Origin of the sequence: Microbacterium sp. B35-04 (assembly GCF_010634885.1) — a bacterium.
In the GTDB taxonomy this organism is placed as follows: Bacteria; Actinomycetota; Actinomycetes; order Actinomycetales; family Microbacteriaceae; genus Microbacterium.
The window spans coordinates 1-55668 of the sequence record NZ_MWLP01000012.1 but is presented as its reverse complement, the minus strand read 5'-3'; the positions used below and the strand labels follow the sequence as shown (position 1 = coordinate 55668).

Here is a 55668-nt window from a genome sequence, read left to right as displayed (position 1 = left end):
GAGGAGCCGGGTTACACCATCGACGAAGACCTCGACTGGTGTCTGGAACCGCTTCGCAGTCTTCCATCAGACGAGGTCGCGGTGCTTCGTGAACGCATCCGGGATCTGATTACCGGCGCTGCCGATGATCGGCAGGCATTCATCCGGGACCTGCTGAGCCGCGCTTTCTAGCAGGCAAGGCTGAACTGATGTGCGGTGAGCCTTTCCTGGCCGGTCATCGTAGCTCCCTCCTGGGTGCTTCGTTCCGGGCTTTCGCGGCATATCCTCACCCCTCCGCTGTCGCTCCGGGGTTCCGGTATTCCACGACCCGGCACTGCGCCACCCTCCGGTCGCAAACGACGCCACTTGCCAGGAAGGCGTCAGAACAGTCAGACAGAACAGATGAACAGGAGGTCGAATCATGAACACCATCGCCGGATGGGATCAACTGGAAGAAGCGGTGGACCGGCTGGCGCATGTCTTCGCAGAGCTGCTCGACGGCCGTGAGGAGGAGGTAATCTGCAGCCTGCAGTTCGACGAGGCTGAGGCGCTCGCCGAGGTGCTTGACGCGGGACTGCATCCCGGAGTTGCCGCACGCCTCATGCACCGATGGGCGCTGACCGAGCCGGATTGGGACGACGAGCACGGCGAGGTCGTCCGCCGCTGGCTGATGAGTGACCTCGAGGCGAGGAGCCCTCTCCGCTCGGATTGAGAGCTGATGTCGGATGCCACGAGGACAGTCGATGCCAAGGGACACATCCGTCCAGGAGCCGATCATGAACGAGCCGAGCATCACGGCACTGACCTTTGCCGCCGCGGCGATCTGCAGCGCCTGCATCGTGCTGACGCTGCCTGTGATCGCCGGAGCAACGCTTCGCGGAGACCTCAGACGGATGCTGCGGACCTTGGGCGTCGCCATGATGTTCGCTGTTCTCGCACTAGCGGCGTTCGCCGTAGTCGGAGCGGACGCCGCCGGCTACTTGGGCAGGGCGTGACCAGCGGAACTGCCCAAGGCTCGCCGAACCGCCGCCTCGCTGACGCCGAGCGCTCGACCGATCTGCATGTATGAGCGCTTCTGCGCGCGGAGCTCTTGAGCCACGGCGATTCGCTGTTCCGTCATCACCCGTGGCCGTCCCGGCTTACGGCCGGCGAGGATCGCGGCATCCATACCCTGGCGCGTGCGAATACCGATGAGTCGGCTGCGCAGACCGTCGAGCGCATCGAGCGTGTCACCTATGCTGGCGCCCGTGCCGCCGGCGGTCGACAACGCGGGCTCCGTCATCGAACGCATGAGGATTTCGCGACGTCGCAACTGCGCGACGGTGGACACGAAGTGCTCCACGGAGTGCGACAGCATCACAGCGCTGGGGATCAGAAGCGTGTCACCCGCCTGAAGATTCTGCAGGCACGCGATGAGCTCGGGCCGCCGCGCTGCCGAGACGTCGAGCCGGTCGACGTAGACCCGGGACGCGCCGAGCATGCGGAGCGCCTTGACCTCCGCCTCCCCGTCCCCACGTGCGAGGAGATCTCGCACATACCCGACTGTTCGGCTCATCGCGAGATGCCGCGGTCGGGCTGAATGGGCGACACGGCCGGTGCGGCGAGATCCTCTCCGCGTGGCACTGCTGGGGCTGCTCTACGCAGCTCGGTCAGCCGCCGGGCAAGGTTCGCCTCGGCTGCCGGTCGGGCCTTCGAGTGAGCGGGCAATGCCAACTGGGAGAGCACCTCATTGAGTGCCACCCCATGCAACTCGATCAACAGCTCGGCGAGCGGTCTGGATGCTTGGCCGGCGGCCAATGCGTAGTCGGTCATGGACCGCAGCTCCGACATCCACCGCATGGCGAAGCCGCTGGACATCGAGGCGGACTGTTCCCGCAGGAGTGCGCGGGTCGCACCGGCGAATCCCTCGGGAGCGGTTCGCTCGGCATCGAAGCACGCCCGTCCGTCGCGCCCGATGACGGTCAGCTTGTCGACGGATGGCGTCGCCTCCAATTCGCCGATCAGTGCGCGAGTGCTGTTCCAATCAGCATCGTGGGCGCCCACGCTGGTGAAGCGCGACGCGCGGCCACCCTGAGCGTCAAGAAGGTAGCGGGATGCCGCAGCCAGAAGGCTCTCTGCCCTCGGCGTGGCCACAACGACGACCCGCGTCGCGAAACCTTGGTGAGCGAAGAGGTCAGCCGTCCGCAGAGCAACTTCCGGAGAGTGGAACGAGCCGTCGACGAGCAGTGACCGCCCGATGGTGCGAGCGTGCCGCAAGCAGCTTCGCGCCCAGCTCGCAGTCGATTGAGAGAGAAGTTGTGGCGCCTCCGCCGATCGCGAGCGGGCGAGGGCGAGGAAGTTTGGATGGAAAACCTGAAGGTCGTCTCCGTTCAACACCACCATGTCTGTCGGCGAGTCTGCGAGCATCTGCGCGGTTGCTCTGGATGTGCCGGCGCCGGGTTGTCCCGCGAGCAGCACGAGCGAGGGTCTCGCGGGTGATGGCGCGTTGGGGAAGACGATCGGAAGGATCTGTTCGTCGAAGATTCGCGCCGTCTCCTCTTCGGACGGGATGAGATCGCTCACGGCAACGAGCCTGAGAGAGTACCGATTCGCTCTTCGAGAGCTAGACGAGTGGCGTTGACGGCGTCGCGATCGAATCCATCCACCTCGAAGACCTGGCGGCGGATCGCAGCAGCCTCCGAATGAGCGCGACTCGCCAGAAATGCACCCTCCCTCGAGAGGCGCAAGAGCAACGCGATTGCGGTGTCGGCAGCATCGCGCATCGCCTCGTACGCGACGACGTCGTTCGCTCGCCATGCCGATCGTTGCTCAGTCATCTGGCCTCCGTCAGCAGTCTATTGGCCCGTCAGAAACGTCGAGCGGAGTATCGACGCAGACGTTGACTCAGATGAGGACCGTTCGGGAGGGGTCGTCATGAGCGCTGGGGGCAGCCGACGTATTCTCCCTGACGCTGAAGGGCCTGGAGTTGCCGCCAGACGCGCGGTGAGTGTCGGGCCGCGCCGTCGGCACGGACTTCGTGTGTCCTGCCGCCGTGCCGCGCAGATCCGCTGACGCACGCGCTACATGCGAGCGGGGGTGATCGGCGGACGAAGTGGGACTGCGCGAGCCTTCGCGCAGTCCCACTTCCTTGTGACTGTATCGCCGAAGCGGCAGCCTCTATTGGTTCACGGCATTTGATCGTGCCCGGCTCTTCTGCGCGTCAATCATGGCGTCGATGACCGGGATCTCCGCCCGTCCTAGTCCTCGATAGACGGCGGGCTTTCGGGCTCGCATGTACAACGCGACCGCCACCCCGCCGACGAATGCGACCACGTGCAGCAGCACCAGCCAGGTCAGCTCGCCCGGCGCGCCACCGACGACGAGGTCGAATCGGAGGATCGCGAAGATGAGGATGACACCCAGTGCGAGTGCGGTTAGAGCGGGGGCGATGTAGGAGACGAACACATTCTCGCCCGCGGCCTTCCGCTTCCGTGCGAACCAGCCGATGATCGCAACGCTCACCAGGACCATCAGGCAGATGATGCCGGTGGATCCCAGTCCGCTGAGGCGCGCGTAGATCGTTCCCGCGTCGGCGCCGAACACCGCAAGAAGAATAAGCACAATCACGACCAGCCCGGCGACGGCGTTGGATGCGCGGTACGGCGAGTGGTGCTTGGTGTGCACTGCCGACAGGGTGTGCGGGAGGGCGCGATCGGCGGCGAGGTTGAAGATGTACCGAGCCAGGATGTTGTGCAGGCACAACGCGGACGCGATGACCGAGGTGACGACCAGAACATAGGTGACCTGGGCGAAGAACGGCGCGGCGTACTGCATGATCGCGTTGGTAAACATGGTGGCCGGCTCGTTGATCGCGATCTCCTGTGCGCTGGATCCATACGCCGTGGTCAGCGCGAACGCGGAGACGCTGTACAGCAGCGCGATGAAGGCCACCGCCGAGTAGGTCGCACGGGGGACGGTCTTGTTGGGAGTGCGGACCTCGTCGCGGAACAGGGCGGTGGCCTCGAATCCGATGAAGGTGAGGATCGCGAACAGCAAGGTGACAGCCATGTCGCCTTGAGCGAACGTGGTGGGAAGGAATGCGGCGAAGGTGGGGCCTTCCGCGCCTCCCTGGGCGACCACGACGACGTCGAAGATCAGCACGAGGAGGACCTCGAACACCATCACGACGGTGAGGATTCGGGCGGACAGCTCGATGTGGAAGTAGCCGAGCACGCTGACGAATGCCCAGCCGGCGATCGTCCACAACCACCACGGTGTCTCGGGCCCGCCGAAGCCGGTGATCAGTTCGACGGTGGAGATGCCGAAGAAGCAGTACAGCCCCGCCATGATGATGAAGTAGGAGACGGTCGCGACGTATGCCGCCCCGAGACCGGCTTCTTTCCCGAGTCCGTTGGTCACGAATGTGTAGAACGCACCGGGCTTGGGAACGGAGCGCGTCATCGCCATGTACCCCACGCTGAACAGCAGCATCAAGACTCCGGCGGCGAGGAACGCGAACGCTGCGCCTTCGCCGTTGACGGCGATGGCGATCGGGATGAATCCGGTGACGGTCGCGATGGGTGCTGAGAAGGCAAGCACACTGAGGGCGAGTGCGGTGGCAGTCATCCGCCCGGTGAGCCTCTTGGGGGAGCCGGGTACGTCCGACGGAGAGTCGGTGGCGACGATGGGCGGAGGTGCGGTTGAGTCGGACATAAGGGGTGAGCTCCTTGGTGAGGTACTGCATTGTCGATGAGATGTCAGCGGTTGGCGAGTAGTCCGCTGCGGTGGTGATACCCGGGGGTTAGTTGGGCTGTGCCACGACGCGGGCGATCGCGCCGATCTCGATGAGGGCGCCTTCGCCGCCGAGGTCGGCGACGCCGACGCCGGTCCACGCGGGATGCGGGGCGGGGAAGTATCGGTTCTTGACGGGAAGGAACCATTCGTTGGTGGCTGCCATCCCGCCCTTGTGGAACGTCTGAAGCAGCACCACATCGGCGAGAGTGGCGCCCCCTTCCGCGAGGACATTGATGAGAGCGTCGAGCGCGAGTTCGGATTGGCGGGCGCCGTCGGCAGGGATCGTGCCGTCGGAGTCAACGCCCAGCTGTCCGGAGACGAAGATCAGGTCGCCGCTGCGCAGCCCGGGGGCGAGCCCGTAGGTAGCGGCGTCTTGCTCGCTTCCGGAGGGGATCAACCGGTGGAAGTCGTCGCGGGAGAAGGTGTCGGTCATGTCGGTTTCCCTTCAGACTGATGCGACAGCGGCGGGGACGAGGTCGCTGAGGATGCTCGAGGCTGCGGCTTCGCCGGCTTGGACGGCGCCCTCCATGTAGCCGGTCCACATTGCTGCGGCCTCGGTGCCGGCGAAACGGATCGGTCCGACCGGGTCGGTGAGAGCCGACCCGACGGTGCTGAGCAGCCCGGGGGGCATCACGGTGACAGGGGCGCCCAGTGTGTAAGGCAGGGTCGGCCAGTCGGTCTCGAAATACCCGACCGCCTCGCGCGCTTCGGCGCCGATCACGGCCTCGAGGGACGCGAGGATTCGGATACGTCGCTCATTGTCCGCGAGACTTGACCACTGGTCGTAGTCGCGCCCGCCGATGAAGGCCACGATGGTGGCCTGTTCGTCTCCAGGGCGAGTCACGTCCAGCGCGAGGTAGCCGAGATCGAGGTCGAAGATCTCGCCAGACAGGCCCGCGTCGCGCCAGAACGGCCGGGCGTAGCGAACCTGCACCTTCGTCTCCCGGCCCATCGGCGCGCGGCTCTGCAACTGCCGACGGGGGTGGGGCAGGACCGGCGAGAAGACGAGGGTGGCGGCCGCTGAGGGCGGCATGGCGATGATCGCGGCCGGCGCCGTCACTTGGCCGCGCGGTGAGATCGCTGTAACCTCCCCGTCGCTGTACACCACCGAATGCACCGGCCATTCTGTGAGTACCGTCACTCCGGGAAGCTCGGCTATGCGCTGTGAAATCTGCTGCGAGCCGCCCAACCACAGCGCGTCCTGCGCGGTGACTTGCAGCGCATGCATCCCCTCGCATTTGGCGACGTACTGCGCCCAGAACAGCATCGACATCTCGGTAGTGTCCGCGCCGACGATGATGTTCAGGTCGGTGGTCATGATGGCCCGCACGAGCGGGTCTTCCACATTTGCTTCGAGCCACGTCGCGACGGTGACGGCGTCAAGCTCCTTAGCGATCGGGCTGTTCCAGGGTGCGTCGGCGCCGACCTGTTCCGCGAGGTCGTCGAACTTGGCGTACGCGGCGGTGAGCTTGCGGTCAATACCGTCCGTGCTTCCGAACGTGGCGGGGTAGCCGCCGTCCGGCGCGCGAACCACGTCCCCGTTTACCCGGTATGACATCTGGCCTTCCGGGCGCGCCGCGACCGCCGTCAGCCCGAGCGCCTCGCCGAGGGCGCGGGACCGGTGATGAGTCGCACCGATGAACATCCCACCGAGATCCAGTGGGCCGCCGGGCACGGTGGCATCCGAGTGCGTGCGGCCGCCGACTCGGTCCTTCGCTTCAAGCACGGTCACGGTGAGGCCGGCTTGCGTCAGGGTGTACGCGGCCGTCATCCCGGAGAGGCCACCGCCGATGACGAGGACGTCGGATGTACGGTCTGGTTCCGGATTGTTGGTCATAGCTGTCTCATTTCTCTCGGACGGGAACACGCATCGAGTGAGACAGAGCTGCCATAACTCGAAGCCTTACAAACGTTAGTGAGCGCAAGTTTCGACGGTGTTGCCGGGAGGTTGCGTTTGCTAACGATCGTTAGTAAGGTAACGCATGAATCGTCGAAGCGCCAGAGTCTGCGCCCACCGATCTCACTACCCACTCAGCACGCTCAGCACACGTATGGCGCAGAGAAGCGCCGGAAGGACGGAGACCATGACCGGTCGACTGGACCAGAAAGTAATCGGGATCACCGGAGGTGGCAGCGGAATGGGCTTGGCCTTCGCTGAGGCCTTCGCCCGGGAAGGCGCCTGCATCCTCGTTGTAGATCTCAACGAAGACGCAGCGACCGCCGCCGTGCAGCGCATCCAGGACGGCGGTGGGCGGGCCGTATACGCGGTCGCAAACGTCGTTAATCGCGATGAGGTGAGCGCGGCGATCCAGACTGCAGTCGAAACGTTCGGTCGACTGGATGCCTGGTTCAACAACGCCGGCTACAACAAGGCGATGCAGTTCCTCGACGTCACCGAGGACAACTTCCGCGCGGTGATGGACGTCAACGCCCTGGGCGTTCTGATCGGCACCCAGGAGGCGGCCAAGCAGATGATCACGCAGGGCAGCGGCGGCAAGATCATCAACACGTCATCCATGGCCGGCCGAGAAGGATTTCCGACCTTCGCGCCGTACTGCGCTTCCAAAGCCTCGGTGATCTCCCTCACTCAGTCCGCAGCGAAAGCGCTGGCCCAGCACGACATCACGGTCACCGCGTTCGCTCCCGGGGTCGTTGTCACACCCCTTTGGGACAAGCTCGACGAGGACCTCTACAAGATCGGCGACATCGATCGACCCGGAACGGCCTTGGGTGAGTACGAGAAGGGCATCATCCGGGGCCGCAACGCCTACCCCGCGGACATCGTCGGGACAGCACTGTTCCTGGCCTCCAGCGACTCCGACTATATGACCGCCCAGTGCATCATGATCGACGGCGGCGCCACGCTCGTCTGATCAGCCCGAGACGGCACGCCCTCGGTCGGATACCAAGGAAAGGGAGACTGTGAAGCTCGGTACGGCACTCGTCGGAGGGACCACCAGAGCGTTTCGACAGGACGACTCCGGCACCTTCTTCTATGCGGCGGGCAATGTGGACGAACTGCTTCGCGATCCGCTTTGGCGTGAGCAGAGCAGTGAGCCCGGCGAAGCACCGGCGCCGGGCGAGCTTACTCAGCCGGTCATTAGGCCCGGGAAAGTGATCTGCGTCGGACTGAACTACCACGACCACGCCGCCGAGGTCGGCAAGCAACCCCCAGACGTGCCCACGCTGTTCAGCAAAGTCGCGACGGCTCTCATCGGCCCCCGAGACGAAATCGAATTGCCTCCGCTGAGTTCCGAGATCGACTGGGAAGCCGAACTGGCCGTCGTCATCGGGTCCCAGGTCAAGCGAGCGAGCGAGCAGCAAGCGCGTGAGGCCATCCTCGGCTACACCGTGCTCAACGACGTCAGCGTCCGCGATTGGCAACGTCGCACATCGGAATGGTTCCAGGGCAAGAACTTCGACCGGTCGACCCCGGTCGGGCCGGTGATCGTCACCGCCGATGAGCTGGATCCATCGGACGGGTTGCGGGTGCAGACCATCGTGAACGATCGGGTCGAGCAGGACGGGACGACTTCAAACCTCATCTTCGGAGCCGTCGACCTAGTCGTATACCTCAGTCAATTCCTCACACTCGAGCCAGGCGACATGATCGCCACCGGCACCCCCGGCGGCGTCGGATTCGTGCAGAAACCGCCGCGATTCCTCCGGTCCGGGGACGTCATGACGACCCGGATCGAAGGAATCGGCGACCTCGTCAACACCATACGCCTCGGTGAGCCGCACCCCGCGACAGCGTCTCCCGAGAGCCGCACTCAAGACACGCTCGCCGTGAAAGGAAAGCCATGACAGACACACCGCAAACCCAGTACAAGCGCCCCAGCGTGCAGAAGCGGGACGAACTCCCCTTCCTCGACCATGACCAGACCTCCAAAGCGCGCCGGTACGCCGGCGTCACGCCCCGCAACACCGAAGTGGAGAGCCTGTGGTTCGGGAAGGTCTTCACCGCGGTCGGCGAGGCATCAGATCCGCACCACCACGGTGAAGCGGAGACAGGCGGTTACGTCCTCCAGGGACGCGCCTTCCTTCGCTTCGGAGAACGATTCGAGGAAATCATCTACGCCGAGGAGGGTGATTTCATCTTCGTCCCCCCTCACATGCCGCACATCGAGGGCAATGCCAGCAGCACCCAGGAACTCATCTGGCTCACCGCTCGGCAGCCCGACAACATCGTCATCAACCTGCCCGACGAAGACGTCGCCGACATCGAGATCGACTACCGCGACTGACCCTTGAACGATGATCACGGGCGGCGACGGCAGTATCGTCGCCGCCCGTGGAAGGCGGAGCCACTCATGATCCAGCACGTCGTCACCTTCCGGCTCAACGGGTCTTCCCGCGAACAGCGCGACGGCCAAGCCGTGCTCGCAAAAGACGTCCTCGAGCAGCTGCGCGGTCGCGTGCCCGGGCTGACACACCTGCGGGTAGCCGCAGACTTCGGCACAACGCCGACGAACTGGCATCTTGTTCTTGTCACTCACCACGAGTCCACCGAAGCGCTCGACGAGTACATTCGTCACCCGCTGCACGTGGCCGTCAAGTCCCAGCTGGATCAGCACGTGTCTGAACGCGCCATCGTCGACTCATACTTCTAGCGACTAACTGCCAACCGTTCGAAGTTGGCGGTCTGGTCATCGGACGTCGATGGGTGCGCGAGATAGTGATTCGAGCATCGCGCCGACTACCTGCGAAGCCGTGTCTACGATTGCACCCAAAGACGCCTCATCGCCGTCCCATCCGCTCCACGACCGCACGCCATCGAGCACGGTTATGATCGCCGCCGCCAGACGTGACAGATCGCCCTCGTACCCGAGATCCCGGATAACCCCGACGTACAAGGCGTCGTACAAGCCGACAAGATGACGGGCCTCGGCACGCGTCTCTGCCGGCAAGATCCCACTGATGCGATCAGTCGCCAGCAGTAGATCGAACATGTCGTTCTCGAGCATCGTCAGCTGACTGCGCACATGATGATCAACCAGAACATCGAGGAACGTCTTCGGATCGTTCGTCGCCCTGAGCACCTCCACGACGCCCTCCGCCCACTGCGAGTAGTGCCACCGCAGCGCTGCACCAACAAGCTCGTCCCGACCCCCCGGGAAGTGGCTATACAAACTGGGCGCTTTCACATTCACCTGCTTACCGAGCGCCCGCATCGTCACCGAGCTGTAGCCCGTCGTAGTGGCCAAGCGAAGAAACGCGTCCAGGATCTGACGACGGCCGTCCGTCAACCCGGTCCAATCGAAAGCCGCGAGAGTCGCCTGGAGCTTCTCTAGAGCATCAACGCGGAACATTGCGTCAGACATGAGGATTCCAAACGGTCAGGAGTGACATCAAGCTTCATCCTAACGAGTGTTCGGAAGGCTCGTCATGGCCACGCCGCAAGCGGACGCCGAGCCAGGCTGTAGTAACGCGCAGAGTAGCGCGCACGAGGTCAGAAACGTTCGCAAACTAGCGTGGACGAACAGGGTTCTGGGCGGAGTCAAGCGGGAACCGACACCAGCCCAGTCCGCCACGCGGGCGGAACTCGCGTGGCCTGAATGGCGGACATTCTTCCCGCCGCCGACGAGCTGGATGCGGGCAGACCTATCGCGGAGGGTTACCTCCGCTCGCAAGCGTGGACGATTCGGCAGGCGAGCGACTACTGAGTGTGGGCGAACACCCTGGCAACGTAGAGACCCAGGCGAACCAGACCGTTCCATCCCGCGGCTACTAGCAGCAGGAACAGAAGCGGGCCAAACCACCAGTGAGTCGCGATGTTCACGATGATGGAGTTCCACAGGATCTCGAGCGCGGTCCACCTGCTTTCCCAGATAAGCCCTGACCAGTCGATCTCCATCGGCGCTTTCCTTCCTCCGACTGGAGGTTACGCGGTGACTGGGACATTTCAGGCTGGGCGCGCACTCGAGAAAGGCGGCACTCAGGCTCCGCCAGTGGTCGATCTGTATTCGGCAGTGCGCGCAGAGAGGGCGTCAGAGAGGGCGGGGGATCCCGCCGCGCGTGTGCTCCGACTTCGTCGCCTCCGCGGTGGTTGCTGTTCGTGACGGTATTTTTGCATCTCATCCCACAACGGGCGAGGCTGAAACGAGGCGTTGGCGAAGTGTTGGCGCGGGCGACGCGCCCACGAGACCGGGAGGTGCAGTCCGCATGCGACGCACGATGCTGAAGTCGAAGATTCATCGTGCGACTGTCACGGGCAGCGACCTGAACTATGTGGGATCGATCACGATCGACCCTTACCTGCTCGCGGCGGCGGACAACCGTGAGCACGAACAGGTTCACGTTGTCGACATCGACAACGGTGCCCGTTTTGAGACTTACACGATCGCAGGCGTCGCAGGTGACGGTGAGATCCAGGTCAACGGCGCGGCCGCACGCCTCGTCCACCGGGGCGACACCATCATCGTGATCTCGTACGCCGGTTACGACGAGGACGAACTCGACTCATACGAGCCGGTCGTCGTTCATGTCGACCGCAGCAACACGGCGATCAGCGTCGACGACGCGGTAGCGCACCTGCACGTGCAGAACTGACAAGCCGGATCCATCCACCCGCCCGCCAAACTCAAGATCCATCCGGACATGACTATCCACATCCGGCCGCAGGCCCGTTCAGGATCGTGTTGCGAGCGTTCGGGGATCTGCGCGGCAGTCTCATGTGCGCAGCGTCGCGCTGGAAGGGACGGCTGCAGGGGACGGTCTTAGTAGGGCTCACAGGCGAAGCCGTCTCCGTCGCGGTCGAGGTCGTAGATGTCGCTGCCGACCACGCGTGCGATGCCGTTGAAGTAGGAGGGGCCGTTTCCGCTGCCGCCGGCGCAGTCGACGTCGCTGTCGATAGGCACGCACGCTTCGGCGTAGTTGGAGTCGCAATTACCCGCCGGCTGCGCGGGTGCCGGCGGTGGCGGCGGTGGCGGCGCGACGTAGGTGCCGTTCGCGACCACTTGGGTGGTTGGCTGCGTGGTGACGACGTCGGAGACCAGTTCGCGGCTTACTTCCTGCCCGTCAAGCAGGTGCACCCGGTAGGTCAGCGCCTTTTCTCCGTTCTGGCCGGGCGTGCGGACTTGTGTCTGCCCCGCGGGAAGGGCGCCATCGTCCACCCAGGTTTCGGTGAACGGGATCGCCTCGGTCACGACCTCATCCCGCGTGCTTGTCACCGGCGTCGGGGTCGGAGTCGGTGTCGGGGTCGAGCGGGACTCGTCGGAGCGCGCTTCCTTGGACGATGACTCTCCCGCGAAGTGCGCCGCCTCAACGTTCGAGCTACGGCCGGTGTTCGGCAGCACGGCCGCGCTGACGCTCCCGGTCACCACCAGCACTGCGGCAGCTGCCGCTGTGACTGCGATCGCGGTCTTGCGCGAACTGAGACGAAGCCACGTCCGGGTGCCCTTCGCCAGCGCCACAATGCCGGTGATGAGCACGATCAGCGCGATGACGGCCACGACCGGCGACAGCAAGATGACCGGGATCAGCGCCACGGCGCCGATGAGGACCCACACCCACACCGGCATCCGCCTGGAGCCACGCTGCGCCGGCGGGGTCGGGGTGGCGGGGATCGGCTCGACCCAGCTCGTCCCGTTGCTGGCGACGTGCGGGCTCCACGCCCCACCATCCCACCAGCGCTGCCGGGTAGCGTTGACCGGATCGGGATACCACCCAGGCGGCTGCGTCGTCATTGAATCTCCCCAGAAATCCCTCCGACCCTAGCGACCAATCCGCCACCTCTCGAACCAAATGTGCCCCATGCGACGCGGCATTGGCGAAACCTGACGAGACCTTGAGGATCGCCGGTGGTACGACCGCAATGCGCGCACGGCGGGTCGCTGCCTGGGCAAGCAGGCTGGTAAGTCGGCGTCGCGGCCACCCCGATGGCCACATGAACGTCGCACACCGTGATCGGAGGTCGAGACGTGTCTGGCGTTGCCCGACGCGGCGGGTAGCATGCGTGAGGCCGCCTTCTGGGGAAGGCGTTCTTCCCGGCACTCATGGCCTTCAATCCACTGCGCCCGCGCGAAGGAGCTCCACGATGGCGTCCACGGTCAACACCACGCCGCCGCCGCCGGCAGACGCGAGCTCGGCCGCGCGCACGCGTAAGCAGGTTCCGGTCTGGCTGTGGGTGATCACCGGTGTCGTCACGTTCGGGCTGCTGATCCTGCTCGCGCCGCTCGTCGCCGCTGCAGCGCTCACTGTCCTCATCACTGGCATCGTCGCGCTCGCCAAGAGCACGCGAACATGGTTGCGGTTCCGCTCCCGCAACACGGCGATTGTCGCGACAGCGGCGGCCGCGGTGGTGTTCTTCGCCGCCGGGTTGATGACATCTGTCGTGTACCCGGCCGCCGCTGGGGCGGGCCGTGAAGCCGCGCCGGCACCGATCTCGGCTCCCGTCACCCCGACCGCCACACCAGAGACGACGCCGAATGCCGGTGCCGAGCCTGTCGACGCCGAGATCACGGACCAGTCGTTCGCGGGGCAGGTTCAGACGGTCGCAAACGCAGGTGCGACCGCAAATCGGTCCGCGCGCTCGGTGCTGGCGACGCTCGAGGTGAAGGGTCGTGCCCCGAAGACTGGGTATGACCGCGACCAGTTCGGGCAGCGCTGGCTGGATGTGGACCGCAACGGCTGCGACACCCGCAACGACATTCTCGCCCGCGACCTCACCGACGTGACCAAACACAGCACCTGTCGCGTGTACGGCGGCGTCCTCGCCGACCCCTACACAGCGACGACCATCACCTTCGTTCGCGGCGAAGACACCTCCGCTGCCGTGCAGATCGATCATGTTGTCGCGCTCTCCGACGCCTGGCAGAAGGGTGCGCAGCAGCTCACCGCCGACCAGCGTGCGAGCTTCGCCAATGATCCGCTGAACCTTCTCGCCGTGGACGGTGCCGCGAATGCTCAGAAGGGCGACGGGGACGCTGCGACATGGCTGCCAAAGAACCGGGCGTACCGGTGCGAGTACGTCGCGCGCCAGGTGTCGGTGAAAGCCCACTACGGCTTGTGGGTGACCCAGGCCGAACACGACGCGATCGCGAACATTCTCAACACCTGCCCCGATCAGCCGGCGCTGACTTCCACCTTCGCTGCGGCGCCCGTCGCCGAAGCAGCACCGGAACCCGCGCCCGCCCCGGCACCGGCCACCCCCGCTCAGCCTTCGCCCGCACAACCCGCGCCTGCACCTGTGGCCCCGGCGCCCGCGGAGGTCTACTACAAGAACTGCGACGCTGTCCGCGCCGCGGGCGCGGCACCCATCCATCAGGGCCAGCCTGGATATGGCCCGCACCTGGATCGGGATAAGGACGGCGTCGGCTGCGACACCTGACCAGCGTGACCACGCACGCCCCCCATCCTCGTACGGGCAGGCTGTCCGCTACCTCGAACCGATGGGACCGCTCGGGTCTGGGCGCGGCGCATCCTGTCTCCCGTGCGGCTCAACCCTCACAAATAAAGGAGAAGTGTCACCACCAACGAACCCCGAACTGTCACCGATGTCCTGATACGGGTTCGTCACCGATGTCCTGAGACATGGCAGCGGTTCTTCGTGCGTCTAAGTGGCCAGGAATGGACACGAATAGGTACGAGTGGTCGACGGCGTGAACAGCCTCGTCTTCGTCGTCCGCCGCGATCCGCGCCGACCCCGAGGGCGGACGACCCGGCGACCTTCGATGGCGACGGTCCGAAGGGCCACGAATACGACTGCGAAGCGCGTAGATGCCTAAATGCCGCCTTCACGGAGGCTCGCGAGATGGGCCTTGGCCTTCACGAGAAACTCGGTGTGCTGGTCAAAGAGCAGCAGTACACGCTCGCCCGGAGCACGCTCGGGGGCCATGACGAGTTCTGAGGCCTCGATGGCGACCATCGTCCACACGATGCCGATTTGTGATACCTCGTCGGGAGCTCCGCGCATCAAGATCCCTTCGAGCCCGGCTTGCAGAGCGTTGATCTGCTTCATGAACTTCTCGTTTTTGACCCGCATTCGGGCTGCGTACTCGTGGTCGGACTCTTCGTCCTCCTGAGCAATCTCGACGAAGACCGACATGGCGGCGAGGAACAGGGCGTCGAGTCTCGTGTACTCGGCGGCGAACTCCTCATACCGACGCTTCTTGGCGTCCGATTGTGATGCGCGCCGGGAGAGGTAGACGGTGGCCGCGAGGCCGCCGAGCGCAACGACTGCGGTGGACGCGATGCCGATCAACGCGACCAGGGTTCCGGCGAGCGCGATCCAAGTCTCCGGATCCATACGGGCCCCCTTGATCACGTGAGGCGAGCATTGCAGGCTCGGCGACGCTCCGAAAGGGGCATCGGGCGCTGTTCGTCCCGAATCCCGATGCGGTCCGTCGAGTAGACCATCGCTCATCGGGCCAGGCGCGAAAGCGGGACCATCCACGTGCTTTCGGCCTGCGCGTTGTTGGTGAGCCACCGCAAGGATCTGCGCGCGGCAGCGAGGGGCAAGTGCAGGAGGGGATGGCGGAAACCGTCCTTCGGCGGGGCACCGGCCCTCGTGGGTCAGCGTGGCGTGATGGGGGGTAGGCGGTAGGTGCCCTCGGCGATCGCGGTGTCGCCGCCGTAAGCGCGGATGATGACGGTGAATGGGCCCGCCGGGGCGGGCAGCCAATTCGCGGCCTCGAGCGGATCGGCCGGCCGGCGGTGCAGCACGTGGAGGATGAGCGACCCATCGTCGCCATAGTGGACGCCGGGGGTGCGGTCGCCGATGGAGTACCGGTCGATCTCGTTGGCGCTGAGCAGCCGCTGCGGGAGAGTGTAGAGAGTCGCCGACCAGAAGAACCGGGCTCTGGGGAGCTGATCGGCGGTGAACGTGATCGTGTACTCGGTGGCGCCGGTGATGGGGTTGCCGGCGGAGTCGACGAGCCAGCCGCCGTACCAGGCGATCGCCGGCGGAAGCCCATAGAGTCCCTTCTTCGCACCGACGTTGCGATTGTCGTACGCGGCCGCCATCTCATCCCGGGTGCCGAACAACCCGGTCGAAGTCGAAGCATGGGATGCGACGTCGTCGAGGTGCGCGATGCCGTCGGCCAGCCCCTGTTCGAATGTCGCCCGTTGGTTGTCATCGAGGCCGCTGGTGCGGAACGCGCCACCACCATCGAGGCCGACCGATGCCATGCGATCCCTGATGTCGCGGTCTTCCTCCAGCGCGGGCGCGAACTGCAGGAGATAGTCGAGAAAGTCATAGAAGCGGATGTCAGTGGCGGCGGCCTCGTCCCAGGTCGGCCACGACAGCGGCTCGGCGGCGGGTGCGGGGGCGCCCAGGTACTCCGACAGCGGGACCGCCGAATAGGAATGCTGAATGCGGCGCAGCTCGTCGACATCCCCATCGGTGAACGCGGTCCGCCCGAGGCAGCCGACGAACTCCGCGGAGGCGGTGGTCACCCCGTCGAACCCCTCGGGCGTGCCGCCCGTCCATGTCGGCCCAGCAAGGAGATAGCGGCCAGCACCGGTGCCGGTGGTGGCCGCGCTGACGTAACCCGCGTACACCGTGTAGAGGTCGTGGAACGGGAGGCTGTAGAACCTGTCGATCGCCGGCACAGTGATCACCCACGGCTCCGCCCGCAGATCGAACCACCCCCACGAGTACGGGGTGTCGTTGTTCGGCGTCACGATATCGGTGTTCGCCGGTGTGAACGGCTCCGAATAGTGCCGGTAGGTACCGAAACCCCCGGTGAAACGCGGATCCTGGACGTCGACGGCCTGCTCGTACAGGGTGCGGTAGTTCTCGATCATCGCGTACCCGAAGGTGTACGCGTCGCAGGCGATCAACCGGAGAGCTGCCGCATCAGTCATAACTCCGACGCTATCCGAGCACCATCGCGCACGTCAGATTTCTCGCCCGATCGGATCCCTTCGCGGGCACCAATACGAGCACGGGCGCTCACCGCGCTTGGGGCTGCGATGTGCGTCGGCGTCCGACGCAGTTTCTGAACGCGCCGCGACGGCTGTAGGAGCTGTGGTGGAACGTTCAACTACTACCGCTAGCGGTCGGCGACGGTGATGCTGCTTCGGCGCGCGGTCGAACGCCGAGAAGAAGGTTCGAGCATCATTGAGCGAGCCAGCGGTCAAGGCCGCCTGCCCACCTAGTCGCACGGCGAGAGTGCACTCTCGCCGACGTCGGATTGTGGCGAGGGCGGCGATGTGCCTCATCGCGAGGTTTGCAGCCGGACGCCCGACCCGGCTGAAAACCGAAGGTCAGACGCCAGTTCGATGGGCCCCGCGGGTTGAGCGTAGTCAACCGCACCACGACCCGAGCACAACCAGCCGGGAAGTCCGCGACTCTAGCTGAGGAATGCGCTCGTTATATACGCGACGATGACACCACCCGTTGCCGCGACCGCAGCACCAAGCAGGACCTCCCTCAAGAAGCGTCCTGAACGCCGGGCAACTCCGGCGGTGTCCGCCGCCTTCACATCCACATCGACTAGTGGCCATTCGCCCAACTTGATGTCGGGTAGGCCGCTGGCAACGAATGACATCGTTGCTGAGGCCCGCCTGCGGATCAGTTGAGGCTCGATCAACATCGACACGTCGTTAGTCCCGTTTCTGGTTTCGAACGACGGAACGATGCGGATGCCCCGCGCTTCCGAGTCGTCGAGAAAGACGATCGGGTCACGCTGTCCGATCTGGAACGTGATCGGTTTCCCGGCGTCGAAGGATGGCGACGGAATGTCGGCGCGACTGTTTGAGCGGACGCGCAGTTCGACGATGTACGGATCGCGAATCTCGACGCCACGGAAACTGACTTCGAACTCATGGGGCCTCAGGTCTGCGGGGAGCAACCGGCGGGCAGTCGCGGACCATTCGATCCGTCGCTTGGGGTGGTCGCGGTAGTAGCCGACGATTTGGAACCCGACGCCGATGAGCGCGAGCGTCCCGACCACCGCCGCGACGATGGCCCAAAACAGCCCCCAGTCAAAACCGGCGCTTGCGTCAGCCGCAGTCCCGAAAGTCATGGCCTCACATTAGCGACGAGTGACGATGCGGCATGGAAGCGTCGAATGCTGGCCCGCCTCGGAAGCTTGTTCGGGCTTCCTTGCGCTAGCGTCGCTCGCATGGTCGAGTCGCCGGACAAGATGAGCCCGCGATATGCGGGCTGGCTGAACGAACTTGACGACTTCGTGCGTGACATCACGAGGTTCAACGTCGGGCGTCAGGATTGCGACCTTCGCGCCGACTACGAGGTCATCGGGACAGCCGTCACGAACACGACATCGCAGTTCCACATCCAGACGGCTTTATGGCAGCTGGCCGGTGCGCTCAGGATGCAGGAGGCTGGTGCGCCCCCATCCGCTGTTCCCGTCCTAGTGCGGGCCGCTCTCGAGGCGGCCAGCGCCGTCGCGTGGTTCCTGACGCCCGAGGACGTGAACACGCGCGTTCAACGCACGGTGCAGCTGGCGCTCCAGGATTCATACGATCAGTTCCGATTTGAGCGCCAGACGGGTAGGGACGGGTACAACACGCGCCGCAACGAACTACTGCAAGCGGGTCAGAGGGCTGGATTCACGCGCGCCTGCTTCGAGTCAAGCCGGTACAACGTGACCAGTGCCTTAGAGGACCTGGACGAGAGGTTTGGCGAGAGTGATTTGGTGTCGCTCTGGGCTCTCTTGTCCGGGTTGGCCCACGGACGGCCCTGGGCGATTCTCGCAGCCTCGGGGACTGACGCCAGCGGAGAGGGCCGCGTGCAGATGTACGTCCCCCGCGAGGCATTCGGCTACTACCAGTTGCGAGCTGCTGAAGTGCTCGACCATGCGATCGGGCTTTGGAACCAGCGCGTCGGGAGCGTTGGCACTCCGAAGCAAGCGCCGAGGTTGCCTCGTACTGACGAGGGTCGCGCTCCGGGTCTGCCTGCGCCTCCGTGGACCTGGTCCCCGTCGTGATGCCCAGGCGCGGCGCTCCGCGGGGTCTTCCTTGATCTCGTGATGGGTGGGAGGCCCTGGAAGACCCCTCCGCCCTCTCAAATCAAGGGAGAGGCTTCCGTGGCCTCGTGTGAGCGCGCGCAGACGCTCGAAGGCCGCGTGAACCGGCTGCATCCGGATACGCCGAAGCCCCCGGCCTTCCCTGATGGGTGGCTTCAGGGGCTCCGGCTGGTGTCGAGGACCGGGCTTGTCGGTTACCTCGTCACGCCTGCGGGTTGCTCGATCGGCTGGGCCGCGTCACCCGCGCCGATCACGCGGGGCAGAACCTCCGCGTTGCTGGCGGTGGCCCCGAGGCGGTGGGGCTTGCGTCCCGGATCACCCGCTCGATGACCTGACCCGAGGTGAGCAGACGCTCGACGATGGCCAGTTCGCGACCCTGCACCGGCGCGGCGTCCGCGGCGTGAGCCCCCCGATGACCGTCGCGCGGATGGTCGTCGGCGGCGTCCGCGCGGAAGGGATCCCTCAACGGGCATCGCCCTCTGAGAAGACCATGACGTGCGTCGTCGATCGGCACGCGGACACCCTACGAATGTGGGCTGCGCCGTGTGCGTCGTTCGGCGCAGCTTCGGTGATGACATGGCCTTCGACTTCTCGGATCCCCACCAGGTGCTTCTCTACTGGGCAATCGTGATGAGCGCCTCGATCCTGAGTCTGATCCCGATGTTCCTCTTCTTCTACTGAATCATCCGCCTGGGGGTGGCGCATGGAATGCGGTCATTCCGGCGGTGGGAGCGCACCGGGGAAGAGTGATCACCTCGTCGCCAGTTTCTTCAAGAGCGCGAGGAAGGTGTCTTGTCCCTCGCGATCGCCTCACATGGCTCAACGGCGCACAGGTCAGCGCGGCTAATGGCCGTTCACGATGAAGCAGAGCGGTAGACGCATATCACGCCCCGATATATCGTTTCGCGCACCCACTCAAGGATTTGCACCGCTGGTAACCGGCGAGAAGTTCACGATAGGCACGGGCATCGCCTCGCGGCGTGAGGGATCCACGCCGAACAGCACGACACGCTCGATCTGCGCGTTGTCCTCGCCGTCGACGCGCAGGACGACTTTCAGCGGACCTGCGGGGTCAAAAACTCGCTGCATTGGCGGGAGATTCTGCAGCCGCCAGACATCGGCCGATCGCTCGTCATCTCCGGGGCTGGACTCGAGATCGGCAAACCCATCGAGAGCCGGTTCAGCGATGAGCGTGCCGTCGGGACCGGAAAAGCGCAATGAAACCGGAGACTTGGTGCGGGAATTACGGTCCGCACCGATCTTTATGAAAGCGAACACTTCGGTGAAGGATGTGAAGTCATCGGTGAGTGCGGCGAGGCCGAGCGGGATCGAGGCGACGCCTTCGTCGGTGTCGTTGCTGAGGTGAGGGGGATCCGCCAGGGCGGCAAGGGGAATGACAGTCCCGTTCTGGCTCGTACCCCAGAGGAGAAGGCATCTCAATCGAAGCAGGTCACTCCCGCTTGTCTCGAGACGCAGCGACAACGGCGTCAATTGGTCCGTGTCGAGGTCGACGGGGTACTCGAGCCAGTCGTCCCCGGTGCTTGGAGGGGATTTCGAGGCGGTGAACACGCGCGCGAAGCCCTCGCGGGGCAGCCCGCGCTGGCTCCTGGTCACACGGTGCCCAGCCGGCTCCGCCACCCCCGTAAGGAGGCCGAACCGGACGCCGTTGAGGATCGGCCTTAGGATGTCTCGGCCGTTTACGTTAACGATCAGGCGGAGGTTGTCGCCGGTCGTGCTCCATCCGCGATCCGCGACGGCGTACGCGATGGAAAGCGAAGTGATCCGTACCATGTCCACCCCCCGGGGAACACGAAATCTTCGACGTCTACATTGATCAGGTAACACCACTGATGGTGGCTGCGCCACCCGCCCGCTGCTCCCACGGATCGTTTGCTGTTCGGGATCCTCATGCGTGCGAAGCACGGTGATGGTGCGGTGCCGTGCAGTCAAAACCGCTCGGAAGCGTCGAACTCCCGCGATCTCTGAGGATCTGCTGGCCTGCTCTGATGTGGCAACGGCTGGGGGTTGATCTGCCGGCGCTGTCAGCCCTCGACGCCCGGAGGCGCCTCGCCGGTCACGCCGTCGATCACATCGCGATCGCCGAGGTGCCGGTTTAGTGCGATCTGAAGGCTCTCCTGGCACGCGGCGCCGGGTGACCCCAGCGTCGAGGTGACGGTGATGATCACCGTCTCGTCGTCCTCTTCGACCGTCGCGACGGGATCTCCGTGACACGTGCCGATCACGACAACCTGCACATCGCCACCGTTCGACCATCAGACGATCGACTGCGGTCCACGTTCTTCGGTCGGCTCGGCCGATGCTCACCCCGTGACGAGCGCTAGCTGAGCAACGTTCGCCAGGACTCCCGGCTGGACTCAAGGAGTTCGACCGCCGCGCCACACGAATCACTTTGCCACCAACGGTGCAGGGCAGAGCGACTGGTAACCGCGCCTGCTGACGCGCCGGTCACGTATCGCTCGTGAAGCGAGCCACGCGCTCCGCATGGTGAGCCCGTCCCGGGGCATCACCTCTCAGCCGTTGCACGCATCACCCAGTCGTGGTCTCAGGCGTCTACCGACTCCTTTTCGTCGAGTTCGTCGTGGTCGAGCCCCAGCTTCGCCAGTCGGCTCCGGTAGAGATGCGCAACCATCGGGTCACGACGACGATCAAGCCACTCTCGCAAATTACCGCCTGCGACTTGATTGATCACACCGAGCACGATCGTCAATGCTCCGACGCCAAGAAGCACGACGGAGAAGGGCGACAAGGGCTTGGCTAGATCTAGCGGATTGAGCCAAGCGACGACCGATAGCGCCACGAGCACCACGCCGACGGCGACAACGGCAAACAGTATGCGCCGACGAACGTCCCGATCGGCGCGCCCTCGCAGTTGCGCGAGCTGCTTAGTCTGACGATGGCGCGCGTCACTGCTCGTTGCCTCCGCCTGGGCCAATCGAGTGCGCAACTCCTCGGCTTCAGATTGAGATGCCTGCGCCTTGAGCTCGGCGTCCGAGGCCTGTGTTTCTGCCTGCGAAAGCTCTTGGACTCGGCGGGCTTCCGCAAGCGCGGCGTCGCGCTCAAGTTCCTCCACCTTGCTCTTCAGCGGGGCGGAGAGACCACTCTTGATGTTCTCCACGAGTTGACTTGGGGGCACCGCCGAGAATTTGTCCGGCTCGCCAGCCGCTTCGCGCATGAGCTCCCTCTTGGACTCAGACGACAGGCGAAGCAAGATCGCATCCTCACGAGCCAGCTCGCCACGCTGCTCCAGTTTGTCGACCTCGCCAAGGTATTGAAGCCACCGCCCCGGATCTGGTTGCATCCCCGCCCACGCGGTCGCCGCAACCTTCTTGGCCGGCAGGTCTTCTGCCAATGAGGGGCGCCGCACCCACAGGAGGGAAGCCAGCGTCGAGTCAACGAGTGCTAGCGGAAACTCATGACTTGCTTCCCGCGATTTGTTTGCTGCCCTCACCAGATCACTGTTTGGCGTCACAAAGATCGATCGAGCGCGGTCCAACCGCTCGCTTGTACGCCCCTCTCGCAGTCGATGAACCGCCGAGATGCTATCGACGTCGTATCGAAGTGCGGCGCCGCGAGCGTAGTGCACGGCACCCTTAATGTTCTCTTCAAGAGCGGCCTCATCCAGGCCATGTTGATAGTAGGTGTCCGGCTTCGGGCGCTCGCGTACGCCCAGAACCTGGAGGTCGTCGTCGAATCGCTGGATAGCGATCTCGACATCTGCGGGGCTCATCCCGACTTCCAGGAAGTACACCGCCGAACGGAAATTCTCGTCAACACGAGTCCCAGTTCGGAGAAGGCTCTGGGCGGCGGCCAGAACAGATTTCGCTTCACGCACCGTATGGGCAAACACGCAGACCTTCGCCCCGAGACTCACTGCCAGCGAGACAAGTTCCAGACTTGCCGATCGGGCTGCGTCACCATGGTGTCCAAGGACGTCGATGACGATCGGAGCGTCCAGATAGATCGATAGGCCACCCAATGACGCCTGCAGGGAGGAGACATCCATGCGAAGAACGGCAGACAGGGTGGCACCCTTGGCAACTTCGACGAGATGGGAATAGACGTCATCGTGCCCCTCGTGAGCATCGCTCACAAAACTCGAAACCAGGTAGTTCTCTCCTGGTTCGAGCCTTTTGGGAAGTTGTGCGCCCTGAACAGCACTTCGTAGAAGCGGCAGCGCGTGCACATCCATGTACTGAGCGATGAGCCGCACACAGGCTTCTCTGTTCAGTGAACGGTCCGAATCGAGGTCGTTTTCGCGCGCGTACGCGAGAAGCCGATCTCCGAGCTCGTTTTGCTGACGCACAAACCTGTCGTAGTCGGCAGAGATGGACCGCCCACTTCGTTGTTCGTTTGCGGAACACAAGTACATACCGGACGACGCACTTTCGACGCGCCCAAGCCGCTGACTGCGCTTGAGGATGCTCTTGGCGACGAGACTCGGAATGGTGATGCCAAACTTCTGCTGCACCAAACGGCTGACCTGGTCCGGGGTTACCGGATCCGGGTGCTTCGAGCGAACAGCGTCGATGACAAACTCCACGAAGTTGTCGAGATAGTTCGGTAGTCCCGCGTTGAAGTTCGCGCGCAGAATTGCATATCCAACGAGGGAGGTTGCAGTCACCTCGCTATCATCTCGTGGTCCGTCGACACTGCGTCGTTCGGTCGACGGCGTCGGCGTGTCATGCGCGCGCGACCTTGCACTCCGCACATGTCAATCGCGTCAGGACTGTGGCTTGCCGACGTCGCGTCCAACCCTCGCCTGGACGCGACTGATCGACTGACAGAAGGTGATGGGCTCCTGCGACGACCACGCTGGCCATGCCGACACACTCCCCGGACTGGGCAGTAGCCGCGCCGCCGCAACGGAGCGTTCTAAGGACCTCGCCCGGATGCCGGTCCTCAAGCGGGGGTTCGAGGGTTGCTTCATGGATTATTGCTAGAGGAGCGCGCATGCCCACGTGGCTGCTCGATCAGCTCCCACGAGGAAAGGATCTTGATGTCTGCTGCGAGCCCGATGATCCCGACCGACGAGCAGGTCGTGGACGCGTACCTGTATCTGTTCGGACGGCTGTTGGTGGCTCGGCAGGAGAAGTACGACATCGAGGTCGAGAAGGTGGGCTGGAACAGGATCAAGTACAACCCGGTCGGGTCGGCCGAGTTCGTCAACCCGAACCTGGATGTCGCCTACCTGGAGGCGTGGATCGGTGTCGATGCTGACCACGCCGTGACCCTCAACGTGCCGGAGATCAGCGGACGCTACTACACGGTGCAGATCATGGACGTGTGGGGCGAAGTCATCGCCAACGTCAACGAACGAAACTTCCCCGGCCATCCGTTCGGGGCGGTCGCATTTCGGCTGGCCGAGACCACCCCCATCGTCCGCGACGACGCGCTGGTGATCGATCTGCCGGGTCCCAAGGCGAAGATCCTGGCTCGCGTCGAGTTGAAGGACACACTCGACGAGGCGGTCGCCCTGCAGAAGCAGTTCACCATCGACGCCCCCGACGGCATCCGGATCGCACCCACCCCGGCGATCCCGGAGTTCACGAACGCGCAACTGCCCGGTGTCGACGCGTTCCGGCTGGGTCCGGCGCTTCTCGCGACCGCGCCGGATGCGATGCCGACCGCCCCCGCACACGCGGCCTCGGTCGCGGCGGTCGCCGAGTACGTCGCGTCGGGCGACGACGCCGCTGCAGCAGTCGGCGAGATCATCCGCACCAAGGCGTGGCCGGCGTTCCTCGCCGGCACCAAGGGCTTCGGCACTCAACGCAACGGATGGTCGGTGGCCTTCGTTGCCGGCCGCTTCGGAGACGACATCATCGCCCGCGACATCGTGAACTACGGCGGACTCTGGGCCAACGTCGTCGAGGAGGCCATCTACTACGTCGGCCAGCTCGGCAGCGACGGCCAGCTCCTCGACGGCGACAACACCTACGAGATCCGGTTCGCAGCGGGCGAGCCTGACTCGATGGTGCGCGCGTTCTGGTCGCTCACGCTGTACTCCGTGCCCGACTACCGTGTCGTCCCGAACCCCATCGATCGCTTTGACATCAACTCCGAAGCTCTCCTCGCGACCAATGACGACGGCACCACCAGTGTCTGGCTTGCACCGACTCCACCCGCAGGCACACCGGCAGCCAACTGGCTGCCCACCCCCGCAGGCCGAGGCTTCTCGCTGAATCTCCGCCTCTACGTCGCCCGCGAGCCCGCTCGACACGGAGACTGGTTCCCGCCCGCCATCACGCTGGCCGGCTGACCGTCAGTTTCGGCTGCAGGTCTCGGTGAGCGCGATACATCTTGCCAGTGCGCATTGAGGGTCGTCGAACGTGCGGATAGGTGGCGGCGGCTTGTTGGGGTCCTAGTAGCCTGACTCGTGAGCGGTGGGGCCTAAGGCTTGGGCCGGCGGTGATGCCGATGTGCCGGTTCAGGAGGTCGTCGAGATGTCGTATCGCCCGAAGGAAGCAACGCCAGCAACCGCGGCGGTCAATAAAGCTGGCGAAGCTTTCTACCCGCTGGATGACCGCCACGACTTCCACGATGCTCGGGTCAACTTGATCGCCCCGATCCCGAACGGCCAAGTACTCAACGACGACGGCGTGGTGGTCTTCGACCTTGGCGATTTCGCGTACCTGACCGATGACGCGCCTCGGCCGGACACAGTGGATGCCAGCCTGTGGCGGACCTCACAGGTCATCCACGAGGGCGGTCTGTACAAAGTGGTCGACCGCATCTACCAGGTCCGCAACAACGACATCGCCAACCTCACGATCGTCGAGGGCGACGACGGGCTGATCGTCATCGACTGCTCCACCAGCGTCGAGGCGGCCGCCCAGGGGATGAAGCTGTTCCGCGACCATGTGGCCGACAAACCGGTCGCGGCCGTCATCTACACCCACACCCACGTCGACCACTATGGCGGCGTGAAAGGTGTGGTTGATCCGGCCGATGTCGCATCCGGCAAAGTGCCGATCATCGCGCCAGGCACCATCGCATCCTTCGACAAGTTCGCGATCGGTGAGAACGTCATCGCCGGCAACGCGATGTCCCGACGGGCGCAATATGCGTTCGGAAACCTTCTCGACCGGGAGCCGCACCAGTTCGTCACCCTCGGCGCCGGGATCGGAAACGGCAAGCATGGGATGACGATCTCCTATATCTCCCCGACGGACCCGATCACCCAGACTGGGCAGACTCGCACCATCGCCGGGCTGACGTTCGAGTTCCTCTACGCCCCGGACACCGAGGCCCCGGAGGAGATGCACATCTGGATCCCGGAGCTGAAGGCACTCACCTGCGCCGAGAACGCGAACCACTGTCTGCACAACATCCAGACGCTGCGCGGCGCCCGCACCCGTGACGCCCGCAACTTCGCCCGCTACCTCGACGAGACACTCGAACGGTGGGGCGATCAGGCCGAGGTTCACTACGGCCCGCACTCCTGGCCGGTGTGGGGCAACGACAACATCGTGCAGTTCCTCGAGGACCAGCGCGACATGTACAAGTACATCCACGACCAGTCGCTGCGGCTGGCGAACAAGGGCTACACCCCGCTCGAGGCCGCCGAGGTCATCGCGCTGCCGGATCAGCTCGCGCACAAGTGGTACAACCGGCAGTACCACGGCACCGTGCACCATGACGTGCGCGGGGTGTTCACCAAGGAGCTCGGCATGTGGGACGGCGACCCTGTGTCGCTGCACCCCCACATCCCGGTGGAATCGGCGAAACGCTACGTCGACCTCATCGGAGCGGAAGCGATTCTCACCGAGGGCCAGAGGGCTTTCGACGAGGGCGACTACCGGTGGGCGGCCGAGATCCTGCACAAGCTGGTCTTCGCCCAGCCTGACAACCAGCAGGCGAAGAATCTCCAAGCGGACGCGTACGAGCAGATGGGCTACCAGACCGAAGCCCCCCAATGGCGCGGCATCTTCCTCACCGCCGCCCGCGAATTGCGCGAGGGCGTCGTCGAGGCGGTCTTCAGCACCGCCTCACCAGACACCATTCTGGCGATGCCGCTCGACGTACTGTTCGACTTCGCCGGCGTGCACCTCATCGGCGACAAGGCCGTCGACACCGACCTACGCATCGACTTCCACTTCACCGACACTAACGAGGCTTGGACGATGTGGGTCAAGCGTGGCGTACTCAACGCCCGCCTCGGCACCTCGCCAGACGCGGGGGCTGCCGTGTCCGGACCCAAAGCCGCGCTAGTCGGCGTCGTCCTCAAACCCGCCACCGGACCGCACCTGGCCGACCAAGGCAACATTCGACTCGACGGCGACGCGTCAGTCTTGACCCAGCTCGCCGCCGTCATGGACGACTTCGACCCCAACTTCAACATCGTCACGCCCTAAACGTCCGGGGCGCCCGAACACCGGTCCTGCAGCGAGCACCGCGCACCGAGACATGCAACGGCTACCGGACTGCGCGGCTACACGTTGGTAGCGGGCTTCTCGTTCGCAGTGGTCCCGTCGCCGGGGGCCGTCCATACGGCGCGGAGGATCTGAATGGTGGTGTCAAGATCAACGCCCGCGCGGCTGCTGGTGTCGGCGAGCGTGCGGGCGGCGTCGAGAACCGGGCGGCGAGTGGTCGTAGCGGTGGTGCTGACGCGGGTTCCGCTTCCGGTGCGGGTGATGAGGAGGCGCTCGGTTTCGAGCGCGCGGTACGCCTTCGCGACGGTCCCGGGGGCGACTGCAAGATCCTTCGCGAGTTGGCGGACCGAGGGGAGTCGGTCGTTCGCGGCGAGTTGGCCGGAGGCGATCAGCCCTCGGATCTGATCGCGGATCTGATCCGTTGGGGGGGCGGATCCAGACAGGAGGATGATCACGCGTCGACCATCACCGGCGCGTTGCGGCGCGCACCGACTCCGGTGAGCGCGACCGACGCAAACAGCCCAGCACCGGCCACAACAGCGATGTAGGAGGCGACGATGAAGACAGGGATCATCGCCACGATGGGAGTCGTGAGGGTCACTTGTCCGACATCCGATGACACTGTCGCGGCAAGCGACGCGGTGCGGGCGAGGGACTCCACGATCAATCCGAGGTGGAGGACGAGGGATGCGGTCACCACAACGATGACGTTAAGCGAGCGGATCCTTCGGATGCGTGCGTCGTTGTCCCGGTCCGCCGCCAGCGGGGGCCGGGCGATGAGCGCGAGGCTTGCTACCGCCGCGACGACGAGTGCCAGGATCGTGATCAGCGCGGGGAGCGAGTAGTACCAGCCATAGATGTAGGTCCCCATTGTCGTTCCTGTGCCGAGGTCGACAAGGTACATGTCGTAACGCCCCGTGTCCGGGTTCGGCTGAGAGGCCGTCCCCGAGAGGATCGTGATCAGCAGGACAAGGGCCAGCACGATGGCAGGTGAGATGAACCAGCGGGGGCGGGTGAACCGGAGGGGACCGCGGGGCGCAAGTTCGGCTACCCCCGCGCCTTGGCGGGATCGGATCGGGAAAGCGAGTAGCGCGACTCCCACGATCCCAACTGCCACGGGGATCGTGAACCGGTAATCGAGATACCAGACCGCGAAGTCAGCGGACGGGGCGAAGGGCGCCAGGATAGGCCCTGCCATCAGCACCCGGACCGACACCTCGACAAGCACACCCACGGTCCCGGCGATGACCGTGAACACAGCGACCGCGCCGCCCAGTGGCCGCAGGCTTCGACGTCGTATCAGCCACCACGCCACGGCAAGAACGACTCCGACGAGTGGTGCAACCAGCACCCAGATCAGCATCCACGGCATCAGCGCGCCTTTCGCTTGTGTCATCCGTATGATACACATTTGTAGCATCGAGTTGCTACACCTGGTCGGAATCGCGCCGACGCGGCGACTACCGAGTGCACGAACGTTGGCGGGTCCGTCAACGCCCGGCTCGATTGAGAGCCGAACCGTCGCCCAGTCGGATCAGTCTGACGATTCGCCGGCCTCAAGTTCAGGTAGCCGACGAATGTCGCTGGTTTCGTTCGTGCTGTCTGAGCGTGGGGCGGCAGCTGTCAGGCTCCCCATGTCGCGCGGAGTATTCGCACTGCCTCGTCGAGTGGGACACCTGCTTTTGCGCACTGCGCCGAGAGTGCGCGTGCGGCCTCGATCACTCTCCGATTGGTGGTGGACGCGGTCGAACTGACCCGGGTGCTGCCGCCCGGTTGTGCTGTGACGAACCCGTCACTTTCTAGGGCGCGGTATGCCTTCGCGACGGTGCCGGGTGCGACGGAGAGGTCACGGGCAAGTTGGCGCACCGATGGCAGTTTGTCCTCGGCTGCCAGTTGGCCGGATGAGATCAAGCCTCGAAGTTGGTCTGCGATCTGGTTTGCGGGCGGGGTCGACCCGGACAGCTCAATGAGCATGGCTGGCACTCTCGTGGGCTGTCGCTCTCGCGGCAGCGAACTGCTCGATGAGGAGGCGGAACCAGAGAACCAGGCCGACGGTGACCGCACCGATGCCGAGTCCCAGACAGAGGGGAGCGAAGATGGCGAAGGGGGGATAGATCGGGACGATCGCATCCCCGACCGGAACTCCCGTGTTCAGGTTCGCGGTGTACGCGAAGAAGATCAGCACCGCACCGATATGCAGCACCACCGCGCCAGACACGGTGACCAGGATGGTGCGGCTGCGCGACCGCCGGGCGGCCATGTCGGCGGTGGGGTCGTCCCCGATGGGTGGTCGTGCGATCAGCGACAACCCAACGAGTGTCGTCCCGGTCAGACACAGCAGCAACACCAAACTCGGCCATGAGAACGCCCATCCGTAGATCAACCGGCCCACGGCGCCGACACCAGCGTCCTGCATCCACATGGTGTACTCGCCGCGCTCATCCGGGCTCGATGCCATCCCTCCGACTAGGGCAAGAAGAATCGCGGCTGCGGTCAACGCGCCGGCCCCGATGACCCACCGGGCGGGCGCGAAGCTGAATGCGGTGCGTGGTGCGAGCTGCGCAACCTTCCTCCGCGGCCCGGCCTGCGCGGGCACGCACTGAAGCCCTGCCGCCACCAGACCGGCAAGCAAGGGTGCGGCGAACTGCCAGCCGCCAGGGATCAGCGACAACCACTCCAGTGGTGCCAGGTGACCGATCGTCTGAAACGGCCAACTGCCGCTGGCCAGCACGACCACCTCGAGTGTGAGAGCAGCTCCCAGCCCAATCGTGGTCAACGCCACCACGCGCCGTGGGAGCAGCGGCACCGCACGCGGCCACAGCCTGATGAGCAGCATCGCCACGACGACGCCGATCACCGCTGGCGCGAGCATCAACACAACAGGCATAGCGAACCCGCCTTCTGTACCAAACAAGAGATACAGTCAGTGTGTCAACACTTTGGTACAGATGCAAGAAGAACCGCCGACAGTTTGTTTGAGGGTTGCCGACCGCGCACGACGACTCCGGCTCCCACGCACCGCGCTCGCCCGTCCTGAAGTTGGGATCGTAAGAGCTGGCAAGATCGGTCGCGTGGCTGTCACGATCGCGAGCGAAGTCCCCCGCGCGGACGAAATCGTCCGGTTGTATCAGTCGGTGGGGTGGACCGCGTACACCGATGATCCGCGTCGACTCGTCGACGCTGTGAACGCGTCATATCAAGTGCTCACCGCGCGAAGCGAAGCGGGAGCGTTGGTCGGTCTCGCGCGGACGATTTCGGACGGCCTCACGGTGGCGTACGTCCAGGACATCCTGGTGTCGCCTGAGTGTCAACGCCAGGGCGTCGGTGGAGCGCTGCTGGACGAGGTGCTGGCCCAGACACAGCACATCCGCCAGCTGGTGCTATTGACTGACGCCGAGGAAGGACAACGCAAGTTCTACGAATCGCGTGGACTCATTGAGGTGCACGACTTCGCTCCGCAACTGCGATCGTTCGTACGCCTTCGCTGAGAACCGCGACTCGCCGTGAGCGCCTTCCCCGATGCGCGACGGGCGGTCCTTCAGCGTGCCTCAGCTTGCACAGCCGGAAGGGTTAGCAGGTGCTTGGTTAGTTGGCTATCGGGAGGCGCACAACCGTGGCGATGCTGAAGCTGTCCGAGGCGTCCCTGGACATCGCGGAGCGATGGCATCATCGAACGCTCGGTCGGCGCACACGTGGCCGATTCACTTGTGAGCCAGCTGGGCGGGGGAGAATACTGGGCCGATGCTTCCCGGCCTGCCTCACGGCTCCACTGCGGACCAGGCGCGAGCCATCTTCACGGGCGCTGGGTGGCGGCCGGTTGGGTCCGGCGACTGGGCATGGGTGCTCGCCTCGCCCGATGACAACCTCGTCGCACGCGTCACGCCGTTCGATCCGGCCTTCCGCCTCTTCGCCGACGCAACCTTGAGAGGACCATCGAACCCGTATCTTGTGCGCATCGACGAGCTGCTTCCACTTCGCCACCGAGGATATGTCGTGGTCATGGAGCGGCTCCACACGACCGACGAGTATCGGGCGCTTCGCCTCGCGGCCGCTCTCACCATCGACCCGGAGGTCGCCTCGGCACCGTCGGCGAGCGCCGCCCCCGACCTTGCCGCTGACCCGGATGTCGTCGATCTGCGGCGACGCATCGGCGAGCTCGTCGCCGCGGGCGAACGTCTATTCGACCTCTGGGGTGGTGCGGATATCAGGCCGGAGAACATCCTGCAGACTGCCGACGGCCAACTCCGCATCACCGATCCCGTCTTCATCCGCGGGATCGACATCTTCGAAGCCATTCGCGACGGCCGCGCAGACCGCCTACGCGACTTCTCCCGCGCCGACCTTCATGACTTCCTGTCTATCCCAGTCTTTTCCTCCGGCCCGGAGACAGACGCACTCCGGCAAAAGGTAGACATCCTCATGACATAGCTGCGTTCGATTCGCGGTCGCTGATCGTGCAGGGAGGCACGCAGCGCCGTTTTGTGCGCCTTCGCGTCTGAGCAGGGTGACTGCCGGATTCCCGTCCGAAGCTACCCCTCGAGCAGCGCCGCGAGCGCAGCTAGGTCGCGCTCGAGGCTGTGCTGAACTTCGGCAGACATGCGCGTCGCCGACTGCACTTCGCGTGGCCCATCCAGCCATGCGGACAGTTCCACCTCTGTACCGTCGAGCCCTTCGACGGCCTGGTGGTGCACAGTCAACTCCACCCCATCCAGTTCGGTGGTGTCGGCATAGACGAAACCCGGACCGACCGTAGTGATGCGAAACGGCGACTCTTCACCACCGACCGCCTTGAGAATGCCGCGTGCCCCTACATCGAAGGGCTCGAGCAGCCGGAAGTACTCCATGCTCGGCGCCCATTCGGGATGTGTCTCGATGGCGCACCAGCGCTCGAAGAACAATGCGGCCGAGGCGGTAGACGTGCGACGGGTACGTGCGATCTCGATCACGCAATCGACGCTAGCGGCATCCTCCGACAGTGGAGCAACTCCAGTGTCTGAGCGCTCTTACACCGCTCGCGGCTCTCGGTTGACGGTCCTTGACCGCGCTGAGCGGTCGATGGCGCGCCAGACGTTCCGCTAGTCGACGAAGACCACCTCAACGTCAAAGTCCCGAGTGTCGTCGCGCGAAGAGTTCAGCGCGATCAGGTCGCGTGCCATCCCTTCGATATCCGCTTCGTCGTGAGCTTGCGTCCACCACGTAGTCCCGCGCACGCGTACGAGCCACAGGCTTCCGTCGCGAGACACGTCAAGAACGAAACTGTCACCTTGGGCCACTCGAGCATCGTCGCACGAGATGCGCCGCGCTGAACGGTCATGGGTCCATCAGCGTGCGCTCAGGAAGCCGGTGAAACTGAGAGCATGACATCCGTAGAAACTGCGAGTGCGGGGGACGCTCGCCGCTCCCGCCCCGGCGCGCAAACTGCCGCGTTTGTTGCGTCGGGGGTCGCCCTTTTGGTGTGCCTGGCACTCATCGGCCTCTTTGCCGTACTGGCATCCGCCTCGACCTTCGTGTTGATCGGTGACGTCACCGGGTTCCAGGTCGCGTACTTCTCGGTTGTGGTTGGCCTCGTGGCACTTGCGGCATTTGTCTTGCTCGCTCCCGCACCTCGCTGGTGGCCGTACCTCGCGGTACCCGTTAGCGCCATGGGAGTCGCGTTGGCGATTCTGCTCGCGGTGATCGGCGGGCCCTTCGCCGCCGACACGAAGGTGACGCCACTTGTTGCCGAGGGCTGCGCGACGGGGTACATCGCGATCGAGCCGTCAGGTGGCGGCGGAAGCTTCATCGGAGTGCGAGATGGATGGCGCGTCCGCAGCGTGCAGCAGTTCGCAGGCGACGACTTCAGCCGGCCGTTCGCAGCGGGAGACTACGTCGCGCGTGACAGCGATGGCGAGGTAGCCGTCTGGCACGAGGGCGAGCCAGCGAGTCCGGCATTCAGCCTTCCCCAGCTGCCGAACTACTCCTGCGGATAGAGTCCAGCCGACCGCCCGAAAGTCGGTCCGCTTGCGGGCGGGAGGGCATCGTCAGCGGGCTGCGGCTCGTGGCGACCAGCTCGACACGGTTCGCGAAGCGCCCGTGGGTGAACCGGGATCGCGTCAGGACACGGTCCAGCCGATGACCCGTAGTACTTCGCGCGCCGCGTCTTCCTCGCTCCGGTCGTGCGTGGAGACCAGGACGTCGCGGATCTGCTCCAGATCGGTGCGTGCAGCATGATGGTCGACCCAGGCGCGAAGTGACGCCCGCCACTCGTCCGTCGGTTCCCGCTCGGTGACCCTCGCTTTGAGCACGTCGATGGGGGCAGTCAACTCGCAGACGACCAAGGACGCTGCTGGCAGCGCGGCGCGTAGCTGTTCGAGTCGATCGGTGTCGGCGATGACGGTGGGTATGATCACGCGGATGTCGGGCACCTGCGCGTAGTTCGGCCAGATCGCTGCGAGGTTGGCGAGCCAGAAGTCGGGACGGGGCGACGGGAAGATGAGGTTGAGCTCGTCGACATCGATCACCCCGTGTGGGACGCCGTCGGCCCGCAGTTGCTCGGAGATCGCCCGGGCCAGGGTGGTCTTTCCTGAGCCGGGTGAGCCGTGCAGGATCAGGACGTTCGCGGAACTCACGCGGCGACGATACCGTGCAACGCGCGCTGACTTTCGAGCGCCAACCGCGTAGCTTCGGTCTCATGTGGGAACACGTAGGTGACCCCGTCAGTGTGCCGAACGTCGTCGGGATGCCCTTCCATCTCGCTGATGCTCTTGCAGCCAGCCGTGGCGTCACGCTCGCCAACCCGGATCCTGATGGGCCACCCATCGGCGCCATCGCATGGCGGCGCGCGGCCTACATCACGAGCCAACAGCCCGCGGCCGGCGGCATCGTTTCCCGACACTCCTCTGTCACTGTCGAGATCGTTGACCATGGCGGCGCCGACGACATGGCCGTCCAGGGTCAGCCCGATGCTCCCCCGGCAGACGCCGCCCACGTCCACCTCGAACGCGCCAAACTCATTCAACTCAGCCCAGAAGGGCAGAGAACGTAGGCCGGTCCCCTCGCGAGCGAGGAACGGCGCCTCCGTATGCTCAGGGTGTGGCCTCGCTCAAGCTCGACTCAGTGCTTTCCCGTAGCGATACGCAAGAGATCGTCGACGCCGTGGATGCTCTGAGAACGGAACGACGCCTCAGCGGCCGTGGCGCGACCCAATCGAACGGCAAGGGGCGGCAATTCCAGTTCGCAGTCGATGAGCGGCATCATTGGTGGACGCTGGCATTCGATGATGGCGAGCGCCAGTGGTTCCGCGACGGCATAGTTCGCCGTCCTCAGGATGAGCCGCGTCCTGCGGAGTTTTTCCAGCCACTGCCGCAGCTCCTCCAGATGCTGTGGCCCGCAAAGCTCCTGACGTGGGCGCCGCGCGGCAGCTTCTATCCTGTGCTCGTGCAGCGCGTCGGCCGCCGCTCGCTCCTCATCACGTTCGAGCACGTCGACGATCCCGCGTTCCGCCAGACCCTCGTCGTCGACGAAGAGACCGGAATCGCAAAGCGATTTACCGGCTTCGGCCACGCCGTCATCCTCACCTCGATCGAGAGTCTCGATGCCTGGGATCCAGACAAGGAACCCGTCTTCGCCCCGCTTATCGGTCCGATTCCGACCGACTACTGAACCGATGCGGTGCGGGCACGCCGCCCGCCCGCAGCCGGGTCCTCCTGCGAGCAGGGCCTATCCTGTCACCGATGCCCAGTCTGGAGATTTCCGCAGTTCCGCTTCCGGTGGCCTCTCGGAAGCTCAATCCGCAAGCGGGTCTACGAGTGTTTCATCTCGTCGGAGCCCGCTGCCTTGTCGGATGGGTGGAAGGACAACAGTCCTATCGGGCGGGCGTCCTCGATGTCGCAGATGGATCCCTGCAGGCAACTGCACCCCTTGTCGGCGATCTGACTGGGCACTTGGCCGACGAACAATTGCTCTGGTTGCTGACCAACTATGGGCTTCAGGAAGTGGATCGTGAGTCCTTCTCTGTTCGCCGCACCCTCCGAGCTGGACTGCCCAAGTACGCGACTCGGCTGCTCCGGATAGATCATGACCACGCTCTCGTCGTCGTGAAATACGGTCAGTCTCATGCCCTCGTGAATTTGCGCACAATGAGCATCGCCCGAAGGATCCGCATCCCTGAACCGGACATCGCGCTCCCTACCGACGACGGCGCGATGCTTCTGAGCTTTCGCTATGGCGTACGCAGGCGCTTGACAGCTGACCTTCGGGCGATCGCCGGTGGTGACGTAATCCCTCGGGGAACAGGGCCGAGTCTGGACCGGGACCGCGCCGTGTTCGTGACCGCAGTCCCGAAACCGTCGGCTGCCGTCGTCCGAGATGTCGGTCTTGATCCACATCGCTATGTCGACCTTGAAGCGACCGGCACCGTAGGTTGGCTTGGTCCGTGCGGACCGGCGGTGCTCGCCGCGGGTTCCGCTGAGATTGGCTGGATTCACGGGCAGACCGCCAACGGCGACATCGTCGCCAGCGACGGCAACAGGGCGGGGGGAATAGGTCGCCTCGTCATCCTCCGGCCGGACGGCCAGACACAGCGGGCTTTTCACGAGTTTCCCTTGAGCGCGGGCATGGTCGCGGTGTTATCGGACTCGGCTGCGGTCGCCTCGCCGCGATACTTCGGCGATGCGCGAAGCAACTTCGAGCTTCTTCGTTGGTGAGGACGGGCAACGTCAGACACGAGTGTGGTAGCCCGATGGTCGGTCCCCGACTGCGTAGTGGTCGTCGGGGTGTTCCCGCCGGCTGATGCTGTGGGAATGGAAAGAGCCTCTCGGCCGCCAGATGCCCGTTTAGCCTGCCCCGATCACTCGCGCGCCCAGGTACCTCACACGAAGCGACCAACGCCAGTCACGAGCCTTATCTCGTAGGGGACAACAGCAATGCACGCAGGCACTTTCTGTGTAAGCACTCGCAACTAAGACATGTCAGGCGTACCCTGGTGCCGTGCGGGGTGGCTTGGAGCGTTGGAAGCGTGGTGTCGAGTCGCAGGGGGTTCGGCAGGCGATGGCGTACGCGTTCAAGGGGACGTGCGATTCGCACCTGCGGAGTGTGACGGGCGTCGAGGCGCTCGCCGCGTACAGCGGAGGCGACGCTGCGCATGTGACGCGATCCACCGTGATCGCCGGAGAGATCAGCATCGACTCACTCGACGCCGAGGAGTTGCGGCGTTGGGTCGACGGCCACGACCCGCACACCGACGAACACCGGGGTCGTGAGCTGATGTCATCGACGGCGGATCTGATCCTGGACGGGACCATCAACGCGCCGAAGTCCTACAGCATCGCCGCGCTCATTAGTGGGGAACTTGCGGCTGAGTTCGAGGCGTTGCAGGACCGGCTGCGGGATCGGGTCATCACGACGTGGCAGCGGGAGCTGAACGCGCGTCGCGGCGCCGGCGGCAGCATCCGGGAGCCGCTGCACCGGGTCGAGGTTGTCGAACTGCAGCACCGCCGCTCCCGGGCGTTGGACCCGCACATCCACCGGCATCTGTGGCTGGGCGTGAAGGTGCAGGGTGTGGACGGGAAGTGGTCGAACGTCGACTCGCGGGTCGCGATGAGACTGCATACCCTCATCAATGCCGAGGGGGAGCTGGCGGCCCGCACCGACCCGGAATGGATCGGGGCGCTCGCCCGCCACGGCTACACCCTTGACGGTGATGGCGAGATCTCCGAGCTTGCGGGCGTGGTGCGGCCGTTGTCGCGGCGGTCGACGCAGATCGAGGCGAACCGTGCCGCACTGCTGGTCGAGTGGCGGGCCGCGCATCCGGGGCAGGAGCCGGGTCACGATGTGGTGCAGCAGATCGACCGGTTGGCGTGGGCGCAGCACCGGCCGAACCAGCCTGGTGTGGTCGACGAGGCGCAGTGGGAGCAGCTGATCCGCGACGAACTCCTTGTGGTCGACCCCACCCTTCTTGATGGACGCCCCGCCGCGCTCGTACGCGCCGTCGCCGTGGAGGAGCTGGACCGGGAGTTGTTGGCGGCGCGGGCGGTGGTCGATGCGGATGCGCGGTCGACGGGTTGTGGGGGCCGGTTCAGTTCGTATGACATCCGCGCTGGCGCGACCCGGGCGGTCGCGGCATCCGGGGTCGTCGCCCGCCGGGCCGACCTGCAGGAGGTCATCGACGACATCGCCGCACGTGCCGCAGCTCTGACGGTCGACCTCCTCGACGGCGAGACGCGCCCGGCGCACGTCAAGTCGTTCATGGCCGCCTCGACCGCCGCGCTGAAGGTCGAGCTGGCCCGCCGGTTCGACAGACTCACTCGCCCGGGCAAGCCTGTCGAGCGAACCGAAATCGCACGGTTGAGCGCCCAGGTGCTGGCGGAGGATCTGGCGTTGGATGACGGTCAGACGGATGCGGCGGCGACGATCGCGGGGACGGACCGGCTGGTGTCGGTGACCGGCCCGGCTGGAGCGGGGAAGACCACGATGCTCCGCGTCGCACGTCTGGCCCTGACACGACAGGGGCGACGCCTGGTGGTGGTGGCGCCGACGAAGAAGGCGGCGTCAGTCGCGGGACTGGAGATCGGGGCGACCGCCTCCAGCCTGCATGCCCTGCTCGCCGACCACGGGTTCCGGTGGGGCAAAGACTCGGTCGGCGCGGAAGTGTGGACGCGCCTGGACCGCGGGGAGACCGACCCGCGCACGGGACGCGTCTTCGACGGACCACGCCGGTTTCCGCTGAACGTGGCGGATCGGGTGGTGGTCGACGAGGCGGGGATGGTCGACCTGCATACCGCGAACGCGCTCGCCACGCTCGCGGAGGAGACCGGTGCGGGGATCGCGATGGTCGGCGACCACCTGCAGGCGATGCCCGTCGGCCATGCCGGGGCGATGGTATGCATGACCCGCCGCGCGACCGCCGTCGTGGAACTCAACGCGGTGCACCGGTTCCGCGACCCGGACTATGCCGCGCTGACGTTGCGGATGCGGGAACCGGCATCTAAGGAAGATGCCCTCGCGGTCGCTGCGGACCTCGACGACCGGGGGTTCATCCATCGGGTGGCCGACGCTGACCAGGCCCGCGAGGTGATGGTCGAGGCGTACTTCCGGTGGGCGAGCGCCCGCAAACGCGTCGCGTTGGTGACGAGCACCAATGAGGAAGCTGACGCGATCAACGAGGCCATCCAGCAGCGTCGCCTCGAACTCGGCCAGCTCGATCAGCGCCGGATCGCGATCGGGCAGGACGAGCAGCGGCTGCTGGAAGGCGACGTGGTCCAGACGCGACTGAATGACCGGCGGACCGGTGTCGAGAACCGGGCGCTCTGGGCGATCCGCCGCATCCTCCCCGACACCCTCGAGCTGGCGAGCATCAACGACAGCAGCGACCTGCGCAGCGTCAGCCGCGACTACGCCGCCACCCACGTACACCTGGCCTACGCGTCGACCGTGCATGGCATCCAAGGGGAGACCACCCACGCCTCCATCGTCGGTCCCGGTGTGGACGCATCAGGGCTCTACGTCGGGATGACCCGAGGGCGGGTTCACAACGAGACCACCGCCATCGCCCACACCGCGGCGGCGGCCCGCGACCAGGTCGCTGACAGCATGCTGCGAGGCATCCCCGAAATCAGCATCGACGACTCCATCCGCGCCGCACGCACCGAACTCGGGCGCGCCGCCCGCGACCCCGATCCCGAAGAGCCGGCGGTCCCAGCATGGAACGACCGAGTGCGTCGCCCCGCCGGCACGAGCCCCACAATCGGCCGGGCGATCGCGACTTATCGGCAGGATGCCGCCACCCTGCACGACTCCCTCGAGCGCATGGCGGACTGGATGACCAGGGCCAGCCGGTCTCTGCAGGGCGCTGCGGCGCACCTGGCCACCCGCGACGCTCTCCAGCATGGCCGGGACGATGCAGAACGGTCGAGCGAGGATGCGGCGGATCGCCGGGCCGTCCTGGAAGAAAGCGTTGCGGGCCGGACTTTACAGTACCGCCGGGCCGCGGAGGAGTACTCCGCGATCGTGCTGGCGCTGGACGACGCGGTCGCCGAGCGCGCCCTGCGAGCAGCACTGCCGGCTCTCGACCGCGCACGGGAAGACCAGGCCCGCGCCGCACAGGACCGGGAAGTTGCGCCCTCATTCGCCGTCGCTCCGTCCAGTCATTCGCTCGGGTTGTAGCGGCGCACAGAGGCGCAGCAGGGGGCGCCCGCGCGCGAGTGGCGTTGAGGAGCCGGACATCGTTCGGATCCGCCCGATAGTGACTCCTGCGGCGGGCTCAAGCAGACTCAGTGCTCGTGAGACGGGTATCCGGGCTCGATCGGTGTGACCGCGTTGGCCCATACCCAGCACCGCAGTTGCCGGTCGCCGATGGTGAATTCGATGCCGCAGGCAAGATCGTTCCAGACCACGACGACCCCGTCGACGAGCATCGCGTGCGGCCCGAATCGCACCCACGCCTTGCAGGGCTTTGGCTGCGGATCACGGGTCACGGGAAGCGAGCCCGCCTGCAGCTCGCCATCAGTGAGGGATTGCAGCGGGAACTCAGCGGCGATGCGCTGCAGGATGCGCGCGTCCATCTGCCGGTCGTAGTACGCGGCGTACCGCTTGTTCGTTCCCATGACCCGGACATCCCCCTCATCCGGCAACAACACCACCCTACCCAAGCTCGAAGAAATGTTCTATTCTCTGATGCCATGGTGGGAGTGACGGTAGAACACGAAGTGACGCTCTGGATGGTCGACGACATTCCCATCCGGATGTTCTTCGCCGGGCGACGGTGGAAGGTCACGGACACGCCGACACGGTTGCGGGACTCGATCTGGGCGGCAGCCCACGGTGAGCGCGGCGGGCTGTATGGCTGGCGGTTCCAGGCGACCGACGATTCCGGCGAGGCGGTGGTGTTCGACGTCTACAGGACTGAGACCGACTGGCACGTGCACCGCTGCTACGCCTGAAGGTGTGCAACGAGCGCCGTGTCAGGTGGAGGGGATGCTGCCGATGACGACGATGCGGCAGGAGTGACAGGCGTAGCCGTGGCCGACGTCGCGCAACACGGCACCGCACTCGGGGCATCGTGGTGTCTGCGCGTCATCGAGAACGTCGATCACCCTTCGAGCGTAAGCGTCTGCACCCCGGTCGGTCGCCACGGACTGGCGGTGGGCAGAAGAGCGGGGCGAGAGTACGCTGACTCTCGCCCCGCTTGCTTGTTGGTTCAGGTCAGCGGACGATCCCGGTGCCGGCGTACGAGGCCGGTGCCGCTACCGGCCCCGTAGCGGACTTGTCCGCGTCGGGGCCGTTAGCTTTTGGGGCGCGCTCCACCGCGACCGTCGCGAACTTCAGCGACGCGCCGACGTTGTCCGCGACGATGTCGCGGGTCTCACGGGTCTGACCAGTCTCCTTGTCGGTGTAGGTGCCGAATCGGAGGTCGCCGGCGACGATGACGCTGTCGCCTTTGCGGAGCGAGTCGGCCACGTTCCGGGACTGCTGGTTGAACACGACGACCCGGTGAAACACCGTGCCGACGTCTTCCCACCGGTTGGTGGTCTCGTTGAGGCGGCGGTCGTTGACGGCGATGGTGAACCGGGCGTACTCGTTGCCCGACTCTCCGGCGCCGTGTTCGGGGTCACCAGTGAGGTTGCCCTCGATGGTGACCGGGATCCTGGTGGTCATACTTCTTCCTTCCTGTCCGGAGACGCCACGGTGACGCCTCGGTGGGCATGGGTCTCGCTGACCCACGCGTCCCATTCCTGCTCGTCGGTCGCGCTCGACCACGAGCGAGGTCTCGTGCCGCTATGGCCGCTCGCGCACCCGGCTCCGGCGCGGCTGAGGCGGGGCGTCGCGAGGGCCAGTCGTTCGTGCCAGCCGATAGCGCCAAACCCCGCGTCGCTGGAGTCGAATGCTGCGAGGTGAGCGACGTGCAGCGCCGACAACTCTTCGACTAGCGCGCCGTGCTTCCACCAGCAGTTCGGGACCACGCTGACGGGGATGTCGTAGCGAACGGTGAACCACTCCACCCAGTCGCGCAGATCCGCCCACTCGCGCGGGGCATCCTGATCCGGCATCCTCTGCCAGTCGACCGCGTGGAGTCCGATCGGCTGCGAGGTATCGGAACGCGCATGGAAGCCCGCGAGCTCGGCGGCGACGAGGCGCTCGATCTCTTCGGGGTCGTACTCGTTCACGACGACTCCTCCGACGCGGTGAGCTTGATCCGAAGTCGTTCGAGCGCGAACGTCGACGCGTCCCTGCGGGACCGGTAACGTGCCAGCACGACATCGCGGTCGATGAGGCGGTGCAACAGGTCATGACAGTACGGGTGCAGCGGCACGAGGTCGCCATGCCGTTCGAACGCGCGCCACGCGCCGTCGACGAAGCGAACTCCGGCGTAGTCAAGATGGTGAAGCTCGAGCTGCTGCTTGCGTGCGAGTCGCCCGCACGCGGCGCACGAGAGCGGACCACCGAGCTGCTCCTGCTTGCGGAACCACCGGCCCCGGCGAGCAAACCATGCCGGCGACCGGAGAAACTCCGATCTGTAGGAGTTCCGGAGTGCGGACTTTCGGCGGTTCGTCACTCGTCCTTCACCGCCTCGGCATCCACCACGTCGGCGGCGGTCTGCACGGGATCGGTGACGACTCGGGACGCATCGTCGAAGACCTCTCGCTGCTCGGTCTCGGTGTCGCGCTTGCCCGTCTGGATTGCGCGAGCATCACGACGCTCATCCCATCCGGCCAGATCGAGCAGCACGCCGCGGCGGTTGCGATAGGCGAGCAGGCCCACCGTCTGCGGCATCCTTCGAATCTCGTCCACCGACATGAGCGGCAGTCGCTCGTGCTGCTCGCTCGTGGAGTGGCCCGTCTCGCGTGTCGACCACGACCGCTGTGTCCGGCGTGTCTGCCGGGTGCCGAGGAGCGTCTCGACGTCGCGGAGGTGATCGACGTGCGAGGCGCCGCCGAGCAGCACTTTGGCGGTCGCCGCTGCCCAGATGGTGTCGGCCTCGGCGCGGGACCATGATGTCTCGGCCTGCGAGAGCGCCTGCAGCACGACGAAGGTGCAGATGCCGCGGCCGCCGCCGTCGGCCATCACCTGCGGGAGGTTGCCCCACCGGAACATGTTGGCAATCTCGTCGAGGATGAGTCCGAGCGGGTGGCCGAGTCGGGAGCCGGGGGAGGCGAGCGCGCGAGTGCGCGCGACCTCGACGACATCGTCGAGCAGTGCGCCGAGGAATCCGCCCATCGCCGATGCGCCGGACGCCGAGCCGATGAGGTATAGCGTGTTGGCGGCATCCAGAAACTCGCGCGGATCGAACACGCGATCGCCGGGGCGAGGCATGAGCGCCTCGCGAATCTTTGGCACCGCGAGCGGGGCGACCGCACCCTGCACCCCAAACCAGATCGACGAGACGAGCTTGTCGTCGCCGGCGAGCGTCGCCTCGAGGTTGTCGCCCCAGCCTGGCGCACCGTCGGCGCGGAGAATGTCGACCGCCTTTCGAGCGACGACGGGGCTGGTTCCCCAGTTGTAAAGGTCGGCGATGGTGCGGTCACCGACGGCAGCAGCGTGCAGCAGACGACCTAGCACGGCACCGGATGCCTGTGCCCATTCGCCGTTCGTCGTCGACGCTCCGAGAGCGGTGCCCGTGATGATCGCGGTGCCGCGCTGCATCGCAACGAGCGGATCCTCGCAGCCGGCGATCGGCGAGACGCGGAGCGGATGCCGCACGCCGGAGAGCCCCTGTGGGTCGAAGACGTGAACGTTGCCACGACGCTCGCGCATGCGCATGGTTGCCGTGAGGTTGTCGTTCGTCGTTGACGTGGTAACGAGCGGACCCGACCAATCGAGGATCGCTGAGATCAGCACGCGGTAACCCTTGCCCGAGCGAGGCGGTCCTTCGAGAGCCACCGAGTCCTCAATCGAAACGAAGACGTCCATGCCGCGAGAGCGGCCGACGCGCCAGCCGACATCGGTCGCGCGCGGGTGCGCGATGTCGGGCCGCAGCTGACGTGCACGGCTAAGCACGGCCTTGGCGGAGATGTGCTTGCGGATCTCGGATGCCTCGGCGAAGCCCGTGCGAGATCGGAGGTCGGCGATGAAGGCGGCGTCGGATTGCCGGTACCGCCGGTAGGTGATCAGTCCGAGCAACGCGAGGCCGAGGACCAGCCCGACAGCGACGAGGTCGATGATGCGGATCGGGAGGATCGGCAATTCGCAGGTGGCGGATGGCGTGAAGGTGGCGGGGTCGCCGCTCAGTGCAAGCCACAGTCCGGAGAAGATATTGCGGGCCTCCGGCCGCGACTCGCACACCATCTGGGTGACGATCTCCGCAAGGAAAGTGAACACGAGGCTGAGCACGACCGAGATGGCAATGATCACGGCAACCGCCTTGCCGAGCATCCCTTGGTTCATCAGTGGCCCACTACAGTCCTCGGGCGGCCGCGGCCGCGACTCGTAGCCACGCGTCCCTGGTCGCTGGACGGAGGTCGTCGAGTCGCAGCGGTCCCGACTTGAGCGCGGGGTCGAAGGGAATCCGCTCGACAGTTCGCACCTGGTCGGCGAACCCGTTGGCGATCGCGGTACCCGCTGCGGCACCGCGCGACTCAGCCTGCGTGACCACGACCACAGCGTTGTCGGCGAGGTAGCGAGAGCGGTCGTCGCGTTGCCGCAGGGCATCCAGGAGGAGCGCGGCTGACTCGGCCGACTCGGCTGAGGAGATCGTAGGAATGACGAGCTGGTACGACGAGTCGATCATCCGGAGCCAGCGGTCGGCGGACTCGTCGTTGCCGGAGTCGAAGATCACGACGCGGTAGTAGCGGGCGGCGACCTGCATCAGCAGATCGAACTCGGCCCGGGCGATGCGCTGGTCGGTGGCGAGCAGTTCGGGGTTGGAGCGGAGCACGTCATACCGGTCGATGGTCTGGTGGTGTACGAAGCGTGTGATGTCGGAGACGGATGCGGTCGGCGCGAGTAGCCCGGTGGCGGCCGGCAGGAGGTCGCGGATGGTGGTGTCGTACCGACCCTGTTCAGTGCGCCAGCCGAGCGTTCCGCGGGTGTCGTTGTTGTCCCAGGCGAGCACGTTGCCACCGCCGTAGCGGGCGAAGACGGCGGAGATCATCGCGGTCGTCATGGTCTTGCCGACGCCGCCCTTGCCGTTGACGACGGCGATGGTGCGGCATCCGGCCCACTGCTGCGACGCGTCGCGCTCGTTCTCTGCGTGGTCTGCCGCAGCGCGGGATGGACCGACGGGGATGCCGAGTCGGGTCAGGGTTCCTCGCCACCCGCTTTTGGGCAGCACGGTCGGGTTCGGAGCAGTGATGAAGGAGGTGCGAGAGCGAGGCTCCGGGACGGAACTGCCATGCGCGGAGGACTGCCCCGGAGCCTGTTCGCTCACCTCCTTTCCCTGTTGCGATGGGTCGGTGACGTCTTCTGAACCTGTGGGTGTCGCGGGAGCGGCGACGATCGCGCCGTCGGCAGCGACGAGAAGGTGGTGGTCTCCGCGGTCGCCGGTGGTGATCAGTTCGACGGGGGTTCCGGAGCGTCGAGCTTCGGCAGCGGCGCGCAGGACGATCATCTGGCGGATGTCTTCTTCGTCTGCGGCCGCGATGGGCTCGGCGCGACCGTCCGGGCTCGTGAACGTGGCGATCGTGCCCGTGATCGTTGCGTACGTGCGGGGCCGAGTGTCGAGGCTCATCACGGGGCCTCCTTCCAGGTGGCATTGAGCCAGCCGTCGAGGCTGGCGTCGGCGGGGGACGGCTCCGGCCAGTACCGGTCGAGGTCGTCGGAGTCGATGAATCGGAGAGCTCCCTCGTCGCGATCGGGGGCTTGCATCGCCTCGTCGGTCTTGAAGAGCTCGTACTCCCAGTCGGTCGACGTGGCGAAGCAGTCGACGACGTACGCGTGTTGGCCGACGTACGCGAGGAACACTCCCATCCGCAACCGTCGTGCGTCGTCGACGTGAGTGGCAGGGATGTTCAACCGGTCTCGTAGGCTCGCGATCTCTTGGTGGTTGACACGGAAGATGAACTTGTTCTCGATGTCGCCGACGATCGAGTACGCGAGATTTCGCTCTTTCGAGTCGGCATCGCCGACGGCATCGAGGTCGCCCATCTTGTGCAGGATGACGATGTTGCTGATCCCGTAGTGGCGGGAGAGCTTCAGCCACTGCTGGAACATCTGGAGCGCTGCGAGATTCGTCATGTCGCGCCAGCCCTCTTCACGGATCAGGTAACGGGTGCGGCCCGCGGATCGGTCCGACACGACGGCCTGGATCCACGCGGTCGTGCATACCTGGGTGAGTTGCGCGACCAGCTCGCTACGCGCGAAGAGTTCGGACGTGTCGACGACGACGATCGGGGCGTCCGCGTCGAACGCAACCGTTGACTCGTCCTCGAACAGGCCCGAGAGGTCGCCGTCGACGAAACGACGCAGCACGAAGCGCGGCTGGACGGCACCATCGGAGAGTCGGAAGTCGGTGCCGGCATCGTCGACGATCGTTCCGAGCTGGTCGTAGACGCCCCGGAGCGTCGGCCGGTCGCCCGTCGCGACGATGCATCGTTTGAGGGCTTCGTGGATCGCAGCGTGCTCCACGGCGGTGAGCCGTGTGCCTCCGAGTGCCATCTCGACAAGTGAGATGAGGGTCGTGATGCGTCGTTGCCGTACCATCTTCTCGTCCTGCTCGTCGTCGGCATCCGCTCGGCGCGGCCCGCGGTCGAGCGGGTTGAGGCGTGCGGCGCTCCCTCCGCCGATCCGGATGACCACACCACCGGGGACCGCCTCCGCCACGGCGACCCACTCGCCCTTCGGATCGGAGGGCACCACCGCGCGGTGTCCGAATGCGATCGAGCGGGTCACCAAGGTCTTCACTGTGCCGCTCTTGCCCGCCCGGTACGCACCGAGCACGAGGAGGTTCGTTGAGAACGTTCCGCGACCCTCGCCGATGGCGTACGTTTCCCACGGTGAGAAGTGCCACAGCGCATCGGCATTGAGGTCGACGCCCAGGACCGGTCCCTTGTGACCGAGCCCGGCATCCGCGACGAAGGGATAGATGCCGGCGATCTGGCGGGACGTCGCCTGGTGCGCCGCGATCGACGGTCGCGCCAGATTCCAGTAGCCGCCATCCGTCAGCCCTGGACCGAATGCCCCGGGGACCGCCGCCTCGGGCATGGCGCGGTCGCGTCGCTTCGGCTTCCGAGGCTCCATGTCGCGAGTGGTACGGCTGACCTCCCGCTTGAGGTCGCGCCGCTCGCGCTTGGAGAGCTCGCGCGACTCGAAAACGGCTGCCTGGCGCGCCATCACTTCATCCCCAGGCCGATGGGCAGCGCGTTGACCATCAGCGCCTCCGCCTGTTGGCAGTAGAGGGTCTGCGGCTCCATGCCCGCTCGCGCGAGCGCGTTCCGCATGCCGGCGATCGCCTGATCGAGCCTCGCCTCGTCCGGCGCGGTGACGGTCAGGTACGCGCCATAGCGGAACTCGCCGTGACCGGCGACGATCTCCTCCTCCTGTCTTTCCAGCGCGTCCCAGTCCGCAGCATCGGCCGCGGACCCGTCGGCGCCGCGCTTGGCTCGAAGTTTCTCGTTCCCGCGCCAGATTTTCTTGTCGTCCTCGATCCGCTTCATCGCCTTCTTCACTGACACCGGCGTCAGCACGATGGAAAGGATGTGAGTGATTGCCTCACCGGTGGACGGCATCCGAGCGAACACGATCGGCTCGACGAAGCCGATCGCGGCATCCGACCGCGGCCACTCGTGAATCCACATCGTGGTGTGCACGCCCGAGTCGCTGTAGACCACCCCGTTCTTGCCGCGCGGCTCCTCGAGGTACATCGGCCCGATCGCAACGGAGTCGACACCCATATTGTCGTCGGGGCGGTTCTGCACGTTCGCGGCGAACTCCGGATCGAACGCAACTCGTGTCAACGCGGCGACATCGCGCGGCGAGAGCCAGCGGCGGACCGTGATCCGCGAGGCACGCAGCGCGTCGGCGAGGTTGCGCGCTTCGAGCGCGGCGAGCGACTTCACTGCGCCCTCGCCGCCGCCCAGCGCCTTCAACTGAGGGCCGAGAGCGATGAGATCGAGGGTGAACGTGAGGTAGTTGCGGTGCGACACCGCGAACGGCTCGGCGCGATTCAGCACCTGCTCGTAGTTGCGGTTGACCGGCGATGCCGCGTCCAGTCCGCGCTTGATCATCACCGTCTCGTAGTGGTCGCGCGCCGCGCGGATGGTGGTCGGGATCGTTCGCTCCTGCAATACCGCGCGCTTGACCCCGGGGCGCTGTGTGAACGACGCCAGGACAGGCGACCACTGCTGGGCGAGGTCGAAACGCTCCGGGATGTCCTTCATGAGAAACCCCTCGACCTCGACCTCGGCGGTCACAGACACGGACCGATCGTGTGGGTTGTAGACGCATGCGACACCCTCGACGTCCCAAATCTGCACGGACGCCCGGATGCCGGGGAGGTTGAGTGTGCCTGCAACATGGGGACGCTCGGGTCGGTAGATGTGCTTGGTGGCTCCGAGAGTGTGGCGGAGCTGCTTCATGAGCCAGAGCCCCGCCTGCCTGGGCGCCGAGTCGCCATGCACGGTCACGAACGCGAATGCCCCGATCGGGACATAGATCGGCGCGCCGTAGAGCAGTCCGGGAGGCCCGAATCTGTTGACGCAGATCAGCACGACGATCGCTGCGACGGCGACGCACGCGAGCTGCCAGCTGTCCATGCCCATCACGACGCCCTGACGGGAGCGGCGCGGCAGCCGCACTGGTCGGGAGAGATCCTGAATTGTCATCACGCTGTCCTCTCAGTGCGCGGAGGTGGGGGAGTGCTGGTGGTCGTACGGCCGCGCTGCGGCGACGTAGCTGAGTTGGGCCTCGGACTCGACGGTTGCGAGGGGGTCGACGCTTGTGACGGACCGGCGGAGCCCGAGGGGCCGGATGGCCTCGAGAGACCGAGCGGTGGACCACCGGAGGAGCGACCGCCGCTGGCTGACGTGCCGCCGGTTGCGCCGGCGGATGTCACCCCGGCGGGGGTCGCGTGGAATCGGCTCGGGATGCGAGCGGCAGAGCGCGCTGCGTTCGACGCAGCCCGCCCCGCCCCGGACCCAATGCGGGAGCCGACCGAGTCGGCCGCAACGGCACCGACGAAGCTGAACAGGCCAAACACCGCGAACGGTGCGAAAGCCACCAGCACGAGTCCGATCAGCAGCGGCCACGACTGCGGATCCCAGATCGTCGTCACGTTAGCGAGGCCGTTGACGATCAGGGTCATGAACCCGATGGTCAACGGGCCGGTGAGTAGCAGCACCGCGACGGCCGAGACGTAGCGGACGACCCACTGCGGTCCGACGGAGCGCACCGGGTACAGCATCCATGCGATCGGTCCGACCGCGATCAGGGCGGCGAGCACGATGTTCCGGAAAGCGAAGACGAGCATCAGCAGCAGCATCCCGATCATGAGGAGTCCGTGGATCACGAACGCGAAGAAGTAGTTGGCCTGGCCGCCCGCCCACATGACCGACTGGAGGGTGGAGAAGAGTCCTTCGGGGCCGTCGCGATTCATGACGTACCAGGTGAGGTCATCGATCGCGTTCAGAAGGTGGCCGCTTGCCCACAATGTGATCGCCGTGGCAGGGAAGGCGATGAAGCTGCGAACGATTGCTCCGATGAGTTCGGAGCGGTCGCCCGAGACGATGGCGGCGGCGATGGCCCACACCATCGCGCCGAACAACACGGCGAGGATCGCCCATTGCCAGAAGGACCACTCGGTGATCGCGGCTGTCCAGAGGACGGAGGAGGTGTCGAATCGCATGTTCTGGGCGACGGCGAACATCGCGCCCGTGGCGGATAGCGCCATGCCACGGCCGGCGTTCTCGAACGTGAGGCAGACCACGTCGCCGAGGGAGCATCCATATTCGACGAGGAGCGGTTTGCCTCCGCTCGCCTTGATCGCCACGACGTGATCCTCATAAGTTGTGCAGAGAGTCGCCTTGGACCCCGCCAGAAACACGTTGATGAAGCACTGCTGCGGTTTGATGTCGGCAGTGTTCTGCGGCGTGCAGGTGATCTGCGCCCCGGCTTGCAGACAGTCGACGGGATACGCGGGCGACGACCACGGTTCTCCAGTCACGGATGCCGCGCCCGCCGCTGCTCGCGGGCCTTGCGCCGGCATCGCCGCCTGGGCTGGCACGAGCGAGCTCATCGCGAGACCGACGCCCGCGAGGCATCCGATCAGCACAGCACGCCCGGTACGCATCAGAATCCGAAGTCGAAGTTGATGAACCACTGGAAAAGGCCACTCGCGGCGCCGAGCACCGCGGCGGCGATGAAGATCCAGACGATGTTCTCGCCGGCCCAAGTACGCACCCGGTCAGACGCGAGGCCACGGAAGGCGAGAGCCGCGCCGGCGATGATCAGCATGATCAGGACGACGATCATGGCGCCGGCGAGGATGTACGACGCGACGACTTGGAACCCCTGGAAGAACGGCGCCGAGAAGTCCGGCTCGATGTCTGGGATATCGACATCCGCCGGATACGACTGTGAGTAGTACATTGTGTGCTCCCTTGGTTGGCGGTGGCGTCACTTGAGCGGAAGGCCGAGCGCGGCCATGAACGGTTGCGGATCGATGGCAGTTCCGTCGCGCTGTACCTCGTAGTGCAGGTGACAGCCGAAGGAACGGCCGGTGTTACCCTCGGCGCCGAGCGGCGTACCCGCCGTGACGTTCTCACCGACGCTGACGCGGATGGAGTCCCACTGCATGTGGCCGTATAGGGTGACCAGCTCGCCACCGTGGTCGATGCGCACGGTGTTGCCCCACCCGTGGAAGGAGCCCGCGGTGATGACACGTCCGGCGCCGGCCGCGTAGATCGTCGCGCCGCAGCCCTGCGCCATGTCGTAGCCCTGGTGATTCTTGGAGCAGTAGTTGCAGCCGTTCACCGGGTTGTGGCCGTAGCCGCGCCCTTTGGAGTAGCCACCCGCGAGCGGGTATCCCCACTCTCCGTTCGCGGCGGGAACGGGCTGCGCCTTCTCGACAGTGCTCACGGACTGACCAGCGACCGCGAAGGGGATCGTGATGAGCGAGGTCAAGAAGAACGCGGTGACGAGAGTGAAGAAGAGGACTGCCCCGATCACGATCCTGCGGCCGGTCCTCGTGTTCGCGAGGGCTGTGGCGGCGGCGACCGGGGCACCCATGTCAGGGCTCCAATGACCCCGAGATGTAGCGAACGACCTTGCAGTCTCCGGGCTGCTGGACGGTGTTCGGGGTGGGAATCGATCCTTCGCCGCAGAGCACCTGAACGCTCACGCGCACGGTTTCGTCGTACGACGATTCGGCGCCCGTGGCGTCGGAGCGCGTGAAGGTCAGCAAGACGTCGGCGGTTCCAATGCGCATATCGCCGGAGGCGTCATCGGGCACCTCGCTGTACGTGATCTCGCCACGCACATCGGCGGCTACCCGGCCGGCCTCGTTCGCGAGCGAGTCCCACTCCTCTTCGGGCAGCACGACTGCCTGCCGCAGCTCCAGCTGTGACGCGCGCAAATCGTCCTCGCGATCCTCCTCCGACGTGTACCGCGTGTCTGGGGTGAACCACGTGTCGAGGTAGGTGAGCCAGTCGGAGCGGGTGCTGTTCTGCGTATCGAAAGTGGATGCCGCAGCCAGCGCCGCGCGGACGTATACGTCGGCATCGGTGGTGATCGGCTCTGGGATCCAGCCGTTGTCTATGACAGAAGAATCGACGAACGCCTGGCCAGGTTCGTCCGTTGGCCTACTCGTCGGTGTCGAACCGGCGGAGGGCAGCGGTGACGGAGTCGTCTCCGGGGGCTGAGCGAGGAGGGAGGTCAGCGCGATCACGATGATCGCCACGACAAGGATGGCGCCTCCGACCAGCGCCCACACGAGGCCCCACCTGTTGCTCTTGCGTGCGTCCGTCATCGCTCATCCTCCTCGATGGGGAGGACGACGACCGTGACTGACTCAGCGCCCGACGGCATCATTCGTTCGCCGCCGGTCCGTCTAAACGTTGCGTACTCGGATATTGACGGGTGAATCGTGCTTTGCTCAGGGCCTCTCGTGGTCACCATGGCAGTGCTCCGTCGCCATGTAGCGCTGACATCGGTGTCGTTCGTGCTTGTGCGCTGGCAGGCGCCGAGCAGTTCAGGGCGACGCCTGCCGCGCTGCATGCTCCCGGGGCCCTTGACATGAGGGAAGCGTATAACACTACACTCGCGATGTGAAGTACTTTTCGATTCGCTCGCGTAGACGCGGCTCGAACGGTGCGCCACACTGGGCAGGTGCCCCGATACGCCCGCCCCGCGAACAGTGACTACGCGGAGGATCCCATCAACGCTCTCGGGAACATCATGCAGGCGACCATCATCGGCCACTTGCGGAAGCACCCGGGCCAGACGCGGGCGGAGATCGCCGATGCTCTCGAGATCCCGAAGATGACGGTCGCGAACGGTCTCGAGAAGCTGCTTGACGCCGGGCTGATCATCGCGGATCCGCCGCGGGACGTCGCGATTCGCGGGCAGCGAGTGAGGTACATCGTCGACGATGCTCAAGTCACTGAAATGGTGATGCGGCTGAATCAGGTGTTGGGGGAGTTCTAGCAAGTTGGCTTCACTGAGCCGTATGCGGTTGATTGCGGCAGGTCCTGGCATCGATGGCCCTTCTGGGGAGGACGGCGCGGGTGGCGCCGCTCCATCAACTTTGAGCATGCTCAACCGCGTTGCGTCTCAGCTTCGCACCACGTGTCAGGATCGGCAACCGTTGAATTGAGCATGCCCAATGCGTAGATTGGGCATGCTCAACACCAGCGATGAGCACTCATCGGCAATGCCTTGCCTCACCCGAGGGCGAAGGGCGGTCAGCAGACATGACAGAAGACGAGAGCAAAGTGGCGGCGGAGGACTTGGCGAAACGCCTGCGGCTGCTGCTCGATGTGGCGATCGCGGAGACCGGCGAGGAGCCGACCTTCTCGCAGATCGCCGCCTTCGTGCAGAGCAGAGGCGTCAACCTGTCGCGATCTCGGTGGACCTACATCGTGAACGGTCACCGGTATGTCCAGGATCGCCCGCTTATCGAATGCATCGCGGAGTTTTTCGGCGTGGAGGTTGGGTTCCTCGTGGGTGAGGACGGCGCTCCGATGCCCGCGAAAGTCAGCGCGCAGCTTGACCTGGTGCGATCGATGCGGGCCGCGAAGGTGAAGTCGTATGCGGCCCGAACGTTAGGCGATATTTCTCCGGCGGCGCTCAGGGCAATCAGCCGGTTCTTGGACGAAGAAATGACGCACACATAGAGGAGCTCGTCGGCAACCGTGGAAGCCGACGAGCGGCTCCTCGCCGAAGGGATGTGATGACGCTATGAACATCAGACAGACCGTTTCGACGGCCATGACTGACCTTGCCCTCGGCGAGGCCTTCTCGTTCGACGATCTCGTCAATGCGTTGCAGCGTCGCAGACAACGCCCCCTTCGCATTGTGGAACTCGCGGAGCTGAACGACCAAGACGGTATCTGCGCGCTGTGGCTGATGACCGACCATGAGGACCTTGTCCTGCACGCGCGCAGCGACTCCGCGCTTCACCGGCAGCAGTTCGTGTTGCATGAGCTGGCCCACATGATGCTCGATCACGGTGACGACCAAGGGATGCCCACTCCGGACTTTCTGCTGCCCGACATCGCTCCAGATACCCGTCGGCGGCTCCTTGGCAGGCAGGATCTGGTCGCGGAGGACGAGATCGTCGCCGAGACCTTGGCGGATCACCTCGCCGCCGCGATCCGAGGCTGCGTATTTCACGAGTCGAGGTTCCTGGAGATCTTCGGGTGATCCCTGTCCTCGTATCCGTCTTGATGTGGCTGCTCGTCGCGAGCCTTCTCATATTGCGGTGGGGGCGAGCTGACCGCAGCATCACGTACTCCGCGGTGACAATCGCCGTATCGATGACTCTCAACATCGATCCGGTGTACGTCGCGGTCGATGATGCTTTCGCGGGTGCCAACATCGCGACCCTCGTCGCGGACCTGGCGCTGATGGTGGGGATCTTCTTCCTCGGTCGCGGCGTTGCGAGAGCGAGCGAGTACCAACCACGCGCCGTCAGGATTGCCCTGGGGAGAACTGTGCTCGCGGTCGCTCTCGTCGGCGTTGTCTTCGCATTCAGCCTGATCGACCGGGGAGGCACGACGACGTCCTTCATGCTGGACCTCGGCGCGCAACCGGCCGCAGCCGCGTACTCGATCATCCAGTTCGGGTATGACGGCGTTGTTGTCGCCGTGATGGCTGTGGTGGCCGCGAGGCAGACTGCGCAGAGCAGGGGAATGCAGCGGTTGCCGTCGACCTTGCTGCTGGTCGGAAGCCTGTCGGGAGTCGCTTTGGCTGCGACCGTCCTCGTCATGGACGTGGCGCATGTCGCCGGCAATGTCGGCTTGATGTCCACCGTCTCGACCATCTACGGGCCGCTATTTCTTTCGACTTTCCTGTTCCTCTGCTTGGGCCTGGCGGGCCAGCCGGGCGTTCGCTGGGCGCTGGCGCGGTCGCGCGAACGGCGAACCCACGAGCTCGTGCGCCAACTCACCCCGACATGGCGAAGAGCGGCTCAGATACGGCCAGGAATCAGCCAGGGCGACCTGGCAGGGCTTCCTCTCGAGGACTCGGAGGCGCAGCTGCATCGGCAGGTGGTGGAAATCCGGGATGCCGCGATCGATCCTCGCGTTTGCTTCAAGCTGAATAAGCAGGAGCGCGTGATGGTCGACGACGCAGAGGCCCACCTTCTCGGGCAGGATCCAACCGAGGGGCGTAAGCCTGTTCCACTTGCCGGTGAGTCGAGGGAGGCACGTTGAGGCGCATCGTGGCCCTGGCTGTCGGCATCGGTGCCATCACTGCGGCTTTAGCCACCACAGGCCTCCTCATCGCACGGCGTTTGACCGCGCCGCCCGGAGAGCGCGTCTACGATCTCACGATTCGCGGCATCGTTCGAGATGGCGAAGCGCTCGCCGTCGTCCTTGACCGCAACTCCAAGACAGAAGCGCGGGGTATCTACAATCTCTGGCTCGAAGGCGGCGGCTGGGTGAAGCTCGGTGCGGTCGTCGGCGAAGGGTCGGCCACAGTGACGCGCACGGTCGCTGGAACGACGGCACACGCTGAGTTGAGCGTCGGCCAACGCGCCTCGTGGAGCGGCATCTACTACCGGGATCCTCAAGACGCCTGCCTCGACGCGGTCGACATCGACATCGCGACGCCGGCTGGGCCGGCGCCGACGTGGATAATTCGTCCGGCGACGAGCGGCAACGATGTTTGGGCAATCCATATCCATGGTCTAGGCAGTTCCCGCGCCGGCACGCTCCGGGGTGTCGAGGTTGCCTCCGAACTTGATCTCACGTCACTAGTCGTGACGTATCGCAACGATGGCGAAGGCCCGACGGTCGGTACTGGTCGTTCGACGCTTGGCGCGTTAGAGAAAGATGACGTACGCGAAGTCATGCACTACGCGATTGATCGGGGCGCGCGCCGTATGGTGCTGTTCGGCTGGTCGATGGGGGCTGCAATAGCACTGCAGCTCGCGGCGGAGGATGAGTTTCAGGGTTTGATCGATGCTGTCGTGCTCGACTCGCCTGTCCTCGACTGGTCGGCGGCCATCAACGCGAACTGCGCGCGTGTGGGCTTGCCATCTTGGTTCGGGTTTCTGGCCGGTCCGTGGCTGCGGAACAGAGTGCTGTCCGACTTGGCCGGGCTCGAGGCACCCATCCCGCTTGATCGATTCGATTGGGTCGAACGTTCCGCGGACCTTTCCGTCCCGACTTTGATTCTCCAGGGAACAGGTGACTCGTCCGCGCCCTTCGCCGTCTCGAGCCGAGTTGCAGAGCTCAGACCGGACCTAGTGCGTTACGAGTTGTTCCGGGCAGATCACACGATGACTTGGAACTCGGACCCAGAGCGGTGGCAGTGCACCGTCCGCGAGTGGCTGGCGTGCCGCACACGCAGCTGAGAGCTCCCCTGCTCCTCGTTATGGCTGAAGAACCTCCGGGCACTCCCTGAAATACTGCCGCGGCTTAGATTGCCCTGCTAGGGAGCGCCTAGCTCCTATCTCCCGTGCTGGATAGCGCAATAAAATATGTGTACGCTTCAGTATTCGTACGCCGCGTATGGCGCGGTGGGCCGATGTATGAGTTGAGCACCATCGAGTTCTCGATTCTGTTCGCCCGTCGCAGGTACGTTTCGAGCCGAGGAGGTCTCGCGCACATGAGCTATACAGAAGCCGCAGCTCACCCAGGATTGCCATCGCCGTTGCGCGGACAGGTGGCGATCGTGACCGGTGCCGCGCGGGGTATCGGACGCGCGATCGCCGAGCGCCTGGTCGCCGACGGTATTCGCGTCACCGCGTTCGACATTGCCACCGACGTCGAACACACCGCAGCCGAGATCGGCGCGAGCAGCGCATCCGTCGTTGATGTCAGTGACGTCGGGGCGCTGCAGGCGGCGATCCATCGGACGGCCACAGTGGCCGGGCGGCTGGACATCCTGGTGAACTGCGCCGGCACGTGCGGCCGTGAGTCATTCGAAGGGCTGAGTCTCGACGTCTGGCAACGGGATCTCGCCACCAACCTCACGGCGTCGGCCTTCGCGAGTCAGGCCGCGGTGTTCCCGCATATGCGGGA

General features: G+C 65.3%; 61 protein-coding genes (1 of these 61 only partly in view). 26 read left to right on the top strand and 35 right to left on the bottom strand.

The genetic code is table 11. The features are described from left to right. The 3 genes from B1729_RS03660 to B1729_RS03650 all read left to right on the top strand — a co-directional run. Positions 1 to 171: the 3' portion of a hypothetical protein gene (locus tag B1729_RS03660; protein WP_163618485.1), read on the top strand. 81 nt of this gene lie to the left of the window's left edge; only the last 171 of its 252 coding nucleotides appear in the window; the start codon falls outside the window, past its left edge; its stop codon occupies positions 169 to 171. Between the two features lie 229 nt (positions 172 to 400). Further along, positions 401 to 691: a hypothetical protein gene (locus B1729_RS03655; protein WP_163618484.1), complete on the top strand. Its 291-nt coding sequence runs from the start codon at positions 401 to 403 to the stop codon at positions 689 to 691. A 64-nt stretch (positions 692 to 755) separates the two neighbouring features. Then, positions 756 to 974 (top strand): hypothetical protein, encoded by a 219-nt coding sequence (locus B1729_RS03650; protein ID WP_163618483.1) that lies wholly within the window; start codon positions 756 to 758, stop codon positions 972 to 974. Here B1729_RS03650 and B1729_RS03645 read toward each other — a convergent pair. The 6 genes from B1729_RS03645 to B1729_RS03620 form a co-directional block, all read right to left on the bottom strand. After that, entirely contained in the window at positions 956 to 1534 is a 579-nt protein-coding gene (locus B1729_RS03645; protein WP_275575835.1) for a recombinase family protein, read from the bottom strand. The genes B1729_RS03650 and B1729_RS03645 overlap by 19 nt on opposite strands. Further along, positions 1531 to 2541: a zeta toxin family protein gene (locus B1729_RS03640; protein WP_163618481.1), complete on the bottom strand. Its 1011-nt coding sequence runs from the start codon at positions 2539 to 2541 to the stop codon at positions 1531 to 1533. The genes B1729_RS03645 and B1729_RS03640 overlap by 4 nt, the downstream gene beginning before the upstream one ends. Continuing rightward, on the bottom strand, positions 2538 to 2795 hold the full coding sequence (locus tag B1729_RS03635; protein ID WP_163618480.1) for a hypothetical protein: 258 nt from the start codon (positions 2793 to 2795) through the stop codon (positions 2538 to 2540). The genes B1729_RS03640 and B1729_RS03635 overlap by 4 nt, the downstream gene beginning before the upstream one ends. A gap of 340 nt (positions 2796 to 3135) precedes the next feature. Next, positions 3136 to 4584 carry an APC family permease gene (locus B1729_RS03630; protein WP_204260097.1) on the bottom strand — a complete coding sequence of 483 codons (1449 nt, stop codon included), beginning with the start codon at positions 4582 to 4584 and terminating at the stop codon, positions 3136 to 3138. A gap of 175 nt (positions 4585 to 4759) precedes the next feature. Continuing rightward, positions 4760 to 5185, bottom strand: coding sequence for a Rid family hydrolase (locus tag B1729_RS03625; RefSeq protein WP_163618478.1), 426 nt, complete (start codon positions 5183 to 5185; stop codon positions 4760 to 4762). Between the two features lie 12 nt (positions 5186 to 5197). Next, positions 5198 to 6589, bottom strand: coding sequence for an FAD-dependent oxidoreductase (locus tag B1729_RS03620; protein WP_163618477.1), 1392 nt, complete (start codon positions 6587 to 6589; stop codon positions 5198 to 5200). Positions 6590 to 6836: 247 nt separating this feature from the next. On the opposite strand from B1729_RS03620, the gene B1729_RS03615 reads away from it, so the two are divergent. The 4 genes from B1729_RS03615 (at position 6837) to B1729_RS03600 (ending at position 9365) form a co-directional block, all read left to right on the top strand. Continuing rightward, positions 6837 to 7625 carry an SDR family NAD(P)-dependent oxidoreductase gene (locus tag B1729_RS03615; RefSeq protein WP_163618476.1) on the top strand — a complete coding sequence of 263 codons (789 nt, stop codon included), beginning with the start codon at positions 6837 to 6839 and terminating at the stop codon, positions 7623 to 7625. 49 nt (positions 7626 to 7674) lie between these two features. After that, a complete protein-coding gene (locus B1729_RS03610; RefSeq protein ID WP_163618475.1) occupies positions 7675 to 8559 on the top strand; it encodes a fumarylacetoacetate hydrolase family protein in 885 nt (294 codons plus the stop codon). Continuing rightward, entirely contained in the window at positions 8556 to 8999 is a 444-nt protein-coding gene (locus tag B1729_RS03605; protein ID WP_163618474.1) for a cupin domain-containing protein, read from the top strand. Before B1729_RS03610 ends, B1729_RS03605 begins: the two co-directional genes overlap by 4 nt. Before the next feature lie 66 nt (positions 9000 to 9065). Continuing rightward, positions 9066 to 9365 carry a Dabb family protein gene (locus tag B1729_RS03600; protein WP_163618473.1) on the top strand — a complete coding sequence of 100 codons (300 nt, stop codon included), beginning with the start codon at positions 9066 to 9068 and terminating at the stop codon, positions 9363 to 9365. A 36-nt stretch (positions 9366 to 9401) separates the two neighbouring features. Here B1729_RS03600 and B1729_RS03595 read toward each other — a convergent pair whose 3' ends face one another. Together B1729_RS03595 and B1729_RS03590 are read right to left on the bottom strand one after the other, a co-directional pair. Beyond that, positions 9402 to 10076 carry a TetR/AcrR family transcriptional regulator gene (locus tag B1729_RS03595; RefSeq protein ID WP_163618472.1) on the bottom strand — a complete coding sequence of 225 codons (675 nt, stop codon included), beginning with the start codon at positions 10074 to 10076 and terminating at the stop codon, positions 9402 to 9404. 335 nt (positions 10077 to 10411) lie between these two features. Then, positions 10412 to 10609 (bottom strand): hypothetical protein, encoded by a 198-nt coding sequence (locus tag B1729_RS03590; protein WP_163618471.1) that lies wholly within the window; start codon positions 10607 to 10609, stop codon positions 10412 to 10414. A gap of 161 nt (positions 10610 to 10770) precedes the next feature. On the opposite strand from B1729_RS03590, the gene panD reads away from it, so the two are divergent. Further along, entirely contained in the window at positions 10771 to 11304 is a 534-nt protein-coding gene (gene panD / locus B1729_RS03585) for an aspartate 1-decarboxylase (protein ID WP_239525975.1), read from the top strand. Positions 11305 to 11471: 167 nt separating this feature from the next. On the opposite strand, the gene B1729_RS20690 is transcribed toward panD, so the two are convergent. Then, positions 11472 to 12440 carry a G5 domain-containing protein gene (locus tag B1729_RS20690; RefSeq protein WP_163630751.1) on the bottom strand — a complete coding sequence of 323 codons (969 nt, stop codon included), beginning with the start codon at positions 12438 to 12440 and terminating at the stop codon, positions 11472 to 11474. A 350-nt stretch (positions 12441 to 12790) separates the two neighbouring features. Between B1729_RS20690 and B1729_RS03575 the strand changes: the two genes are divergently transcribed. After that, the gene (locus B1729_RS03575; RefSeq protein ID WP_239539378.1) at positions 12791 to 14083 is read left to right on the top strand and encodes a DUF1524 domain-containing protein; all 1293 of its coding nucleotides are present in this window, start codon (positions 12791 to 12793) and stop codon (positions 14081 to 14083) included. Positions 14084 to 14476: 393 nt separating this feature from the next. Here the strand turns inward: B1729_RS03575 and B1729_RS03570 are convergent, their stop codons facing one another. The 3 genes from B1729_RS03570 to B1729_RS03560 form a co-directional block, all read right to left on the bottom strand. Next, the gene (locus B1729_RS03570; protein WP_163630749.1) at positions 14477 to 15001 is read right to left on the bottom strand and encodes a hypothetical protein; all 525 of its coding nucleotides are present in this window, start codon (positions 14999 to 15001) and stop codon (positions 14477 to 14479) included. A gap of 266 nt (positions 15002 to 15267) precedes the next feature. Further along, complete coding sequence (locus B1729_RS03565) at positions 15268 to 16560, bottom strand: DUF1254 domain-containing protein (protein ID WP_163630747.1); 1293 nt, start codon at positions 16558 to 16560, stop codon at positions 15268 to 15270. A gap of 488 nt (positions 16561 to 17048) precedes the next feature. Further along, on the bottom strand, positions 17049 to 17723 hold the full coding sequence (locus B1729_RS03560) for a hypothetical protein (protein ID WP_163630745.1): 675 nt from the start codon (positions 17721 to 17723) through the stop codon (positions 17049 to 17051). Positions 17724 to 17822: 99 nt separating this feature from the next. Here B1729_RS03560 and B1729_RS03555 point away from each other — a divergent pair, with 99 nt between their 5' ends. Then, on the top strand, positions 17823 to 18647 hold the full coding sequence (locus B1729_RS03555; RefSeq protein WP_163630743.1) for a hypothetical protein: 825 nt from the start codon (positions 17823 to 17825) through the stop codon (positions 18645 to 18647). Positions 18648 to 18936: 289 nt separating this feature from the next. Here the strand turns inward: B1729_RS03555 and B1729_RS03550 are convergent, their stop codons facing one another. The 4 genes from B1729_RS03550 to B1729_RS03535 form a co-directional block, all read right to left on the bottom strand. Next, positions 18937 to 19200, bottom strand: a complete 264-nt coding sequence (locus tag B1729_RS03550) for a hypothetical protein (RefSeq protein WP_163630741.1) — start codon at positions 19198 to 19200, stop codon at positions 18937 to 18939. Between the two features lie 401 nt (positions 19201 to 19601). Further along, positions 19602 to 20477, bottom strand: a complete 876-nt coding sequence (locus tag B1729_RS03545; protein WP_163630739.1) for a hypothetical protein — start codon at positions 20475 to 20477, stop codon at positions 19602 to 19604. Positions 20478 to 20728: 251 nt separating this feature from the next. After that, positions 20729 to 20941, bottom strand: coding sequence for a hypothetical protein (locus B1729_RS03540; RefSeq protein ID WP_163630737.1), 213 nt, complete (start codon positions 20939 to 20941; stop codon positions 20729 to 20731). A gap of 308 nt (positions 20942 to 21249) precedes the next feature. Next, positions 21250 to 23328 (bottom strand): hypothetical protein, encoded by a 2079-nt coding sequence (locus tag B1729_RS03535; RefSeq protein ID WP_163630735.1) that lies wholly within the window; start codon positions 23326 to 23328, stop codon positions 21250 to 21252. A 375-nt stretch (positions 23329 to 23703) separates the two neighbouring features. On the opposite strand from B1729_RS03535, the gene B1729_RS03530 reads away from it, so the two are divergent. Continuing rightward, a complete protein-coding gene (locus B1729_RS03530) occupies positions 23704 to 24963 on the top strand; it encodes a DUF1214 domain-containing protein (protein WP_163630732.1) in 1260 nt (419 codons plus the stop codon). A gap of 160 nt (positions 24964 to 25123) precedes the next feature. Then, positions 25124 to 27058: an alkyl sulfatase dimerization domain-containing protein gene (locus B1729_RS03525; protein WP_204318848.1), complete on the top strand. Its 1935-nt coding sequence runs from the start codon at positions 25124 to 25126 to the stop codon at positions 27056 to 27058. A 77-nt stretch (positions 27059 to 27135) separates the two neighbouring features. On the opposite strand, the gene B1729_RS03520 is transcribed toward B1729_RS03525, so the two are convergent. The 4 genes from B1729_RS03520 to B1729_RS03505 form a co-directional block, all read right to left on the bottom strand. Next, complete coding sequence (locus tag B1729_RS03520; RefSeq protein ID WP_239539377.1) at positions 27136 to 27531, bottom strand: GntR family transcriptional regulator; 396 nt, start codon at positions 27529 to 27531, stop codon at positions 27136 to 27138. Next, complete coding sequence (locus tag B1729_RS03515; protein WP_163630730.1) at positions 27528 to 28472, bottom strand: hypothetical protein; 945 nt, start codon at positions 28470 to 28472, stop codon at positions 27528 to 27530. The genes B1729_RS03520 and B1729_RS03515 overlap by 4 nt, the downstream gene beginning before the upstream one ends. Before the next feature lie 227 nt (positions 28473 to 28699). After that, positions 28700 to 29050 (bottom strand): GntR family transcriptional regulator, encoded by a 351-nt coding sequence (locus B1729_RS03510; RefSeq protein ID WP_163630728.1) that lies wholly within the window; start codon positions 29048 to 29050, stop codon positions 28700 to 28702. Next, the gene (locus tag B1729_RS03505) at positions 29040 to 29963 is read right to left on the bottom strand and encodes a hypothetical protein (protein ID WP_163630726.1); all 924 of its coding nucleotides are present in this window, start codon (positions 29961 to 29963) and stop codon (positions 29040 to 29042) included. The genes B1729_RS03510 and B1729_RS03505 overlap by 11 nt, the downstream gene beginning before the upstream one ends. 184 nt (positions 29964 to 30147) lie before the next feature. On the opposite strand from B1729_RS03505, the gene B1729_RS03500 reads away from it, so the two are divergent. After that, positions 30148 to 30564 carry a GNAT family N-acetyltransferase gene (locus B1729_RS03500; protein ID WP_163630724.1) on the top strand — a complete coding sequence of 139 codons (417 nt, stop codon included), beginning with the start codon at positions 30148 to 30150 and terminating at the stop codon, positions 30562 to 30564. A gap of 253 nt (positions 30565 to 30817) precedes the next feature. Beyond that, complete coding sequence (locus tag B1729_RS03495; protein WP_163630722.1) at positions 30818 to 31504, top strand: hypothetical protein; 687 nt, start codon at positions 30818 to 30820, stop codon at positions 31502 to 31504. A 101-nt stretch (positions 31505 to 31605) separates the two neighbouring features. On the opposite strand, the gene B1729_RS03490 is transcribed toward B1729_RS03495, so the two are convergent. Next, a complete protein-coding gene (locus B1729_RS03490) occupies positions 31606 to 32022 on the bottom strand; it encodes a hypothetical protein (RefSeq protein ID WP_163630720.1) in 417 nt (138 codons plus the stop codon). Positions 32023 to 32433: 411 nt separating this feature from the next. Between B1729_RS03490 and B1729_RS03485 the strand changes: the two genes are divergently transcribed. Continuing rightward, positions 32434 to 33045, top strand: coding sequence for a hypothetical protein (locus tag B1729_RS03485; RefSeq protein ID WP_163630718.1), 612 nt, complete (start codon positions 32434 to 32436; stop codon positions 33043 to 33045). 123 nt (positions 33046 to 33168) lie between these two features. Here B1729_RS03485 and B1729_RS03480 read toward each other — a convergent pair whose 3' ends face one another. Beyond that, positions 33169 to 33684: an AAA family ATPase gene (locus B1729_RS03480; RefSeq protein WP_163630716.1), complete on the bottom strand. Its 516-nt coding sequence runs from the start codon at positions 33682 to 33684 to the stop codon at positions 33169 to 33171. 62 nt (positions 33685 to 33746) lie between these two features. Here B1729_RS03480 and B1729_RS03475 point away from each other — a divergent pair, with 62 nt between their 5' ends. The 4 genes from B1729_RS03475 to B1729_RS03460 all read left to right on the top strand — a co-directional run bounded on the left by B1729_RS03475 (position 33747) and on the right by B1729_RS03460 (position 39217). Beyond that, complete coding sequence (locus B1729_RS03475) at positions 33747 to 34100, top strand: PASTA domain-containing protein (protein ID WP_163630714.1); 354 nt, start codon at positions 33747 to 33749, stop codon at positions 34098 to 34100. A 47-nt stretch (positions 34101 to 34147) separates the two neighbouring features. Beyond that, positions 34148 to 34717, top strand: a complete 570-nt coding sequence (locus tag B1729_RS03470) for a hypothetical protein (protein WP_163630713.1) — start codon at positions 34148 to 34150, stop codon at positions 34715 to 34717. Between the two features lie 71 nt (positions 34718 to 34788). After that, positions 34789 to 35760, top strand: a complete 972-nt coding sequence (locus tag B1729_RS03465) for a hypothetical protein (protein WP_163630711.1) — start codon at positions 34789 to 34791, stop codon at positions 35758 to 35760. Between the two features lie 439 nt (positions 35761 to 36199). Beyond that, positions 36200 to 39217: an AAA family ATPase gene (locus B1729_RS03460; protein WP_239539363.1), complete on the top strand. Its 3018-nt coding sequence runs from the start codon at positions 36200 to 36202 to the stop codon at positions 39215 to 39217. Between the two features lie 107 nt (positions 39218 to 39324). Here the strand turns inward: B1729_RS03460 and B1729_RS03455 are convergent, their stop codons facing one another. Further along, positions 39325 to 39657 (bottom strand): hypothetical protein, encoded by a 333-nt coding sequence (locus B1729_RS03455; protein WP_163630709.1) that lies wholly within the window; start codon positions 39655 to 39657, stop codon positions 39325 to 39327. 75 nt (positions 39658 to 39732) lie between these two features. Here B1729_RS03455 and B1729_RS03450 point away from each other — a divergent pair, with 75 nt between their 5' ends. Then, positions 39733 to 39993 carry a hypothetical protein gene (locus B1729_RS03450; RefSeq protein WP_163630707.1) on the top strand — a complete coding sequence of 87 codons (261 nt, stop codon included), beginning with the start codon at positions 39733 to 39735 and terminating at the stop codon, positions 39991 to 39993. Between the two features lie 21 nt (positions 39994 to 40014). Here the strand turns inward: B1729_RS03450 and B1729_RS20860 are convergent, their stop codons facing one another. The 12 genes from B1729_RS20860 to B1729_RS03395 all read right to left on the bottom strand — a co-directional run bounded on the left by B1729_RS20860 (position 40015) and on the right by B1729_RS03395 (position 50948). After that, a complete protein-coding gene (locus tag B1729_RS20860) occupies positions 40015 to 40146 on the bottom strand; it encodes a hypothetical protein (RefSeq protein ID WP_275575834.1) in 132 nt (43 codons plus the stop codon). Between the two features lie 109 nt (positions 40147 to 40255). Then, positions 40256 to 40708, bottom strand: a complete 453-nt coding sequence (locus tag B1729_RS03445; protein ID WP_163630705.1) for a single-stranded DNA-binding protein — start codon at positions 40706 to 40708, stop codon at positions 40256 to 40258. After that, the gene (locus B1729_RS03440; RefSeq protein ID WP_163630703.1) at positions 40705 to 41217 is read right to left on the bottom strand and encodes a hypothetical protein; all 513 of its coding nucleotides are present in this window, start codon (positions 41215 to 41217) and stop codon (positions 40705 to 40707) included. Before B1729_RS03440 ends, B1729_RS03445 begins: the two co-directional genes overlap by 4 nt. Further along, the gene (locus tag B1729_RS03435; RefSeq protein ID WP_163630701.1) at positions 41214 to 41606 is read right to left on the bottom strand and encodes a hypothetical protein; all 393 of its coding nucleotides are present in this window, start codon (positions 41604 to 41606) and stop codon (positions 41214 to 41216) included. Before B1729_RS03435 ends, B1729_RS03440 begins: the two co-directional genes overlap by 4 nt. After that, a complete protein-coding gene (locus B1729_RS03430) occupies positions 41603 to 43402 on the bottom strand; it encodes a type IV secretory system conjugative DNA transfer family protein (protein ID WP_239539360.1) in 1800 nt (599 codons plus the stop codon). Before B1729_RS03430 ends, B1729_RS03435 begins: the two co-directional genes overlap by 4 nt. A 43-nt stretch (positions 43403 to 43445) precedes the next feature. Then, positions 43446 to 44717, bottom strand: a complete 1272-nt coding sequence (locus B1729_RS03425; RefSeq protein ID WP_163630697.1) for an AAA family ATPase — start codon at positions 44715 to 44717, stop codon at positions 43446 to 43448. After that, on the bottom strand, positions 44717 to 46318 hold the full coding sequence (locus tag B1729_RS03420; RefSeq protein ID WP_163630695.1) for a hypothetical protein: 1602 nt from the start codon (positions 46316 to 46318) through the stop codon (positions 44717 to 44719). Before B1729_RS03420 ends, B1729_RS03425 begins: the two co-directional genes overlap by 1 nt. Next, complete coding sequence (locus B1729_RS03415) at positions 46318 to 47808, bottom strand: SCO6880 family protein (protein WP_163630693.1); 1491 nt, start codon at positions 47806 to 47808, stop codon at positions 46318 to 46320. Before B1729_RS03415 ends, B1729_RS03420 begins: the two co-directional genes overlap by 1 nt. Continuing rightward, entirely contained in the window at positions 47808 to 49271 is a 1464-nt protein-coding gene (locus tag B1729_RS03410) for a hypothetical protein (protein WP_163630691.1), read from the bottom strand. Before B1729_RS03410 ends, B1729_RS03415 begins: the two co-directional genes overlap by 1 nt. Continuing rightward, positions 49271 to 49570 (bottom strand): hypothetical protein, encoded by a 300-nt coding sequence (locus B1729_RS03405; protein WP_163630689.1) that lies wholly within the window; start codon positions 49568 to 49570, stop codon positions 49271 to 49273. The genes B1729_RS03410 and B1729_RS03405 overlap by 1 nt, the downstream gene beginning before the upstream one ends. A gap of 27 nt (positions 49571 to 49597) precedes the next feature. After that, complete coding sequence (locus B1729_RS03400) at positions 49598 to 50209, bottom strand: M23 family metallopeptidase (protein ID WP_163630687.1); 612 nt, start codon at positions 50207 to 50209, stop codon at positions 49598 to 49600. Position 50210: 1 nt separating this feature from the next. Beyond that, entirely contained in the window at positions 50211 to 50948 is a 738-nt protein-coding gene (locus B1729_RS03395; RefSeq protein ID WP_163630685.1) for a hypothetical protein, read from the bottom strand. 428 nt (positions 50949 to 51376) lie between these two features. Between B1729_RS03395 and B1729_RS03390 the strand changes: the two genes are divergently transcribed. The 6 genes from B1729_RS03390 to B1729_RS03365 form a co-directional block, all read left to right on the top strand. Continuing rightward, a complete protein-coding gene (locus B1729_RS03390; RefSeq protein ID WP_163618446.1) occupies positions 51377 to 51625 on the top strand; it encodes a MarR family transcriptional regulator in 249 nt (82 codons plus the stop codon). 266 nt (positions 51626 to 51891) lie between these two features. Beyond that, entirely contained in the window at positions 51892 to 52314 is a 423-nt protein-coding gene (locus B1729_RS03385; RefSeq protein ID WP_163618445.1) for a hypothetical protein, read from the top strand. 94 nt (positions 52315 to 52408) lie between these two features. Further along, positions 52409 to 52843, top strand: a complete 435-nt coding sequence (locus B1729_RS03380) for a hypothetical protein (RefSeq protein WP_239525968.1) — start codon at positions 52409 to 52411, stop codon at positions 52841 to 52843. Between the two features lie 113 nt (positions 52844 to 52956). Further along, positions 52957 to 53853 (top strand): hypothetical protein, encoded by an 897-nt coding sequence (locus B1729_RS03375; protein WP_239539359.1) that lies wholly within the window; start codon positions 52957 to 52959, stop codon positions 53851 to 53853. A gap of 8 nt (positions 53854 to 53861) precedes the next feature. Then, a complete protein-coding gene (locus B1729_RS03370; RefSeq protein ID WP_239539356.1) occupies positions 53862 to 54998 on the top strand; it encodes an alpha/beta fold hydrolase in 1137 nt (378 codons plus the stop codon). 320 nt (positions 54999 to 55318) lie between these two features. Beyond that, the coding region (locus B1729_RS03365) for an SDR family NAD(P)-dependent oxidoreductase (RefSeq protein WP_204318847.1) at positions 55319 to 55668 on the top strand (350 nt) is incomplete at its 3' end.

Excerpts from the sequence above, each read along its gene's own strand:
- B1729_RS03655 (WP_163618484.1), top strand. The coding sequence starts at position 401 with ATGAACACCATCGCCGGATGGGATCAACTGGAAGAAGCGGTGGACCGG.
- B1729_RS03650 (WP_163618483.1), top strand. The coding sequence starts at position 756 with ATGAACGAGCCGAGCATCACGGCACTGACCTTTGCCGCCGCGGCGATC.
- B1729_RS03645 (WP_275575835.1), bottom strand. The coding sequence starts at position 1,534 with ATGAGCCGAACAGTCGGGTATGTGCGAGATCTCCTCGCACGTGGGGAC.
- B1729_RS03635 (WP_163618480.1), bottom strand. The coding sequence starts at position 2,795 with ATGACTGAGCAACGATCGGCATGGCGAGCGAACGACGTCGTCGCGTAC.
- B1729_RS03630 (WP_204260097.1), bottom strand. The coding sequence starts at position 4,584 with ATGACTGCCACCGCACTCGCCCTCAGTGTGCTTGCCTTCTCAGCACCC.
- B1729_RS03625 (WP_163618478.1), bottom strand. The coding sequence starts at position 5,185 with ATGACCGACACCTTCTCCCGCGACGACTTCCACCGGTTGATCCCCTCC.
- B1729_RS03620 (WP_163618477.1), bottom strand. The coding sequence starts at position 6,589 with ATGACCAACAATCCGGAACCAGACCGTACATCCGACGTCCTCGTCATC.
- B1729_RS03615 (WP_163618476.1), top strand. The coding sequence starts at position 6,837 with ATGACCGGTCGACTGGACCAGAAAGTAATCGGGATCACCGGAGGTGGC.
- B1729_RS03605 (WP_163618474.1), top strand. The coding sequence starts at position 8,556 with ATGACAGACACACCGCAAACCCAGTACAAGCGCCCCAGCGTGCAGAAG.
- B1729_RS03600 (WP_163618473.1), top strand. The coding sequence starts at position 9,066 with ATGATCCAGCACGTCGTCACCTTCCGGCTCAACGGGTCTTCCCGCGAA.
- B1729_RS03595 (WP_163618472.1), bottom strand. The coding sequence starts at position 10,076 with ATGTCTGACGCAATGTTCCGCGTTGATGCTCTAGAGAAGCTCCAGGCG.
- B1729_RS03590 (WP_163618471.1), bottom strand. The coding sequence starts at position 10,609 with ATGGAGATCGACTGGTCAGGGCTTATCTGGGAAAGCAGGTGGACCGCG.
- B1729_RS20690 (WP_163630751.1), bottom strand. The coding sequence starts at position 12,440 with ATGACGACGCAGCCGCCTGGGTGGTATCCCGATCCGGTCAACGCTACC.
- B1729_RS03575 (WP_239539378.1), top strand. The coding sequence starts at position 12,791 with ATGGCGTCCACGGTCAACACCACGCCGCCGCCGCCGGCAGACGCGAGC.
- B1729_RS03570 (WP_163630749.1), bottom strand. The coding sequence starts at position 15,001 with ATGGATCCGGAGACTTGGATCGCGCTCGCCGGAACCCTGGTCGCGTTG.
- B1729_RS03565 (WP_163630747.1), bottom strand. The coding sequence starts at position 16,560 with ATGACTGATGCGGCAGCTCTCCGGTTGATCGCCTGCGACGCGTACACC.
- B1729_RS03560 (WP_163630745.1), bottom strand. The coding sequence starts at position 17,723 with ATGACTTTCGGGACTGCGGCTGACGCAAGCGCCGGTTTTGACTGGGGG.
- B1729_RS03555 (WP_163630743.1), top strand. The coding sequence starts at position 17,823 with ATGGTCGAGTCGCCGGACAAGATGAGCCCGCGATATGCGGGCTGGCTG.
- B1729_RS03545 (WP_163630739.1), bottom strand. The coding sequence starts at position 20,477 with ATGGTACGGATCACTTCGCTTTCCATCGCGTACGCCGTCGCGGATCGC.
- B1729_RS03530 (WP_163630732.1), top strand. The coding sequence starts at position 23,704 with ATGTCTGCTGCGAGCCCGATGATCCCGACCGACGAGCAGGTCGTGGAC.
- B1729_RS03515 (WP_163630730.1), bottom strand. The coding sequence starts at position 28,472 with ATGACACAAGCGAAAGGCGCGCTGATGCCGTGGATGCTGATCTGGGTG.
- B1729_RS03510 (WP_163630728.1), bottom strand. The coding sequence starts at position 29,050 with ATGCTCATTGAGCTGTCCGGGTCGACCCCGCCCGCAAACCAGATCGCA.
- B1729_RS03505 (WP_163630726.1), bottom strand. The coding sequence starts at position 29,963 with ATGCCTGTTGTGTTGATGCTCGCGCCAGCGGTGATCGGCGTCGTCGTG.
- B1729_RS03495 (WP_163630722.1), top strand. The coding sequence starts at position 30,818 with ATGCTTCCCGGCCTGCCTCACGGCTCCACTGCGGACCAGGCGCGAGCC.
- B1729_RS03485 (WP_163630718.1), top strand. The coding sequence starts at position 32,434 with ATGACATCCGTAGAAACTGCGAGTGCGGGGGACGCTCGCCGCTCCCGC.
- B1729_RS03475 (WP_163630714.1), top strand. The coding sequence starts at position 33,747 with ATGTGGGAACACGTAGGTGACCCCGTCAGTGTGCCGAACGTCGTCGGG.
- B1729_RS03465 (WP_163630711.1), top strand. The coding sequence starts at position 34,789 with ATGCCCAGTCTGGAGATTTCCGCAGTTCCGCTTCCGGTGGCCTCTCGG.
- B1729_RS03455 (WP_163630709.1), bottom strand. The coding sequence starts at position 39,657 with ATGGGAACGAACAAGCGGTACGCCGCGTACTACGACCGGCAGATGGAC.
- B1729_RS03450 (WP_163630707.1), top strand. The coding sequence starts at position 39,733 with ATGGTGGGAGTGACGGTAGAACACGAAGTGACGCTCTGGATGGTCGAC.
- B1729_RS03445 (WP_163630705.1), bottom strand. The coding sequence starts at position 40,708 with ATGACCACCAGGATCCCGGTCACCATCGAGGGCAACCTCACTGGTGAC.
- B1729_RS03425 (WP_163630697.1), bottom strand. The coding sequence starts at position 44,717 with ATGAGCCTCGACACTCGGCCCCGCACGTACGCAACGATCACGGGCACG.
- B1729_RS03420 (WP_163630695.1), bottom strand. The coding sequence starts at position 46,318 with ATGGCGCGCCAGGCAGCCGTTTTCGAGTCGCGCGAGCTCTCCAAGCGC.
- B1729_RS03415 (WP_163630693.1), bottom strand. The coding sequence starts at position 47,808 with ATGACAATTCAGGATCTCTCCCGACCAGTGCGGCTGCCGCGCCGCTCC.
- B1729_RS03410 (WP_163630691.1), bottom strand. The coding sequence starts at position 49,271 with ATGCGTACCGGGCGTGCTGTGCTGATCGGATGCCTCGCGGGCGTCGGT.
- B1729_RS03405 (WP_163630689.1), bottom strand. The coding sequence starts at position 49,570 with ATGTACTACTCACAGTCGTATCCGGCGGATGTCGATATCCCAGACATC.
- B1729_RS03400 (WP_163630687.1), bottom strand. The coding sequence starts at position 50,209 with ATGGGTGCCCCGGTCGCCGCCGCCACAGCCCTCGCGAACACGAGGACC.
- B1729_RS03395 (WP_163630685.1), bottom strand. The coding sequence starts at position 50,948 with ATGACGGACGCACGCAAGAGCAACAGGTGGGGCCTCGTGTGGGCGCTG.
- B1729_RS03390 (WP_163618446.1), top strand. The coding sequence starts at position 51,377 with ATGCAGGCGACCATCATCGGCCACTTGCGGAAGCACCCGGGCCAGACG.
- B1729_RS03385 (WP_163618445.1), top strand. The coding sequence starts at position 51,892 with ATGACAGAAGACGAGAGCAAAGTGGCGGCGGAGGACTTGGCGAAACGC.
- B1729_RS03380 (WP_239525968.1), top strand. The coding sequence starts at position 52,409 with ATGACTGACCTTGCCCTCGGCGAGGCCTTCTCGTTCGACGATCTCGTC.
- B1729_RS03375 (WP_239539359.1), top strand. The coding sequence starts at position 52,957 with ATGACTCTCAACATCGATCCGGTGTACGTCGCGGTCGATGATGCTTTC.